The 56027-nt window shown below is 71.7% G+C and carries 52 protein-coding genes and 1 pseudogene (2 of these 53 cut by a window edge); 29 read left to right on the forward strand and 24 right to left on the reverse strand.

Annotation, left to right across the window (positions count from 1 at the left end):
- From OOZ19_RS12480 to OOZ19_RS12490, 3 genes are all read left to right on the forward strand, one after another.
- On the forward strand, nucleotides 1-7163 hold the 3' end of the coding sequence (locus tag OOZ19_RS12480; protein ID WP_266090257.1) for a type I polyketide synthase. Its footprint begins 8221 nt before the window's first position; the window shows 7163 of its 15384 coding nt (coding positions 8222-15384); its start codon lies off the left edge, out of view; it ends in the stop codon at nucleotides 7161-7163.
- Between the two features lie 463 nt (nucleotides 7164-7626).
- Complete coding sequence (locus OOZ19_RS12485) at nucleotides 7627-8496, forward strand: SAM-dependent methyltransferase (protein WP_266090258.1); 870 nt, start codon at nucleotides 7627-7629, stop codon at nucleotides 8494-8496.
- 327 nt (nucleotides 8497-8823) lie between these two features.
- The gene (locus tag OOZ19_RS12490; protein ID WP_266090259.1) at nucleotides 8824-9660 is read left to right on the forward strand and encodes a serine hydrolase; all 837 of its coding nucleotides are present in this window, start codon (nucleotides 8824-8826) and stop codon (nucleotides 9658-9660) included.
- Nucleotides 9661-9717: 57 nt separating this feature from the next.
- Here the strand turns inward: OOZ19_RS12490 and OOZ19_RS12495 are convergent, their stop codons facing one another.
- The 4 genes from OOZ19_RS12495 to OOZ19_RS12510 all read right to left on the reverse strand — a co-directional run bounded on the left by OOZ19_RS12495 (nucleotide 9718) and on the right by OOZ19_RS12510 (nucleotide 12478).
- Nucleotides 9718-9945, reverse strand: coding sequence for a hypothetical protein (locus OOZ19_RS12495; RefSeq protein ID WP_266090260.1), 228 nt, complete (start codon nucleotides 9943-9945; stop codon nucleotides 9718-9720).
- 233 nt (nucleotides 9946-10178) lie between these two features.
- Nucleotides 10179-10541, reverse strand: a complete 363-nt coding sequence (locus tag OOZ19_RS12500; RefSeq protein ID WP_266090261.1) for a hypothetical protein — start codon at nucleotides 10539-10541, stop codon at nucleotides 10179-10181.
- A gap of 111 nt (nucleotides 10542-10652) precedes the next feature.
- Nucleotides 10653-11303, reverse strand: coding sequence for a response regulator transcription factor (locus tag OOZ19_RS12505; RefSeq protein ID WP_266090262.1), 651 nt, complete (start codon nucleotides 11301-11303; stop codon nucleotides 10653-10655).
- Nucleotides 11300-12478, reverse strand: coding sequence for a sensor histidine kinase (locus OOZ19_RS12510; RefSeq protein ID WP_266090263.1), 1179 nt, complete (start codon nucleotides 12476-12478; stop codon nucleotides 11300-11302). The genes OOZ19_RS12505 and OOZ19_RS12510 overlap by 4 nt, the downstream gene beginning before the upstream one ends.
- Nucleotides 12479-12588: 110 nt before the next feature.
- Between OOZ19_RS12510 and OOZ19_RS12515 the strand changes: the two genes are divergently transcribed.
- From OOZ19_RS12515 to OOZ19_RS12550, 9 genes and pseudogenes are all read left to right on the forward strand, one after another.
- A complete protein-coding gene (locus OOZ19_RS12515) occupies nucleotides 12589-13350 on the forward strand; it encodes an ABC transporter ATP-binding protein (RefSeq protein ID WP_266090264.1) in 762 nt (253 codons plus the stop codon).
- Nucleotides 13347-15791 (forward strand): FtsX-like permease family protein, encoded by a 2445-nt coding sequence (locus tag OOZ19_RS12520; RefSeq protein ID WP_266090265.1) that lies wholly within the window; start codon nucleotides 13347-13349, stop codon nucleotides 15789-15791. The genes OOZ19_RS12515 and OOZ19_RS12520 overlap by 4 nt, the downstream gene beginning before the upstream one ends.
- A gap of 53 nt (nucleotides 15792-15844) precedes the next feature.
- Nucleotides 15845-16351, forward strand: a complete 507-nt coding sequence (locus OOZ19_RS12525; protein ID WP_266090266.1) for a MarR family winged helix-turn-helix transcriptional regulator — start codon at nucleotides 15845-15847, stop codon at nucleotides 16349-16351.
- A gap of 158 nt (nucleotides 16352-16509) precedes the next feature.
- Nucleotides 16510-16611, forward strand: a pseudogene (locus tag OOZ19_RS30020) (pirin family protein); the annotation flags it as partial.
- 82 nt (nucleotides 16612-16693) lie between these two features.
- Nucleotides 16694-17344 carry a pirin family protein gene (locus OOZ19_RS12530; RefSeq protein ID WP_323055125.1) on the forward strand — a complete coding sequence of 217 codons (651 nt, stop codon included), beginning with the start codon at nucleotides 16694-16696 and terminating at the stop codon, nucleotides 17342-17344.
- Nucleotides 17345-17451: 107 nt separating this feature from the next.
- Complete coding sequence (locus OOZ19_RS12535; protein WP_266090267.1) at nucleotides 17452-18543, forward strand: LLM class flavin-dependent oxidoreductase; 1092 nt, start codon at nucleotides 17452-17454, stop codon at nucleotides 18541-18543.
- Nucleotides 18540-19151 (forward strand): FMN reductase, encoded by a 612-nt coding sequence (locus OOZ19_RS12540; RefSeq protein WP_266090268.1) that lies wholly within the window; start codon nucleotides 18540-18542, stop codon nucleotides 19149-19151. Before OOZ19_RS12535 ends, OOZ19_RS12540 begins: the two co-directional genes overlap by 4 nt.
- Entirely contained in the window at nucleotides 19148-19486 is a 339-nt protein-coding gene (locus tag OOZ19_RS12545; protein WP_266090269.1) for a GNAT family N-acetyltransferase, read from the forward strand. The genes OOZ19_RS12540 and OOZ19_RS12545 overlap by 4 nt, the downstream gene beginning before the upstream one ends.
- A 7-nt stretch (nucleotides 19487-19493) precedes the next feature.
- On the forward strand, nucleotides 19494-19967 hold the full coding sequence (locus tag OOZ19_RS12550; RefSeq protein WP_266090270.1) for a carboxymuconolactone decarboxylase family protein: 474 nt from the start codon (nucleotides 19494-19496) through the stop codon (nucleotides 19965-19967).
- A 106-nt stretch (nucleotides 19968-20073) separates the two neighbouring features.
- Here the strand turns inward: OOZ19_RS12550 and OOZ19_RS12555 are convergent, their stop codons facing one another.
- Nucleotides 20074-20679 carry a hypothetical protein gene (locus tag OOZ19_RS12555; protein WP_266090271.1) on the reverse strand — a complete coding sequence of 202 codons (606 nt, stop codon included), beginning with the start codon at nucleotides 20677-20679 and terminating at the stop codon, nucleotides 20074-20076.
- A 797-nt stretch (nucleotides 20680-21476) separates the two neighbouring features.
- Here OOZ19_RS12555 and OOZ19_RS12560 point away from each other — a divergent pair.
- Entirely contained in the window at nucleotides 21477-21785 is a 309-nt protein-coding gene (locus OOZ19_RS12560) for a carboxymuconolactone decarboxylase family protein (RefSeq protein ID WP_266090272.1), read from the forward strand.
- Between the two features lie 44 nt (nucleotides 21786-21829).
- Here the strand turns inward: OOZ19_RS12560 and OOZ19_RS12565 are convergent, their stop codons facing one another.
- A complete protein-coding gene (locus OOZ19_RS12565; RefSeq protein WP_266090273.1) occupies nucleotides 21830-22663 on the reverse strand; it encodes a LysR family transcriptional regulator in 834 nt (277 codons plus the stop codon).
- A gap of 78 nt (nucleotides 22664-22741) precedes the next feature.
- Here OOZ19_RS12565 and OOZ19_RS12570 point away from each other — a divergent pair, with 78 nt between their 5' ends.
- Nucleotides 22742-23650: a DMT family transporter gene (locus tag OOZ19_RS12570; protein WP_266090274.1), complete on the forward strand. Its 909-nt coding sequence runs from the start codon at nucleotides 22742-22744 to the stop codon at nucleotides 23648-23650.
- A 28-nt stretch (nucleotides 23651-23678) separates the two neighbouring features.
- Here the strand turns inward: OOZ19_RS12570 and OOZ19_RS12575 are convergent, their stop codons facing one another.
- From OOZ19_RS12575 to OOZ19_RS12605, 7 genes are all read right to left on the reverse strand, one after another.
- A complete protein-coding gene (locus OOZ19_RS12575) occupies nucleotides 23679-24065 on the reverse strand; it encodes an ankyrin repeat domain-containing protein (protein ID WP_266090275.1) in 387 nt (128 codons plus the stop codon).
- Nucleotides 24066-24161: 96 nt separating this feature from the next.
- Nucleotides 24162-25625, reverse strand: a complete 1464-nt coding sequence (locus tag OOZ19_RS12580; protein ID WP_266090276.1) for a catalase — start codon at nucleotides 25623-25625, stop codon at nucleotides 24162-24164.
- 19 nt (nucleotides 25626-25644) lie between these two features.
- Nucleotides 25645-26070, reverse strand: a complete 426-nt coding sequence (locus tag OOZ19_RS12585) for a Fur family transcriptional regulator (protein WP_266090277.1) — start codon at nucleotides 26068-26070, stop codon at nucleotides 25645-25647.
- Between the two features lie 220 nt (nucleotides 26071-26290).
- Nucleotides 26291-27151, reverse strand: coding sequence for a DNA-3-methyladenine glycosylase family protein (locus OOZ19_RS12590; RefSeq protein ID WP_266090278.1), 861 nt, complete (start codon nucleotides 27149-27151; stop codon nucleotides 26291-26293).
- Nucleotides 27148-27768 carry a DNA-3-methyladenine glycosylase I gene (locus OOZ19_RS12595; RefSeq protein ID WP_266090279.1) on the reverse strand — a complete coding sequence of 207 codons (621 nt, stop codon included), beginning with the start codon at nucleotides 27766-27768 and terminating at the stop codon, nucleotides 27148-27150. Before OOZ19_RS12595 ends, OOZ19_RS12590 begins: the two co-directional genes overlap by 4 nt.
- Before the next feature lie 18 nt (nucleotides 27769-27786).
- A complete protein-coding gene (locus OOZ19_RS12600) occupies nucleotides 27787-28443 on the reverse strand; it encodes an alpha-ketoglutarate-dependent dioxygenase AlkB family protein (RefSeq protein WP_266090280.1) in 657 nt (218 codons plus the stop codon).
- Nucleotides 28440-28784, reverse strand: a complete 345-nt coding sequence (locus OOZ19_RS12605) for an Ada metal-binding domain-containing protein (protein ID WP_266090281.1) — start codon at nucleotides 28782-28784, stop codon at nucleotides 28440-28442. Before OOZ19_RS12605 ends, OOZ19_RS12600 begins: the two co-directional genes overlap by 4 nt.
- Before the next feature lie 510 nt (nucleotides 28785-29294).
- Here OOZ19_RS12605 and OOZ19_RS12610 point away from each other — a divergent pair.
- Nucleotides 29295-30428, forward strand: a complete 1134-nt coding sequence (locus OOZ19_RS12610) for an excalibur calcium-binding domain-containing protein (RefSeq protein ID WP_266090282.1) — start codon at nucleotides 29295-29297, stop codon at nucleotides 30426-30428.
- Nucleotides 30429-30558: 130 nt separating this feature from the next.
- Here OOZ19_RS12610 and OOZ19_RS12615 read toward each other — a convergent pair whose 3' ends face one another.
- Nucleotides 30559-31131 (reverse strand): helix-turn-helix domain-containing protein, encoded by a 573-nt coding sequence (locus tag OOZ19_RS12615; RefSeq protein ID WP_266090283.1) that lies wholly within the window; start codon nucleotides 31129-31131, stop codon nucleotides 30559-30561.
- 47 nt (nucleotides 31132-31178) lie between these two features.
- On the opposite strand from OOZ19_RS12615, the gene OOZ19_RS12620 reads away from it, so the two are divergent.
- Nucleotides 31179-32027 (forward strand): class I SAM-dependent methyltransferase, encoded by an 849-nt coding sequence (locus OOZ19_RS12620; RefSeq protein ID WP_266090284.1) that lies wholly within the window; start codon nucleotides 31179-31181, stop codon nucleotides 32025-32027.
- A 28-nt stretch (nucleotides 32028-32055) separates the two neighbouring features.
- Here OOZ19_RS12620 and OOZ19_RS12625 read toward each other — a convergent pair whose 3' ends face one another.
- Nucleotides 32056-32658: a hypothetical protein gene (locus OOZ19_RS12625; RefSeq protein WP_266090285.1), complete on the reverse strand. Its 603-nt coding sequence runs from the start codon at nucleotides 32656-32658 to the stop codon at nucleotides 32056-32058.
- A gap of 460 nt (nucleotides 32659-33118) precedes the next feature.
- Between OOZ19_RS12625 and OOZ19_RS12630 the strand changes: the two genes are divergently transcribed.
- Nucleotides 33119-33619, forward strand: coding sequence for a DUF4232 domain-containing protein (locus tag OOZ19_RS12630; protein ID WP_266090286.1), 501 nt, complete (start codon nucleotides 33119-33121; stop codon nucleotides 33617-33619).
- Nucleotides 33620-33909: 290 nt separating this feature from the next.
- On the opposite strand, the gene OOZ19_RS12635 is transcribed toward OOZ19_RS12630, so the two are convergent.
- The 3 genes from OOZ19_RS12635 to OOZ19_RS12645 form a co-directional block, all read right to left on the reverse strand.
- Nucleotides 33910-35247, reverse strand: coding sequence for a hypothetical protein (locus OOZ19_RS12635; protein ID WP_266090287.1), 1338 nt, complete (start codon nucleotides 35245-35247; stop codon nucleotides 33910-33912).
- Between the two features lie 113 nt (nucleotides 35248-35360).
- Entirely contained in the window at nucleotides 35361-35747 is a 387-nt protein-coding gene (locus OOZ19_RS12640; RefSeq protein ID WP_266090288.1) for a hypothetical protein, read from the reverse strand.
- A gap of 329 nt (nucleotides 35748-36076) precedes the next feature.
- Complete coding sequence (locus tag OOZ19_RS12645; RefSeq protein ID WP_266090289.1) at nucleotides 36077-37384, reverse strand: hypothetical protein; 1308 nt, start codon at nucleotides 37382-37384, stop codon at nucleotides 36077-36079.
- Nucleotides 37385-38035: 651 nt separating this feature from the next.
- Here OOZ19_RS12645 and OOZ19_RS12650 point away from each other — a divergent pair.
- Nucleotides 38036-38263, forward strand: a complete 228-nt coding sequence (locus OOZ19_RS12650; RefSeq protein ID WP_266090376.1) for a hypothetical protein — start codon at nucleotides 38036-38038, stop codon at nucleotides 38261-38263.
- A 382-nt stretch (nucleotides 38264-38645) separates the two neighbouring features.
- Here OOZ19_RS12650 and OOZ19_RS12655 read toward each other — a convergent pair whose 3' ends face one another.
- From OOZ19_RS12655 to OOZ19_RS12665, 3 genes are read right to left on the reverse strand one after another with little or no spacing between them, the layout of a single operon-like run.
- Nucleotides 38646-39812 carry a cytochrome P450 family protein gene (locus OOZ19_RS12655; RefSeq protein ID WP_266090290.1) on the reverse strand — a complete coding sequence of 389 codons (1167 nt, stop codon included), beginning with the start codon at nucleotides 39810-39812 and terminating at the stop codon, nucleotides 38646-38648.
- A 47-nt stretch (nucleotides 39813-39859) separates the two neighbouring features.
- Complete coding sequence (locus tag OOZ19_RS12660) at nucleotides 39860-40669, reverse strand: FAD binding domain-containing protein (protein WP_266090291.1); 810 nt, start codon at nucleotides 40667-40669, stop codon at nucleotides 39860-39862.
- Nucleotides 40666-41133 (reverse strand): (2Fe-2S)-binding protein, encoded by a 468-nt coding sequence (locus OOZ19_RS12665; protein WP_266090292.1) that lies wholly within the window; start codon nucleotides 41131-41133, stop codon nucleotides 40666-40668. Before OOZ19_RS12665 ends, OOZ19_RS12660 begins: the two co-directional genes overlap by 4 nt.
- 154 nt (nucleotides 41134-41287) lie before the next feature.
- On the opposite strand from OOZ19_RS12665, the gene OOZ19_RS12670 reads away from it, so the two are divergent.
- The 3 genes from OOZ19_RS12670 (at nucleotide 41288) to OOZ19_RS12680 (ending at nucleotide 44193) form a co-directional block, all read left to right on the forward strand.
- A complete protein-coding gene (locus OOZ19_RS12670; RefSeq protein WP_266090293.1) occupies nucleotides 41288-42181 on the forward strand; it encodes an SAM-dependent methyltransferase in 894 nt (297 codons plus the stop codon).
- 167 nt (nucleotides 42182-42348) lie between these two features.
- On the forward strand, nucleotides 42349-43761 hold the full coding sequence (xylB, locus tag OOZ19_RS12675; protein ID WP_266090294.1) for a xylulokinase: 1413 nt from the start codon (nucleotides 42349-42351) through the stop codon (nucleotides 43759-43761).
- 201 nt (nucleotides 43762-43962) lie between these two features.
- Nucleotides 43963-44193, forward strand: coding sequence for a hypothetical protein (locus OOZ19_RS12680; protein ID WP_266090295.1), 231 nt, complete (start codon nucleotides 43963-43965; stop codon nucleotides 44191-44193).
- A 66-nt stretch (nucleotides 44194-44259) separates the two neighbouring features.
- Here the strand turns inward: OOZ19_RS12680 and OOZ19_RS12685 are convergent, their stop codons facing one another.
- Nucleotides 44260-45552 carry a hypothetical protein gene (locus OOZ19_RS12685; RefSeq protein WP_266090296.1) on the reverse strand — a complete coding sequence of 431 codons (1293 nt, stop codon included), beginning with the start codon at nucleotides 45550-45552 and terminating at the stop codon, nucleotides 44260-44262.
- Nucleotides 45549-45914 (reverse strand): cupredoxin domain-containing protein, encoded by a 366-nt coding sequence (locus tag OOZ19_RS12690; protein ID WP_266090297.1) that lies wholly within the window; start codon nucleotides 45912-45914, stop codon nucleotides 45549-45551. The genes OOZ19_RS12685 and OOZ19_RS12690 overlap by 4 nt, the downstream gene beginning before the upstream one ends.
- A gap of 93 nt (nucleotides 45915-46007) precedes the next feature.
- Between OOZ19_RS12690 and OOZ19_RS12695 the strand changes: the two genes are divergently transcribed.
- The 8 genes from OOZ19_RS12695 to OOZ19_RS12730 all read left to right on the forward strand — a co-directional run bounded on the left by OOZ19_RS12695 (nucleotide 46008) and on the right by OOZ19_RS12730 (nucleotide 55110).
- On the forward strand, nucleotides 46008-47840 hold the full coding sequence (locus tag OOZ19_RS12695) for a hypothetical protein (protein WP_266090298.1): 1833 nt from the start codon (nucleotides 46008-46010) through the stop codon (nucleotides 47838-47840).
- A complete protein-coding gene (locus OOZ19_RS12700) occupies nucleotides 47837-47986 on the forward strand; it encodes a hypothetical protein (protein ID WP_266090299.1) in 150 nt (49 codons plus the stop codon). The genes OOZ19_RS12695 and OOZ19_RS12700 overlap by 4 nt, the downstream gene beginning before the upstream one ends.
- A 180-nt stretch (nucleotides 47987-48166) precedes the next feature.
- Complete coding sequence (locus OOZ19_RS12705; protein WP_266090300.1) at nucleotides 48167-48448, forward strand: Rv0250c family protein; 282 nt, start codon at nucleotides 48167-48169, stop codon at nucleotides 48446-48448.
- Nucleotides 48449-48572: 124 nt separating this feature from the next.
- On the forward strand, nucleotides 48573-49397 hold the full coding sequence (gene sdhC / locus OOZ19_RS12710; RefSeq protein ID WP_266090301.1) for a succinate dehydrogenase subunit SdhC: 825 nt from the start codon (nucleotides 48573-48575) through the stop codon (nucleotides 49395-49397).
- A 10-nt stretch (nucleotides 49398-49407) separates the two neighbouring features.
- Entirely contained in the window at nucleotides 49408-51297 is a 1890-nt protein-coding gene (locus OOZ19_RS12715) for a fumarate reductase/succinate dehydrogenase flavoprotein subunit (protein WP_266090302.1), read from the forward strand.
- 11 nt (nucleotides 51298-51308) lie between these two features.
- A complete protein-coding gene (locus OOZ19_RS12720) occupies nucleotides 51309-52067 on the forward strand; it encodes a succinate dehydrogenase/fumarate reductase iron-sulfur subunit (RefSeq protein ID WP_266090303.1) in 759 nt (252 codons plus the stop codon).
- Between the two features lie 693 nt (nucleotides 52068-52760).
- Nucleotides 52761-53921 carry a S8 family peptidase gene (locus OOZ19_RS12725; protein WP_266090377.1) on the forward strand — a complete coding sequence of 387 codons (1161 nt, stop codon included), beginning with the start codon at nucleotides 52761-52763 and terminating at the stop codon, nucleotides 53919-53921.
- Nucleotides 53922-54147: 226 nt separating this feature from the next.
- The gene (locus OOZ19_RS12730) at nucleotides 54148-55110 is read left to right on the forward strand and encodes a VanZ family protein (RefSeq protein WP_266090304.1); all 963 of its coding nucleotides are present in this window, start codon (nucleotides 54148-54150) and stop codon (nucleotides 55108-55110) included.
- Between the two features lie 102 nt (nucleotides 55111-55212).
- Here the strand turns inward: OOZ19_RS12730 and OOZ19_RS12735 are convergent, their stop codons facing one another.
- Nucleotides 55213-56027: the 3' portion of an SDR family oxidoreductase gene (locus OOZ19_RS12735; RefSeq protein WP_266090305.1), read on the reverse strand. Its footprint extends 88 nt past the window's final position; only the last 815 of its 903 coding nucleotides appear in the window; its start codon lies off the right edge, out of view; it ends in the stop codon at nucleotides 55213-55215.

The raw sequence follows: 56027 nt of genomic DNA on the forward strand, positions 1-56027 counted from the left end.
AGCCCGGTCCGTTCGGGGTGCACCCGATCCTGCTCGACGCGACGCTGCACGCCTGCCTGCTCCTCGCGGGCGAGGCGGGCGCGCGGGTGCCGTTCTCCTGGGAGGACGTGTGCCTGCACGCCGCCGGTGCGACCGAGTTGCGGGTACGGCTGGTCCTCGGCGAGTCCGACGGTGTCTCGGTCACCGCGGTCGGCACGGCGGGCGAACCGGTCGTGTCGGTCGGCTCGCTGCGGATGAAGGCTCCCGCGCCGGGCGAGTCGTCCGGGCCCGCCGACGCCCTGTTCGACCTCGACTGGCGGCCCGTCGCCGCGTCCGGGGCGGACACCGGTGCGGCCGGGGTGCTCGGACCGGACCCGTTCGGTCTCGGCGTGCGTGAGGTCGACGCCGTCGACGCGTGTCCCGTGGTGCTGGTACCGGTCGTAGGCCGCGGCGAGGACGTCGTCCGGTCGGCCCACGAGGCCACCACCCGCGTACTCGCGCTGACGCAGGACTGGCTCGCCGCCACGGAGGGTCGCCCCGGGGCGTGCAGGCTCGTGTTCGTCACGCGCGGCGCGACCAGCGGGCACGACCCGTCGGCCGCCCCGGTGTGGGGACTCGTGCGCTCCGCGCAGACCGAGCACCCCGGCTGCTTCGGCCTGCTCGACCTCGACCCCGACGGCACCCCTCCGCCGCCCGCGGCGCTCGGCTCACCCGAGCCGCAGCTGGCGGTGCGCGTCGGACGGCTACTGGCTCCGCGGCTCGCCCGGCCCGGCCCGGCCGCGGCCCCCGGAGAGTGGGACCCGGACGGCACCGTGCTGGTCACCGGGGGCACCGGCGGGCTCGGTGCCGCGCTCGCACGGCACCTGGCCGGCCGTGGATTCCGCCACCTGGTGCTGGCGAGCCGCCGCGGAACCGCCGCGGACGGTGTACCCGAGCTGGTCACCGAGCTTGCGGACCTCGGCTCGCGGGCCGAGGTGGTGGCCTGCGACCTCACCGACCGCCGGGCCACCGCGGACCTCGTCGACGGCCTCCCGGCGCTGACCGCGGTGGTGCACGCCGCCGGCGTGGTCGACGACGGTGTGATCGCGGCGCTGACCCCCGAGCGGGTCGCCGCCGTGCTGCGGCCGAAGGTGGACGCGGCCTGGCACCTGCACGAGGCCACCCGGGAGCGTGACCTGGCCGCGTTCGTGCTGTTCTCCTCGGCCGCCGGTGTCACCGGTGCGGCCGGGCAGGGCAACTACGCGGCCGGTAACGCCTTCCTCGACGCCTTAGCCCACCACCGGCGGGCGCACGGCTTGCCCGCCCAGTCCATCGCCTGGGGCGGCTGGGCGTCCGGCTCCGGGATGACGGCGGGGCTGACCGATGCCGACCGCGACCGCATGGCCCGCCTGGGCATGCCGATGCTGCGGGTCGACCAGGCCCTGGAACTGTTCGACGCGGTGACCGCGCTCGACCTGCCCGCCCCGCTGGCAACCCGGTTCGACCTGCCGGTCATCCGCGCGCGGGGCGAGGTACCCCCGCTGCTGTCCGGCCTGATCCGGACCACCACGCGCCGGACCGTCCGGCAGTCGTCGGAGACCGCCGCGGACCTGCGCGGCCGGCTCGCCGGCCTGTCCGCCGCGGAGCGTGCCGAGCTGCTCGGCGACCTGGTGCGTACCCGCATCGCGGCCGTACTGGGGTACGACGGCGCCGCCTCCGTCGATCCCGGCAAGGCGTTCCAGGACCTCGGGTTCGATTCGCTCACCGCGGTGGAGCTGCGCAATCAGCTGACGGCGGTGACCGGCCTGCGGCTGTCGGCGACGCTGGTGTTCGACTACCCGTCCGCGTCCGCGCTGGCCGCGTACCTGCTGGGGGAGCTGACCGGCTCGGCAGGTGCCCCGGTGACCGCCGTGCCGGCTGTCGCGGCGATGGACGAGCCGGTCGCGATCGTCGGCATGGCCTGCCGCTACCCCGGTGGGGTGCGCGGGCCGGAGGACCTGTGGCGGCTGGTTTCCGGGGACACCGACGCCATCGGCGAGTTCCCGGACGACCGCGGCTGGGACGTGGAGCGGCTCTACCACCCCGATCCCGACCACGCCGGCACGTCCTACACTCGCCACGGCGGTTTCCTGCACGACGCCGCCGAGTTCGACCCCGTCTTCTTCGGGATGAGCCCACGGGAGGCGCTGGCGACGGACCCGCAGCAGCGGTTGCTGCTGGAGACGTCGTGGGAGGCGCTGGAGCGCGCCGGGGTCGACCCGGTGTCGCTGCGCGGCAGCCAGACCGGCGTGTTCGCCGGTGTGATGTACGACGACTACGCGCATCTGCTGGACGACCCCGAGTTCGACGGGTTCCGCGGCAACGGCAGCTCGGCCAGCATCGTGACCGGGCGGGTGGCCTACGTCCTCGGCCTGGAGGGGCCGGCGGTGACGGTGGACACGGCGTGTTCGTCGTCGTTGGTGTCGTTGCACCTGGCGGCGCAGGCGTTGCGGTCGGGGGAGTGCTCGCTGGCGCTGGCGGGCGGGGTGACCGTCATGTCGACGCCCTACACCTTCTTGGAGTTCTCCCGGCAGGGTGGGCTCGCCCCTGACGGGCGGTGCAAGGCCTACTCCGACGACGCCGACGGCACCGGCTGGTCGGAGGGTGTGGGTGTGCTGGTGCTGGAGCGGTTGTCGGATGCCGAGCGCAACGGGCACCGGGTGTTGGCGGTGGTGCGCGGAAGCGCGTTGAACTCGGATGGAGCTTCGAATGGTCTGACCGCGCCGAATGGCCCGTCGCAGCAGCGGGTGATCCGGTCGGCGCTGGCGTCCGCTGGACTGTCCACATCGGACGTCGATGTGGTGGAGGGGCATGGTACGGGGACGCCGCTGGGTGATCCGATCGAGGCGCAGGCGTTGTTGGCGACCTACGGTCAGGACCGGGAGTTCCCGCTCCTTCTCGGCTCGGTGAAGTCGAACCTGGGGCACACGCAGGCCGCGGCGGGTGTGGCCGGGGTGATCAAGATGGTCATGGCGATGCGGCACGGGGTCGCGCCTCGCAGCCTGCACCTGGACACCCCTTCGTCTCATGTGGACTGGGACTCCGGTGCGCTGCGGTTGCTCGACGAGCCTGTCCCGTGGCCGGACGTCGACCGCCCGCGACGAGGGGCCGTGTCGTCCTTTGGGATCAGCGGCACCAACGCCCACGTCATCCTGGAACAGGGCGGACCCGAACCGGACGCGAGCGAGCCGGCCCCGCTGCCCGCGGTGGCGTGGCCGCTGACCGGTGTCACCGGCCCGGCCGTACGCGGTCAGGCCGCCGCGCTCATCGGCCGGATGCGCACCGAGCCCGGCTGGCACCCGGCCGAGGTCGGCCGTTCGCTGGCCGCCCGCACCTCGTTCGAGAACCGGGCCGTCGTGATCGGCACAACGCGCGACGAGCTCCTGTCCGCGGCGGCTGGCGTGGGTGGCCAGGAAGCGGCGATCGGAGTCGTCGAGGGTGTCGCCGACGTCGACGGCCGAACCGTCTTCGTCTTCCCCGGTCAGGGATCGCAGTGGCCGGGTATGGGGGCGCGGCTGCTGGACGAGTCACCGGTGTTCGCCGAGCGGATCGCCGAGTGCGAACGGGCGTTCGCCCCGTTCGTCGACTGGTCGCTGACCGGTGTGCTGCGCCAAGACGAAGGCGAACCGACGCTGGAGCGGGTGGACGTGGTGCAGCCGGCCACGTTCGCGATGATGGTGTCGCTGGCCGCGCTGTGGCAGGCCCACGGGGTACGCCCGGACGCGGTCGTCGGTCACTCGCAGGGCGAGATCGCCGCCGCGGTGGTCTCCGGCGCACTGTCCCTGGAGGACGGTGCGAAGGTGGCCGTGTTGCGCAGCCAGGCGATCGGCCGTCGCCTCGCCGGTGCCGGTGCCATGATGTCGGTGGCCTTGCCCGCCGACGAGCTGACCGAACGTCTCGCCGGGCTGGCCGGCGTGTCCATCGCCGCGGTGAACTCGCCCGCGTCCGTGGTCGTCTCCGGTGACCCGGCCGGACTCGACGAACTGGCCACGTCGCTGACCGCGGACGAGGCCCGCGTCCGCCGGATCGCCGTGGACTACGCCTCCCACTCCGCGCAGGTGGAGCAGTTGCGGGAGGAGATCGTCGAGCAGCTGGCCGCGATCACACCGAGGACCGCGAGCGTGCCGTTCCTGTCCACCGTCACCGGCGAATGGCTCGACGGCACCGAGGTCGGCTCCGGATACTGGTACGAGAACCTGCGCCGCACCGTCGAGTTCGGGCCCGCCATCGACGCGCTGCTGAACCAGCGGCACCGCCGGTTCCTGGAGATGAGCCCGCATCCGGTGCTCACCTTCGGTGTGCAGGAGACCATCGAGGCCGCCGGGGTGGTCGCGGTCACCGGCGGAAGCCTTCGCCGTGACGAGGACGGCCCCGACCGCTGGCTGACCTCGGTCGCGGAGGCGTGGGTGCGGGGCGCACCCGTGGACTGGAGTGTCTGTTTCGGCGACACCCGGCGCGTGGACCTGCCCACCTACGCCTTCCAGCGGGAGCGGTACTGGCCTGCCGGTTCGCTCGCCCGTACCGGCGACATGAGCGCCGTGGGGCTGAGCTCGGCGGCGCACCCGCTGCTCGGCGCGGTGGCCGAACTGGCAGGCGACGACGGCGCGCTGTTCACCAGCAGGCTGTCACTGCGAACGCACCCGTGGCTCGCGGATCACGCGGTGCTGGGCCGGGTGCTGCTCCCCGGTACCGCGTTCGTGGAACTGGCGTTGTGGGCCGGCGAGGAGGTCGGGTGCCCCCGGCTGGCCGAGCTGACGCTTTCCGCACCCCTGCGACTGTCCGAGCGCGACGCTGTCGCCGTCCAGGTCCGGGTTGGTGCCGCCGACGAGGCCGGATGCCGGACCGTCACGGTGCACTCGCGGCCGGAGGGCGCGGACGCCGCGTGGACACGCAACGCCAGTGGCGTACTCGACGAGGACACCGGGCCGGCTGCCGGGGATCTCACGGTGGGGCAGTGGCCGCCGCCGGACGCCGAGCCGGTCCCGCTGGACGGCTGCTACGAGCGTCTCGCCGACGCCGGGTTCGGCTACGGTCCGGCTTTCCAGGGACTGCGCGAGGTGTGGCGCGACGGCGAGGACATCGTCGCCGAGGTCGCACTTCCGCCGGAGCACGCCCCGGCCGGTTCGTTCGGCCTGCACCCGGTGCTGCTCGACTCGGCGCTGCACGCGACCATGGTCGGCGGCGCGACCGAGGACGGCACCGTCCGGCTCCCGTTCTCCTGGGAGGGCGTGAGCCTGCGTGCCCGGGGCGTCGACGTGGCCAGGGTGCGGGTGCGTCAGGATGAGGGCGGCATGTCGATCGCGGTCGAGGACCGCTCCGGACGTCCGGTGGCGAGCGTGGCGGCGCTCCACAGCCGCACCTTCGGCTCCGGTGACTTCGCCACCGATGCCACCGACGCGTTGTTCCGGCTCGACGAGGTGCCCGTGCGGTCCGACCCGCAGGGGGTGCCCGGTCCGGTGGCCGTGCTCGGCGAGGGCCTGGACAGTTTCACCGCGGGTCCCGACCCCGTGCCGGCGGTGGTCGTCGTGCGACCGGAGCTGGACGGCGACCTCCCCTCCGCCGTCCACACGCGGCTGAAGCGCACCCTCGACCTGGTGCGGCGATGGCTGTCCGACGACGAGTTCGCCGACTCCCGGCTGGTCTTCCTCACCCGCTGCGGCAATCTCGCGGACGCCGCCGTCGGTGGGCTGGTGCGTGCCGCCCAACGGGAGAACCCCGGCCGGTTCGTGCTGCTGGAAGCGGACGAGCCGGACCCGGACGCGGTGCTCCCCGCGCTCGCGTCGGACGAACCATGGCTGGTCTTCCGGGAAGGGCAGGCGCTGGCACCACGGCTGACGCGGATGGAGGTTCCCGCCGGGAACGAGGCCGTCTGGGACGTGAACGGCACCGTGGTGATCACGGGTGGTACCGGCGGGCTCGGTAGCGTGCTCGCCCGGCACCTGGTCGCCGAACACGGGGTACGTCACCTGCTGCTGCTCAGCCGCCGCGGCCCGGCGGCCCCGGCCGCGTCCGAACTGGTGGCCGAGCTGGAAGCCGACGGCGCAGAGGTCAGCGTGGTGGCCTGCGACATCGCGGACCGGGTCGCGCTGGCCGGGGCGCTGGCCGCCGTTCCTGCCGCGCATCCGGTGCGGGCCGTCGTGCACGCCGCCGGTGTCCTCGACGACGGGGTGGTCACCACGCTCACCCCGGAGCAGTTCACCGCGGTGTTGCGCCCCAAAGCCGACGCCGCGTGGCACTTGCACGAGCTGACCATGGACATGGACCTCACCGCGTTCGTGCTGATCTCCTCGGCCGCGGGCGTGTTCGGTGCCGCCGGTCAGGCCAACTACGCCGCGGCGAACGGGTTCGTCGACGCGCTCGCCGGGTACCGGCGCGCGGCCGGGCTCCCCGCCGTGTCGATGGCCTGGGGCCTGTGGGCTTCCGAGACCGGCATGACCGGCGCGGTGAACGTCGACCGGATGCGCCGCCTCGGCAACGTCGAACTGTCCACAGAGGAGGGTGTCGCGCTGTTCGACGCCGCGCTGCGCGGCAGCGAGGCGGTCGCCGTCCCCGTCCGGCTGGACCTGCCGGCCTTCCGGGCCCACGGTGAGATACCGCCACTGCTGCGTGGCCTCGTCCGGGTGCCGTCGTCCCGCGGCGGCGCGGCCGAACCTGCCGAGGCGTTCCTGAGCAGGCTCGGCGGCCTGCCCCCGGCGCAGCGTCTCGAAACCGTGCTGGAGCTGGTCCGCACCAAGGCGGCAGCCGTCCTCTACATCGACCCCGGCGAGCTCGGGCCGAACCGCCCGTTCAAGGAACTGGGATTCGATTCGCTCACCGCGGTGGAACTGCGCAACCGGTTGGGGGCCGCGACGGGCCTGAAGTTGCCGGTCTCACTGCTGTTCGACCGTCCGACCCCCGAGGAACTCGCGGAGTACCTGCTGCCGCTGCTGACCTCGGACGAGGCCGACGGCGCCGATGTGCTCGACGAGCTGGACCGGCTGCGTGCGCTGCTGACCGCCGCCTCGGTCGACGAGCGGACGCATCGCAAGGTCACCGGCAGGTTGGAGGTGCTGCTGGCGAACTGGGCCGCCGCCCGCGGCGATGCCCCCGCACCCGACGACGCCCCTGACTTCACCGCGTCGTCGGACGAGGAGATGTTCAGCCTGCTCGACCGCGAGCTGTCCTGATGGCATTCGGCGACCCGGCGAGCACTTCCCGCGCCTGCGGTTCGGGCAGCGCGTCGAACCAGCGGCGGGTCAGCTTCGGCGAGATCCCATCAGCGATGAGCGACCAGAGGATGGCGGTCGTTTCGTCGGCACCGAATCGGAGGGCGAATTCGCGTCCGTGCCGGTACGACACGTACGCGGCGCCGAGACACCAGCAGGGTGCTCGCGCACCGCACGTGTGGTGATCGATCCGGGGGCTGGGTGTCGCGGATCGGGACGTCACGCTCGTGCGAACGCTGGCGGACGGTGCCCGCGGCGACGTCCACCCGCGCGGCGTTCCGAGCGAGCGGCCTGCCCTGGCCATAGAGCCGGACTGCGTCACCGATCTGATTGAGTGACTACCGAGTGAGGCATCCGAAACACTCGCTGGGCAGGTTGATCGGCCGGTGCGCGAGCCGGCGACCGGAGGGATGGAGGAACGGCGATGACGTCTAACCGCACGACTCCGCTGAGCGGGGTGTCGATGACGGCTTTGGGCGTGGCGCTGATCCGGGCCCGTGAGTCCGAACGCGAGGACGCGCTCTACGACGACTTCTGCGCGCACGCGTTCGCCGAGGCCGCGCGGGACGCGTTCCTCGATCCGGGGGCGCCGGCCGGAGCCGCCCGGCAATGGGCTCAGGTCGAGGGTCTCGTCGATCGGTTCTACGAGGGCCGGACGGTAGGAGTGCGCGCCGTCGACGACCGAGTGCAGGCCTGGGTGGACGGAGGTGGGCGGCAGCTCGTGATGGTCGGCGCGGGCCTGGACACCAGGGCGTTCCGGATGGGGCTGCCCGCCGACCTGCGGTGGTTCGAGATCGACGTGCCGGAGATGTTCGAGTTCAAGGAGCCGGTGCTGGCGGGCGTCGACGCGAGGCCGACCTGCGCTCGCCGCGTCGTCGCGGTCGACCTCCGCGCGGACTGGGAGTCGGCTCTGCTGGCGGCGGGGTACGACCCCGAGGTGCCCACGGCGTGGGTCGACGAAGGCGCGATCCCGTACCTGGCGCACGAAGACGCGACCGAGGTGGCGGCCACGATCACGCGGCTCTCCGCACCGGGCAGCGAGTTCGGGACCGTGCACGTCGAAGTGGACGAGACCGAGCAGCGCTACCGCGACCTGACGCGGCTGGTGACCACCGAGGCCGAGCAGCGGCCGGTCGTGCGCGGCTTGGGGTCGCGTGCGCGGGACTGGTGGGACAACCACGGCTGGCGGACGGAGTTCCGCGGCTGGAATGAGATCACCGAGCCTTACGGGCGGCGCGCGGAGAGCACCGGGGACGGGGGCAACGGCGTCCTCCACGCGGTGCGGCACGGCTGACTCCGCTGGTCCGTCGACCGCCGCGTCGTCGAAGCAGCAGCACGACGACGCCGGCACCGCGGCACCTGGGGACGGCACGTCACCGACGAGGAGTACGGCGCCTCGGCGAACCCAGCCTGACCACGGCCTTCACGCACCCGTCACCGCCCGGGGCGCGTGGACCCCGGCCGGTGACGTACCGGCGTTCGGGGGAAATGCAAGTTTTCCGGCCCTTCCCGGCGAACCTGCCGCCGCGCCGCGCGTCTCTTCGAATGCGGGGGGTAACGGGGAACCCGCGAGCGACGGCGCTCGCGGGTTCCCCGCTCGGGTCTGAGGGGGCCGGTGATCGTGAACGTGCGCAGGGGCGTCTGGATCGCGCTGGGGTTGGTAGCGGTGCTGTGCGTGGTGGGAGGGGCCGTGGTCGTGGCGAACTCCGATCGGTGGAGGTCGTCGTGCGGCGGCTCCGCGTCGCGGGGATCCGCGCAGGAAGGGGTGGCCCGGTCGATCCGGGAGAAGCTGCCGTCGTTCGGCGAAGGCACCTCCGTGGCCATCGAGGTGGTCGACCTGGACTCGTGCGCGGAGGTCGTCGCGCTCGACGCCGACAGCGGGTTCCCGACCGCGTCCGTGGTGAAGCTGCTGATCGCGATCGACGCGGTCGAACGCTCCTCGGGCACGGCCGTCGGTGACCTCCAGCGGATGCTGTCGGCCAGCGACGACCAGGTGGCCAGCCGCTTGTGGACCGCGGGCGGAGGTCCGGACATCGTCCGCCGCACGGCGGCGAAGCTGGGGCTGGCGGACACCGCGCCGCCGGAATCGCCCGGTCAGTGGGGGAACACCCGGATGAGCGCGCGGGACATCGCGCGGGTCTACCAGTACTTGACGGCGGAAGCCGATGCGGACACGCGGAAGTTGCTGCTGGGCGCGATGGGTGACGCGCCCGACGCGGCGGTCGACGGATTCCCGCAGCACTTCGGCATTCCCGACGGTCTTCCCGACCACAACTGGGCGATCAAGCAGGGGTGGGGGTCGACCGACGCGAACACCGTGCTGCACACCACCGGACTGGTCAGCGGGGAACGCGACCTCGTCGTCGTGCTGCTGAGCACGTGGCCTCCGGACACCGACTGGACCGTGGCCAGGGCGTCCCTGACCGCGGCGGCCCACTCGCTCGACCGGATCGCCTGACCGGACCGCCGGTTCCCCCGCCGCGCGCGGCGGGGGAACCGGAATCGGGCCGGATGGTCAGCCGCGCACGAGCTTGTTCGGGCCGTCCGGGTCGTCGGAGTTCACCGACTCGCACATGAGGGGGCCCTGGTCACCCTCGGAAATGAGCTGGTCCAGCCTGTCCGAGCAGGCCTGGAAAGTGGGGAACTCGCCCACCACTTCCTCCGCGAACGCGGTGCCCGCGCCCACGGCGGACATACCGGCGGCGCACAGCGCCAGGGTCGTGACGATTTTGCGGATACGCATGAAAATTCCTCTCCAACTGGGATTGATGAGGACAGCGGCGAACGGCCGTCCCCGGGAACGGATTCCTCTTGCCGACAACTTCTGGTCGATCGACGCCGCCAGCGATCGCGCGGCCGAGGAGTTCCTCAGCTGCGCATCGCCGCGCCCACCTGGAACCTGCCGATGCCTCCGCAACGCCAGGACGGTCGCGTGGATCAGCCCCGTGAGCGTCACCGCTGGCCTGGGGCCTGCCTTCAGGCAGGACCGTCGATGGTCAGCGCGCAGGTGACCGGCTGACCGGGCTTCCCGGCCTCGGTCACCCGCTCCTCGCCTTCGACCAGCACCTTGCAGGTGAGCGCCGAACCTGGGGAGCCCGGCGTGACGACGAACTTCGCCGCACCGCCCATCGGAGCCCACTTGTCGTGGTGCGGAACGCTGATCGGTTCCGGATCCTGGTTCTGCGAGTCCGAAGTGGACTTCCGCACGGTGCCGGTCTCCCCGGCAGGACCCGAGACCTCCAGCGTCACCTCGTAGGCGGTCTCCTCCGGCGGGTGGCTGCACGCGGTGAGGCCGATGAGGGTGAGTGCCGGCACGGCCAACACGAGTGCGCGCTTCATGGGGTTGAGCTCCTTCGGGGCACGGCGTTCGATCTTCCGGGACAGACCGTATTGACCGCCTGCCGGGCCGCGGATCTGCCGGACGGCCAGTTCACGCCCGAATTCCTACGACTATCGGCCGATCCCTTTCGACTGCCACACCCAGGCGGCGATCTCCACGCGGTTCCGGACGTCCAACTTGGACTGGATGCTCGACAGGTGGGTCTTGACCGTGCCGACGGAGAGGAACAACTGCTCGGCGATCTCGGCGTTGGTGGCCCCGGTGGCGACGAGCCGGGCGACCTCCCCCTCCCGCGCGGACAGCGGGTCGGGCCGGTTCGCGCGCGGTGCAGCGGGGGTGGAGCGGTCGCGCAGCAGCTTCACCGTGATCGCCGGGCTGACCAGCGCTTCCCCGGAGGCCGCGGCGCGCACGCCTTCGAGCAGCAGCGCGGCGCTCGCGGTCTTGAGCACGAAACCGCTGGCGCCGCCGCCCAGCGCGCGGTGCACGTACTCGTCGTCCTCGAAGGTGGTCACGACCACGACCTTCGGCGGGTCGACCGCGCCCGGGGCGTTGATCCGCTGCAACGCGTCCAGGCCGTCCAGGCGTGGCATCCGGATGTCCATCAGCACCACGTCCGGCTTCTGCAGCGCGATCATCTCCAGCGCTTCGACGCCGTCGGCGGCCTTGCCGACCACCTCCATGTCGTCCTCGGCCGACAAGATCATCTCGAAGCCGGTGCGGACCATCGCCTGGTCATCGGCGATGAGCACTCGGATGCTCACGTGCTACCTCCGTTCGACGGCAGCGGCATGCGGGCTTCGAGGCCCCAGCCACCCGTCGGCAGGGGCCCGTCCTCGAACTCGCCGCCGACCTCGGCGACGCGGTCGCGCAGGCCTCGCAGGCCGAAACCGCTGCCGGAGATCTTGCCAACCGCGCCGTCATCGCCGACGCGCACCACCAGCTCGGAATCCGCGCGCTCCACGTCGATCCGCACCGCCGTCACGTTCCGGCCGTGCTTGCGGACGTTCGTGAGCCCCTCCAGGACGACCCGGTGCGCGGTGGTGCCGATGTCGGCGGGGATCCCGTCGGTCGACTCGGGCAGCCGCAGCCGCGCGTCCGGGCCCGGTCCGCGGTCGAAGCGCTCGACCATGGTGGAGATCTCGTCGATGGTGGCCAGCGGCGCGGTGGTCCCGCCGTCCTCGGCGCGCAGCAGGCCGACCATGCGGTGCAGCGACTCCATCGCCTCGGTACCGGCTTCGGCGATGCCGTCCAGCGTGTCCAGCGCCTGCTGGGGTGAGCGCTTCGCGATCGCCTGCGCGCCGCGCGCCTGCACCACCATGCCCGTGACGTGGTGGCCGACGAAGTCGTGCAGGTCGCGGGCGAAATCGGTGCGCTGGAGCAGCCGTTCGTGCTCGATCTGGCGCAGCCGCGCCCGGCGGGCCAGCCGGGAGGCCAGGCCGATCGTGCAGGACAGCGCCACGCAGCACAGCAGCAGGAACGCGAGCACCAACTCGGTCAACCGGCCGCGCCCGATCGCGGGTTGCGCCACGACCGAGGCGGCCACGATCACCGCGGCCGGAACGATCCACCGCTTCCGCGCCCGCCACACCACGAGCCCGAGCAGGATCAGCAGCGCCAAGGTCGGTGTGAGCAGCAGGCACGCCAGGTCGGGGCGTTCCTTCCAGCCCTCGGCGTCGTAAGCGGGGTAGTACACGGCCGACGCGACCACGGCGGCGCCGACGGTGGCCGCGGGCAGCGCGCGCGGGCCGAGGCGGGGCGCGATCAGCAGCACCAGCGCGGCGATCGCCCCGCCGGTGTACATCACCGCCAGGGGCCACCGGATGCCGTCGAAGCCCTCGAAGATCACGTACTCCAGCAGCATCGTCACGGGCGTCGCGAGCACGATGCCGGACGACCAGAGCAGCGACTGCCACGGGGGCTTGCCGGGGAAGACCATGCGACGACCCTAGACAACCGGGATCCGCCGCCGGGATCAGCCGAAAGTCAGATCGGAACCGGTCGGCGGACGGAGGTGGGCGACCCCTGCCGCTCGACAGGGTTCGGGGCATGACTCAGCACAGCCGGCCTCGGCCCGGTCCGTCCTACGCCGTCGAAGCGGTCGACCTCGTCAAGACCTACGGCAGCGGCCCGGCGGAGGTGCGCGCGCTCGACGGGCTGTCCGTGCGCTTCCCCACCGGGAGCTTCACCGCGGTGATGGGGCCGTCGGGCTCCGGCAAGTCGACGTTGCTGCAGTGCTCGGCGGGCCTGGACACCCCGACCGCCGGACGTGCGCTGATCGGCGGCGTCGACCTCGCCGCGCTGCGCGACGACGAGCTCACCCGGATCCGACGGGAGCGGATCGGCTTCGTCTTCCAGCAGTACAACCTGCTCCCCGAGCTCACCGCGGAGGAGAACATCGTGCTGCCGGTGCAGCTCGCCGGACGTCGGCCGCGGCGCGGCGCGGTCGGTGAACTCGCCGAGCGGCTGGGCTTGTCGGGGCGGCTGGGGCACCGGCCCGCGCAGCTGTCCGGCGGGCAGCAGCAGCGGGTGGCGTTGGGCCGCGCGCTGCTCACCGAACCGGAGGTGATCTTCGCCGACGAACCCACCGGCAACCTGGACACGCGGGCCAGCGGGGAGATCCTGGAGCTGCTGCGGGCGTCGGTGCGCGAACTGGGGCGGACCGTCGTGATGGTGACCCACGACCCGGTGGCGGCCTCGTACGCCGACGGCGTGGTGCTGGTCGCGGACGGGCGGCTCGTCGACGCGCTCGCCAAGCCCGACGCCGTGACCGTCGCGGAATCCCTGCGGCTGCTGGGACAGCGCCGATGAGCGCCGTCGTCCCGCACCTGCGCGCCGTGCGGCGGGCTCCGGTGCGGCTGCTGCTGTGCGGCGTGACGATCGCCGTGGCCGCCTTCTTCAGCACCGGCACGCTGCTCGGCAGGGACATGGCGCTGCGCACGATCACCGGTGAACTGACCTCGATCCCGCAGGCGGCGTCCGCGGTCGTGCGATCCCCGTCGGGGTTCGGGCCCGCCGAGCTGGACCGGGCGGCGAGCCTCGCGGGCGTGACCGCGGCGACCGGGCGGGTGAGCGGCTCGGGCCTGGTCGGGGCGGTGGAGGTCGATCTCACCGCAGACCCCGGGGCGGGACCGCTGAGCCGGGTCCGGGTGGACGCGGGCACCTATCCGCGGTCGCCCGGGGAGGTGGCGGCGTCCGCCCGCGCCGCCGAGCGGCTGGACCTGCGGGTCGGCGACGAGGTCGAGTTCGCCGACCCGAACGGCGGCGCGCCGCACCCGTTGACCGTGACCGCGCTGGTGGACTCCCCGTCCGCCGACGGGCTCGCGCTCTACGCCCCGGATCGGGACGTGCTCGCCCGCACCGGCGCGGAACTGGCGCGCGTGGACCTCACCGGGGACCTGCCCGAGATCCAGCGCAGCGCCCGGCCGACGGCGATGACCGTGCAGTCCGCCGCGGACGCGCGGCGAGCCGAACTGCGCGAGGGGAGGGACGTGGTGGACCAGGTCTCGGCGGTGCTCGGCGCGTTCGTGGTGTTCGCCTCGCTCGCCTCGATCATGGTCGCGGTCTCGGCGTTCCGGATCGTGTTCGCGCAGCGCGTCCGGCACCTCGCGATGCTGCGGGCGGTGGGCGCCACGAGCGGCGGGCTGCGCCGGGCCCTGGTCGCCGAGGGTGCGCTGACCGGCTTGATCGCGGGCGGCGCCGGGACGTTGTCGGCCGTCGGGGTGAGCGGGATCGTGCCGCTGGTCGCGCCGGTCGCGGCGGTGGCGCCGTCACCGCTGGTGCCGGGTTCGGTGCTGGCGGGGACCGTGCTGGCGGTGGTGCTCGCCGTGCTGGCCCCGGCGTGGGACGCGGCGCGGGTGTCCCCGCTGGAGGCGCTGCGGTCGACGACGCGGCCGGGTGAGCGCGCGGCCACGACCGCGCTCCGGACCGCGCTCGGCGTCGCGCTGCTGGTGGTGGCGGTGCTGCTGGTGTTGTGGACCGCGTCCAGCGGGCTGCTCTCGCGCTACCGCCCGGCCGGGAGCACCGAGGCTCTGATGCTGGGCGGCGTGCTGGCCGTGGCCGCCTGCTTCGGCGGGTACCTGGCGTTCGCACCGGCGTTGGTGCGCCCGGTGCTCTCCGGCGCGCACCGGTTGCTGCGCCGGTTCGGCCCGGTGGCGGCGTTGGCGGTGCGCAGCGCCGGCGGGATGCCACGCCGTGCGGCGTCGGTGTCGTCGGTGGTGGCGCTGGCCGCGACGTTGCTGCTCGCGGCCCTCACCGCCGGTGGCACGTTGCGCGACTACGGCGAGGCGAGCGCGGCGGCGCAGTACCCCGCCGACCTCGAAGTGCGCGCACCGGAAGGCGCAGTGCTGCCCGCTGACCTGCCCGCGGCGCTGGCGGCCGATCCGGCGCTGCGCACGGTCGTCCCGTTCCGCGCGCCCCGGTTGCGGATGGAGCTGCCGAGCGGGCCGATGACCTTGGAGGTGTCGGACCTGCCGATCACCCGGCTGCCCGGCGCGGCCGGGACGGCGGACAGCGACGGTTCGCTGCGCGACTCGGGTCCCGGCGCGATCGCCGTGTCCGACGCCTTCGCGAGCAAGGAGCGGCTCGCCGCGGGCGATGTCGTGCGGCTCGGTGACCGCGAGGTGCGGGTCGCGGCGGTGGTCGTCGGGGAGGGCCTCGGCGGCTCGCAGGTGCTCGTGCACCCGTCCGACCTGGATGCCCTCGGGGTCAGCCCGGCTCCGACGGCGATCGTGGCCGACGCCGTCGGCGGGGATCTGGCGGCGGCGCAGTCCGCGGTCGGCGCGCACGTCGGCACCGTCGGCGAGTGGGAGATCAGCGTGCTCGACGACCTCCGCGCGGAGCGGTCCGACCTGGTCGGGCGGCTCACCGGCAGCGCGTTGGCGCTGATCGCGGTGACGGTGTTCGTCGCCCTGGTCGGCATCGGGACGACGGCGAGCCTGTCGGCCCTCGAACGCGGCAGGGAGAGCGGTGTGCTGCGCGCGGTGGGCCTGTCCCGCGGCGGACTACTGCGGGTCCGGGTCGGTGAGTCCGCGCTGTACGGGTTGCTCGGCGTCGTCTTCGGGGCGCCGCACGGGCTCGCGCTGGGCGCGCTGCTGATCACGGCGCTGGTTCCGGAGGCGCCCCTCGCGCCACCGGTCCTGGTGCTGCCTGCGGCCTGCGCCGGACTCGTCGCCGCCGCCGCGGCGGCGGGCTTCCCGCCGGCCTGGCGGGCGGGCGGCACACCTCCGGCCGCGGCGGCACGCCAGGATTGACGGCGACCGCGGACACCATTTCAACATTTGAAGTAGTGGGTATGCTCGGTGCCATGGTGTCCTGGCGGAGTTCGTTGCAGCGGAAGGCGTGGCGGCCCTACATCGAGGCGAGCCTGCTGCTGGAGACGCGGCTCGACGAGGACCTGCAGGCGGTCTCCGGGATGACCCTGAAGGACTACAACGTGCTGCTGGTGCTCTCGGAAAGCCCGGCGCACCGCCTGCGGATGGGGGAGCTGGCCGCGCGCATGGTGTTCTCGCCGAGCCGGCTGACCTACCAGATCAAGGTGATGGAGCGGCGCGGCTGGGTGCTGAGGCAGGTCCTGCCCGACGACAAGCGGGTGCACCACGCGGTGCTGACCGCGACCGGGCTCGAAGCGCTGCACGAGGCCGATCGCCACCACATCGCGACGGTGCGGCGGTTGTTCACCGACGGCCTCGACGAGGACGAGCTGCGGGTGCTCGCCCGCGTGTTCACCCGGCTGCAGGACCAGCTGCAGGACCGGCCCGAGCAGGACTCCGCGCCGGGCGGCGACGCGGAACCGGACAGGAGCGACCGATGAGCAACGTCGAGCACGATCCCGCCGAGCGGACCGTGTGCTCGGTCGACGCGGCAGTCGCCGCCGAACCCGAGGTCGAGCTGCTGCACCCGCGGGACGTCCCGCTCGGCGGGCCGCGGGCGATGCGGGTGCGTCGCGCGCTGCCGAACCGGGGCAGGCGGATGGTGGGGGCGTGGTGCTTCGCCGACTCGTACGGCCCGAGCGACATCACCGGGCAGGCGGGCATGCGGGTCCCGCCGCATCCGCACATCGGGTTGCAGACGGTGTCGTGGCTGGTCGAAGGCGAGATCTGGCACCAGGACAGCGTGGGCAGCCGTCGGCTCGTGCCCCGGGCAGCTCCCGCTGATGACCGCCGGGCACGGCATCGCGCACTCCGAGCAGTCCCCGTCGGAGCACTCGTCGAACCTGTACGGGGCGCAGCTGTGGGTGGCCCTGCCCGAGCGGTCCCGGCGGATCGCGCCCGCGTTCGAGTTCCACTCGTCGCTGCCAAGCCACGAACTCCGGCAAGGCCGCGTCACCGTCCTGGCCGGGGACGTCGACGGCGCGGTCTCACCGGCCACGACGTACACGCCGCTGGTCGGCGCGAACGTGGCCGTCGACGCGGGCGGGCGGGTGACGGTGCCGCTGGAACCGGACTTCGAGCACGCGATCCTGGCCCTGTCGCCCGGGTTGACCGTCGCGGACGTCGCCGTCCCGGCGGGGGCGATGCTCTACCTCGGCCGCGGGCGCGACGCGGTCGGGTTGAGCGCGGAGGTCGCGGGGCAGGCCATGCTGCTCGGCGGCGAGCCGTTCGCCGAGGACCTGGTGATGTGGTGGAACTTCGTGGGCCGCAGCCACGAGGACATCGCCGAGGCCCGCGCGACCTGGGAACGCGAGCACGACAGCGACCTCGCCGACCGCCGGTTCGGTCCGGTGCACGGTTACGAAGGGCCCGCGCTGCCCGCGCCGGAGCTGCCCAACGCGCGGCTGAAGGCCAAGGGCCGCTACCACCGCTGACCCCGCCACCGTGGTGTGCCTCACCGTGGCGCGCCGCGCGGAATAGGTCTCGAGGGAGCGTTGTTGGCAGGGTTAGTTCAAATCTGAAGCAACAAGGGGTGGTCAGGATGCAGTTCGGGGTCTTCACCGTCGGCGACGTCACGCCCGACCCGACGACCGGTCGCACGCCCACCGAGGCCGAGCGGATCAAGGCGACGGTCGCCATCGCGCGCAAGGCCGAGGAAGTCGGCATGGACGTGTTCGCGACCGGCGAGCACCACAACCCGCCGTTCATCCCGTCCTCGCCGACGACGATGCTCGGCTACATCGCGGCGCAGACCGAGCGGCTGATCCTGTCCACGTCGACGACGCTGATCACGACCAACGACCCGGTCAAGATCGCCGAGGACTACGCGATGCTGCAACACCTGGCCGACGGCCGGGTGGACCTGGTGCTGGGGCGCGGCAACCAGGGACCGGTGTACCCGTGGTTCGGCCAGGACATCCGCCAGGGCATCCCGCTGGCGATCGAGAACTACGCGCTGCTGCACCGCTTGTGGCGCGAGGACGTCGTGGACTGGCAGGGCCGGTTCCGCACGCCGCTGCAGGGCTTCACCTCCACACCGCGACCGCTGGACGGGGTGCCGCCGTTCGTGTGGCACGGCTCGATCCGCAGCCCGGAGATCGCCGAGCAGGCCGCCTACTACGGTGACGGCTTCTTCCACAACCACATCTTCTGGCCCGCCGAGCACACCCGCCGCATGGTCGAGCTGTACCGGAACCGGTTCGAGCACTACGGCCACGGCAAGGCCGACCGGGCGATCGTCGGGCTGGGCGGGCAGACGTTCATCCGGCACAACTCCCAGGACGCGATCAAGGAGTTCCGGCCCTACTTCGACAACGCGCCGGTCTACGGCGGCGGTCCGTCGCTGGAGGACTTCGCGGCCCAGACGCCGCTGACGGTCGGCAGCCCGCAGCAGGTCATCGACCGGACGCTGGGCTTCCGCGAGTACGTCGGCGACTACCAGCGCCAGCTGTTCCTGCTCGACCACGCGGGCCTGCCGCTCAAGACCGTGCTCGAACAGCTCGACCTGCTCGGCGAAGAGGTCATCCCGGTGCTGCGCGAGGAACTCGACGCCCGCAAGCCGGAGCACGTGCCCGACGCGCCCACCCACGACTCCCTCCGGGCGCAGCAGGACGAGGAGGAGAAGTCGGCATGACCCGCATCCTCGCGATCTCCGCAGGGCTGTCGCAGCCGTCGAGCACCCGGATGCTCGCCGACCGGCTGGTCACGGCCACCGGTGCCGAGCTGGGCGACGACGCCACGATCGACGTGGTCGAGCTCCGCGACCTAGCCCACGACGTCACCGACAACCTGCTGACCGGCTTCGCCAACCCGCGCCTGCGGGAAGTGCTCGACCGGCTCGACGCCGCCGACGGGCTCATCCTGGTGAGCCCGACGTTCACCGCCTCCTACAGCGGGCTGTTCAAGTCCTTCATGGACGTCGTCGACCCCGCGTCGATGGCCGACAAGCCGGTGCTGGTCGCCGCGACCGGCGGCACCGAGCGGCATTCGCTGGTGCTCGACCACGCGCTGCGCCCGCTGCTGGCGTACCTGCGGGCGCGGGTCGTGCCCACCGCGGTGTACGCCGCCAGCGGTGATTGGGGCGGCGACGCCGACCTCAACCGGCGCATCGCCCGCGCCGCCGGTGAGCTCGCCGACGTCGTGCGGGGCCGACCGGCCGAGCCGAAGGCCGACCCGTTCACCGATCCGACGCCGTTCGCCGAACTACTCCGAGAAACCGCGACGCAGCGAGGGATGCCATGACCGACGAGAACACCGAAGTGGCGGTCGCCCGGTCGACCGACCGGGACCGCTACGACGTCACCGCCGCCGGATCGCTGGCGGGGTTCACCGAGTTCGTCGACCAGGGCGAGCAGCGGATCTTCTTCCACACCGAGATCGGCGAGGAGTTCGGCGGACGCGGGCTGGGCGGCACGCTCGTCGGCCGCGCGCTGGCCGACACCCGCGAGGCGGGCCTGCGCGTCGTGCCGGTGTGCCCGTTCGTCGCGAAGTACCTCAAGAACCACCACGAGTTCGACGACCTCGTCGACGCGGTCACGCCGAACGCGCTGGCCGCGGTGCGCGAACGGACGAGGTGATCTCGTCGTGCCGGAGCAGGTCTTCATCGACAAGCGGACCCCGACGGTGTTCAAGGCGATGAACGCGACCGCGGCCGAGGTGACCGCCCAAGCGCGGGACCTCGGCTTGGAGCGGGTGTTGCTGGAACTGGTCAACATTCGCGCCTCGCAGCTCAACGGGTGCGCGTTCTGCCTGGACCTGCACACCCGCCGCGCGCTCGAAGCGGGCGAGACGACCCAGCGGCTGGCCGTGCTGCCGGGCTGGCGCGACACCGACCTGTTCACCGCGCGCGAGCGGGCGGCGCTGGAGCTGGCCGAGGCGGTGACGCTGGTCGCCGACCGGCATCCCGGCGAGGCCGGCCGGGCGCGGGCGCGCGAGGCCCTCAGCGACGACGAGATCTCGCTGGTGATCTGGGCTGCCATCGCCATCAACGCCTTCAACCGGGTGTCCATCCTGTCAGGCCACCCGGTCCGGCGGCGCAACGACACCCGCGCCGAGTAGACGCCGCGTGACGAGGCCGAGGTTCGCCTCGGCCTCGTCGGCTACGTCCCGGTCCGGTCGCCGCGCAGCTTCGCCCGGACGGCCGTGACCAGCGCCGAGCTGGCTGTCAGGTCGGCTGCGCGGGGCCGGTGATGTCAGATTCGATCTGGGGCACGAGATCGCCGAAAACCCGTTGCAGTCGTTCCTTGGTCTGTTGAACAAACCAGGACTTCAAGGGATCCACGCAGTGCTCGACCACTGCCGGGTGCCGAGGCGGAGATTTGCACATCAGCACCGCCAGCGTGCGCAATGCCGGTAGTAGCGCCTTGGCGTCGCTGAGCAGCGTCAACCCGAGCGCGCCGGTAAGCCGCTTCCACACCTGCCGCACGCAGGCTGCCACGACCTTTCCCTGGATCTTGGTGAGCCCGTTCGCGCTGCGCGATTCGGTGATCTTCTTCGCCACTTGGTCCGGCACCGAGTCGAGTACGCGGTTCGACTCCGCGATCACCACGACCAGCGCCACGAGCAGTTCGCACCAGAAGTGGTCCGCCATGGCCCGACGAGTCGCGGGCAGCAGCGGTCCCAGGTCCTTCTCGACGGCGTTGAGGACCTCCCCGAGCATGTTTCCGAGCGCCTCGACCTGCTGGGCCTCCGTGGTGGCGCTGGCCAGAGCGCGGTCCGTGACCGCCGGATCGAGCTCGGGATCGGAGCGGTCGGAAGGGGCGTTTCGCACTTCGTCCGGCCGCTGCGGACTCGTTTCGCCGGGGTCGTCAGGCTTGCGGGACGTCCTGGGCGGGGAGCCGAACTGCGCGCTCGATTCCGAGATGTTCCCTCGGCCGCGGGGGCGCAGCTGCTTCCGGAACCAGGTGATCAGGTCGAACCGGGCTGAATCAACGGCTGCTTTCTTGTGCGGGAGAGTGGCTTTCGGCCGCTTCTGCTTCTTCGAGTCCTGGTTGTCGCACTGCTCCTTCCATCTGCGGTCGACGTCTCGCTCGAAGTCGCGCAGCTCCCGTGGTGTTCCGTCCCTGATCAGTCGGAAATCTCCCACCCAGCCGTGCTTCGTTCCGGTGCAGTGGCCGCACTCGCACCTATCTCTAGTGGCTGTTTCGCAGTTCTCAGGATGCTTGCGATCCGGTGCCAACTTCTCCCCCGAACGAACTCGACGGTAGCTCGTCGAATGGTTCAGGTCGCGGGTGGTCGGCTCGTACCGCTGCTCCAGCGAAACTCGTTGTGTGATCGATTTCGAGAAGTGCGGGATTCGTCCAAGGCCGTTCGAGTTGTTCTCCGGCAGTGGTGGATCTCGCCGGATGCGGGAAGTGCGTCCGGCTGCTCCGATTGAGGGACGTCGAGCTCAACTTGATCCACCAGCGGATTGAGGATCAGTCGCGGCCTGGCGCGTTCTTCGCGTGTTGATGTCCGACCTGCTGGCCCCTCACGTCTACTCCGCTGATCGGCTGCCCAGCGAGAAGGTGGCGGAGAGAGCGGCCTCCACCGTGGTTCGGCCGCCGCTTCTGCTCAACCCGCCAGGGGGTGCTCCCGGCCGAGCATCTTCGCGGCGTCGCGGGCCGTCCGGCCCCCGCGTCGAGGTCGGCACCCGCTTCGCGCAGCAACGCGACCGACCTGCTCGGGTGTAAGTCCGCCATCGCTCACGAGTTCTCCCGGTCTGCAAAGGGAAAACCCCATCCCGGCGAGGCCGGCCGGGCGCGGGCGCGCGAGGCCCTCAGCGACGACGAGATCTCGCTGGTGATCTGGGCTGCCATCGCCATCAACGCCTTCAACCGGGTGTCCATCCTGTCGGGCCACCCGGTCCGGCGGCGCAACGACACCCGCGCCGAGTAGGGCGCCGCCTACGGCGAGGCCGCGGTCCGCCTCCGCCTCGCAGGCTACGTTCCGGACCGGTCGCTGCCGAGCTTCGACCGGATGGCCGTGACCAGCGCCGAACTCGTCGCCGCGTCGACCCGGCCGCTGGTCGTGGCGTGGAGGGTGACGTCGGGGATCGCGGGCAGGCACAGGGTGGGCCGCAGGCCGTCCGGTGGTGGCCCCATCAGCGGCAGCGGGGTGATCCCGACGCCGTTGCGCGCGGTGGTCAGGACAGTGGTGAGGTCGGAGCACTCCTTGACGATCCGGTGTTCGCGGTCCCGCAGCGACGCCAGCGCTTGGTGCCGCAGCGCGCACGGCGGGTCGAACAGCACGATCCGGTCGGTGGGAGCGTCGTCGGTGCCGAACCACCGCAGCGGCAGCGTAGCGACCTCCACGCTCTTGCGGGCTGGGCGGGTCAGCATGAGCGCGATGTCGGCCCGCTCGTCGTGGACGAGCTCCCGGACGTGCTCGCTGCGGGTCAGCCGCAGCCGGATCCGGCGGCCCGGGAAGTGGGAGTCGAGCAGCGAGACGACGGCGGGCATCAAGAACTCCGCGGCGTGCTCGGTGGCAGCGACCAGCAGCTCGTCGGAGTCGTTCGGCGCCAGCGCGCGGACGGCGTCGTCGTGCTGCTGCAGGATCTCCCGCGCCCGCACCACGAGTTCCTCGCCGTCGCTGGTCAAGCCGATGCCCCGGCCGTGCGGGGCGACGAGGCGGCGGCCGAGCTCCCGCTCCAGCTTGCGGATGTGCCCGGACACCGCCGACCGCGACAGGTGCAGCGCTTCGCCGGCTTGGCGGACGCCGGAGAACGCGGCGACGGCCACGAAGCTCCGCAGCGCGACGATGTCGAGGGTGGCCACCACCGCAGTGTCCCAGAGACCGTTCACGAATCATGAACGGTCTTGGTGTTCCGGTGGTGCGTCGGTGAGCGTGGGGCCATGTCCGAACGAGCCCTCCCGCCCCGGCTGGCCATCCCCACCGTCGTCCTCTACGCCGCCGGGTACCCGATCGGGGCAGCCTCGGTCGCGGTGATGTCGCCGTTCCTCATCATCCTGCTGAGGTTCGCCGCTTCGGCGCTGCTGCTGTGGGGCGTCGTCGCGGTCCGGCGCACGCCGCTGCCCGACCGGCGCTCGATGGGGCACGCGATGGTCGCCGGGCTCATGACGCAGGGCGTCCAGTTCCTGGGGTTGTACTGGGCGTTGGACCACGGGGTGCCGTCCGGGCTCGGGTCCTTGCTGATCGCGCTCAACCCGGTCGTGACCGCCGGGTTGATGGCGCTCGTGCTGAGCCATCGCGAGTCGCGGCGAGGTGTTCTCGCCCTGGTCCTCGCCACCGCCGCGGTCGCGCTCGCCTGCGCGCCGAAGATCGTGCAGGACCACGGCGTCGGCCCGGCGATCGGCGTCGGCGTCCTGGCCATGCTCGGGTTGTCGGCCGGGGGCGTCTACCAAGGCCGGTACTGCGCGAACATGGATCCGTGGCTGGTCACGGCCCTGGGCCTCACGGCTTCAACGCCGGTGGCGGGCGTGCTGGCGGTGACCTCGCCGATGACCACCTCGGACCTGCCCCGCGCGCTCGCCCTGGTCTCCGTGATGGTCGTGTTCAGCTCGATCGGCGCGATGACGCTGTACTCGGCGTGCATCCGGCAGGCGGGCGCGCGGGCGGCGTCGATCCTGTTCGCGGTCATCCCCGCCGCCGCCAGCGTGATGGGGTGGGCGGTGCTCGGCGAGGAGCTCTCGGCGATGACGATCGGCGGCCTGGCCCTGGGAGCGGCGGCCTGCCTCTTGCAAGCACGTGCGAGCAGGTCCGCGGTGAGCGAGGAAGCGGCGGAGCCTTCGCCTTCCCGCTGAGGTCCAGCGGCGACGGGCCGAGCTCGCCTCAGTCGGCGAGCAGGTGCTGCCGTCCGAACATCGCCGCTGCGGCGCGGGCGGTGGGCGTGCCCGCGTCGAGGTCGGCGCCTGCTTCGCGCAGCACCGCGACCACGTCGTCGGCGCCCTTGAACAGCGCGCCCGCGATGGGGGACTGGTCGCGGGCGTTGCGCAGGTCGGGGTCGGCGCCCTGGTCGAGCAGCGCGCGGACCGTCGCCGCGTGACCGTGGTAGGCGGCGAGCATGAGCAGCGTGTTCGCGTCCGAGTCCGTCACGTCCACGGGCAGCCCGTGGCCGACGAACTCGATCAGCTGCTCGGTGTCGCCCTCCCTGGCCAGGTCCATGGCGATCGCCACGACGCGTTCGACCTGTTCGGGCGTGAGTCCGCCATCGCTCATGACTTCTCCTGGTCTGCGAAGGGAAATCCCCGGTGCGGCACGCGAAATCGCGCGCCGCACCGGGGAATCATCGAGGCTCCGCCGTCAGCGGATGCCTCAGAGCTCGCCGTCCGCCAGGGCCTTGATGGCCTTGCGGACGCCTTCGCCGTAGGCCGGGTCGGCCTGGGTGCAGTTGTGGATGTGGCGCTCGATGGTGGCCTGGGAGGCACCGTCGATGGCCCGCGCGGTGTTCGCGAAGAGCACCTGCTGCTGCTCGGGCGACATGTTCCGGAACAGGTTTCCGGGCTGCTCGAAGTAGTTGGCGTCGTCCTCGCGGTAGTTGAACCGGTCGGCGACACCGCCCACGGCCTGCTGCGGCTCGCGGTAGGCGGGCTGCTCCTGCCAGCGGCCGTAGGAGTTCGGCTCGATCGCCGGAGTGGCTCCCTGGTTGCCGTCGACGCGCATCGCGCCGTCGCGGTGGAAGGAGTTCACCGGGTTCTTCGGCGCGTTGACCGGGATCTGGTGGTGGTTCACGCCGAGGCGGTAGCGCTGCGCGTCACCGTAGGAGAACAGCCGGCCCTGCAGCATCTTGTCCGGCGAGTAGCTGATGCCGGGCACCAGGTTGCTCGGCGCGAACGCGGCCTGCTCCACGTCGGCGTGGTAGTTCTCGGGGTTGCGGTTGAGCTCCCACTCGCCGACCTCGATCAGCGGGTAGTCCTTCTTCGACCACACCTTGGTGAGGTCGAAGGGGTGGAAGCGGTAGTCCTCGGCGTCGGACTCCGGCATGACCTGCACGTACAGCTTCCACTTGGGGAAGTCGCCGTTCTCGATCGAGTCGAACAGGTCGCGCTGGTGCGACTCGCGGTCCTTGCCGACCAGGGCCTCGGCCTCGGCGTCGGTGAGGTTCTTGATGCCCTGCTGGGTGCGGTGGTGGAACTTCACCCAGAACCGCTCGCCCTCGGCGTTGATCAGGCTGTAGGTGTGCGAGCCGAAACCGTGCATGTGGCGGTACGACGCGGGGATGCCGCGGTCCGACATGACGATCGTGACCTGGTGCAGCGCCTCGGGGAGGTTCGTCCAGAAGTCCCAGTTGTTCTCCGCGTCGCGCATGTTGGTGCGCGGGTCGCGCTTGACCGCGTGGTTGAGGTCGGGGAACTTCAGCGGGTCGCGGAAGAAGAACACCGGGGTGTTGTTGCCGACGAGGTCCCAGTTGCCTTCGTCGGTGTAGAACTTCAGCGCGAAGCCGCGGATGTCGCGCTCGGCGTCGGCCGCGCCGCGCTCACCGGCGACGGTCGAGAAGCGGGCGAACATCTCGGTCTTCTTGCCGACCTCGGAGAAGATGCTGGCCGCGGTGTAGCGGGTGATGTCGTTGGTCACCGTGAAGGTGCCGAACGCGCCCGATCCCTTGGCGTGCATCCGGCGCTCGGGGATGACCTCGCGGTCGAAGTGGGCCAGCTTCTCCAGGAACCACAGGTCCTGCAGCAGCATCGGGCCGCGAGCGCCCGCGGTCATCGAGTTCTGGTTGTCCGTGACCGGTGCGCCGGCCGCGGTCGTCAACGGCTTCTGGTTGTTCTCGGGCAAAATTCGCTCCTGTTCGGGATCATTCGTCGCGTGCGAGGCAGGCCGGGCACCTTCCCCAGAAGGTCACCTCGGCCTCGTCGAGGTCGAAACCCCACGAGTCCTGGACGTCGAGGCACGGGGCCTCGCCGACCGCACTGCTGACGTCGGTGATGGCGCCACAGGCGCGGCACACCAAGTGGTGGTGGTGATCGCCCACGCGGGTCTCGAACCGGGCGGGCGAGCCCGCCGGTTCGATGCGACGGACCAAGCCCGCTTCGGTGAGCGCGCGCAGCACGTCGTACACCGCCTGGGTCGACACCGAACCCAGGTTGCGGCGAACGGCCGTCGCGATGGTGTCGGTGTCCGAGTGGGGGTTGTCCGCGACCATCGCCAACACCGCGACCCGCGGGCGCGTCACCCGCAGCTCGGCTCCCCGCAGGAGGGAGGTGGCGTCGATGGCCGGCATGGCACGAGCCAAGCAGCTTTTCTGGAATTAGTCAAATTTAGGCGGGGTGTGGCGTGGCGCGCCGGACCCCTCGCGGCGAGAGGTCGCAGCCGCGGCCGAGGGGCCTCGTTTTCGCAGATCATAGCGACAGGGGAAGGTCGTCTCGGTGTCGTCTCCGGGCGGCGACCGGTGTCACCGATCGTTCGCCGCGCGTCCACCGAACGGGGGCTCGACCTCCGGCTCAGCGGTTCAGGTAGGCGGTGCGGGTCCACAGGTGGAACACCCCGTAAGCCCGGTACGGCGACCACCCGTGCGCGCGGTCGCGGGCCTCGGTCGCGGTGGCCGCTCCGAGAGCGCGCCGCAGGACCAGATCACCGGCCGGGCACGCGTCCCGATCGCCGAAGGCGCGCAACGCCAGGTAGTCCACCGTCCACGGCCCGACACCGGGCAGTGCCAGCAGCGCGCGCCGCTGCCGCTCGACGTCGCCGTCCGGGCGCAGCGCCAAGCCGTCGGCGAACGCCTCCGCGAGCGCGTGCAGCGTTCGCGCCCGAGCCCCCGTGATGCCGACGGCGGCGCGGAGCTCGTCGACCGCGACCCCCGCCAGCGCGTCCGGCGCGGGGAACTCGACCAGCCCGCACTGCCGCGGCGTGCCGTAGGCGGTGAGCAGCCTGGACGTGAAGGTGCGGGCGGCGGCGAGGCTGACCTGCTGGCCGAGCACCGTGCTCAGGGCCGCCTCGAACCCGTCCGCGTAGCCGACGATCAGCAGTCCCGGCCGGGCTCGGACCAGCGGGCGCAGCACCGGGTCGGCGGCGAGGACGGCGTCGATCCGCTCCACGTCGGCGTCCAGGTCCAGCCACCGCCGCGTGATCGCCATCGCCGCCGCCTCGTCCTCGGCGCCCGCGAAGTCGGCGGTGAGCTCCACGTGGTCACCGGTGAGCTGCGCGGTGACCCTGGTGGAGCCGCCGGGCAGCCGCAGCAGCCGGGTGACGGTCCGGGCGTCCCGGTCGACCTGCTCGACGTCGCGCACGGCGTGCGCCGCGAGCGCGGCCATCGCGGGCTCCACCGCGAACGGGCCGCCCGCGGCGAGCCGCAGCGCGGTCATGGCCGCTGCCAGATCCCGGAGCAACCGCGGCGGTGGCTGCCGACCAGGTGGGTGTCGACGACGCCGACGGCCTCCATCAGCGCGAACATCGTGGTCGGCCCGACGAACCGGAAACCCTTGCGGCGCAACGCCTTCGACAGCGCCACCGACTCCGGTGAGGTGGTCGGGACCTCGGCGGGGGTGCGCGGGTGCGGCGTCGTCTCCGGCTGGAACGACCACACGAACGCGTCCAGGCCGCCCTCCTCGCGCAGGTCCACGGTGGCGCGGGCGTTGGTGATCGCGGCGCGGATCTTGGCCTGGTTGCGCACGATTCCCGCATTCGCGAGCAGCCGGGCCACGTCGTCCTCGGTGTAGGCGGCCACCGCGTCCGGGTCGAAGTGGTGGAACGCCTCCCGGAAAGCGGGGCGCTTGCGCAGGATCGTCGCCCACGACAACCCCGCCTGGAACCCTTCCAGCGAAACCCGCTCGAACATCGGCTGCTCGCCGCGCACCGGCATGCCCCACTCGGTGTCGTAGTACTCCCGCAGCAGCGGATCGCGCGCCGCCCACGGCGGGCGGGCCAAGCCGTCCGCGCCGATGATCACACCGTTGTCCGTGGGCTCGTCGATGGGACTCACGTCCTCCATGATCCGGGGTCAGCCCAAGCCGGTGACCCGCAGGGTGATGTTGATGCGCCCGCCGCTCAAGCCGGTGTCCGGGTTCGCGGTGCCGGGGCGGACGGCGGGCACGCCGTGGAACGCCAACCGCGACGGGCCGCCGAAGACGAACAGGTCACCGGAGCCCAGTTCCACATCGGTGTAGGGCTGCCCGCGCGATTCCGGATTGCCGAAGCGGAACACGCAGGTGTCGCCGATGCTCAACGACACCACCGGTTCCCGAGACCGCTCGTCCTTGTCCTGGTGCATGCCCATCTTCGCGCGCTCGTCGTAGAAGTTGATCAGTGCGGTGTCGGGGCGGTAGCCGGTCGCGTCGTCCGGATCCCCGGCGGCGGCCAGCGCTTCGCGGCCGAGCTCGCCGAGCCACTCCGGGAACGGGGCCACCCGCGTCCCGTCCACGTCGTCGGCGGTGCGGCTGTAGGCGTACGGGTACCAGTGCCAGCCCAAGCACACCGTGCGCACCGACATCCGGTGCCCGCTGGGCAGCCGCGCCGCCCGCATCGGAACCGGACCGCGCGCCCAGCCCCGGCAGGCGTCCACCAACTCCCGCTGCCGCCCGACGTCCAGCCACCCCGGCACGTGGACCGCGCCCGGGGCGACGACCCGCGGCGGCAGGTGGAACAGCGGGGAACTCATCGGGCCTCCTCCTCCCCGGGCGGTTCACGGCGTTGCGCCGTCGACGGTACCCACCGCACCGGCCGCGACCGGTTCGTCCGCTCGGCGGCCTCCTTCCACTGCCGGAACCGCTCGGGCAGGCACACCGCGCACGGCCGATACCCCGCTGCGCGCGCGGTCGCCGCATCGGCGAAGAACACCCGGTGCCGCACGTAGCCACCGCGGGCGAGGGCGCGCAGCGCCGTCCGGCAATCCAGCCGCCCGTAGATCCGCCCCCGCCGATGCCCGCCCACCGCCCCCGCAACCGCGCTCCGGTACGGCACCCCGTCCGGCCCCAGCAGCACGTACACCCCGGCCACCACCCGCACTCCTCCCGCTGCGAGGACGGCATCGGAGTGAACGGACCGTTCGTCCCACAGGACTGGACGAACGGTCCGTTCACTCCGGTCTCAGCCGCCCGCCGACGATCGAGCGACGCTCTCGGGCCCGGCCCCGGCTTCCGAACGGGATCGGGTGAACGGACCGTTCGTCCGATCTCGTTGGGCGAACGGTCCGTTCACCCGCATCTCACCGCCCGGTCGCGCCGCCACGTGAGGTAGACGTCCGGGCGGAGTGGAACGTGAGGTGCGCGCGGACGGCTGGCGAACCAGCCCCTGCCGAGCGGAAACGTCCGATGCGGACCACGGCTGCCGGAGTCCCGGAGCGGTGGTGGTGCCCGGTCGGGCCGTCGAAGCCGCTCGGCCATGCCGAGGAACACGGTGCGTGTTCGCTCCAGTACCTTTCGTGCTGATCTCGGGTGCTCGCCGGTGTCGGGCGAGGTCCGGTGCAGTCGTCTTCTGGGGAGAGCGGTTTTGGGAACACTCGTCGCGCTGATGGGAATCACGGGGCTGGGCGTGATGATCTGGGCGATCGTGGTCGGGGTGCGCCGCCGTGGGCAATGGGACGGCGCGGTCCGGCGGGGCTTCTGGTGGCGATTCGGGAGCGGCTACGCGGCGATGTTCCTGGCGCTGCTCCTGGACCCGACGGAACAGAACGCCAGCACCGGTTTCCTGATGCTCACGGGCATCGGGCTGATCATCTGGGCGGGAGCCTTCGCGGTCCGGCACCCGCGCGGGTGGGACAGGGCGATCATGCGCGGGTTCGCGCTGCGGCTGGGGCCGGGGGTGGTCGTGTTCCTCGTGGCGGTCGCGCTGACGTCGCCGTCCGGCTCGACGACCCAGGTGGCCGCGGACTCGGAACCGCAACCCCCGGCGAGCGCCCCTTCCGCGAGCGCTCCTCCGTTGAACGGGCCGCCGACGACCGCGTCGCCCGCGAACGCGTTCGCGCCCGCCGGGGTGCCGGTGGGCGCCCAGCGGGCGGTGGTCGTGAGCGTCGACTCCGGCGACTCGATGCGGCTCACCCCGGTCGGCGCGGGTCCGCTGCGCGAATCCGCACCGGTGCACGCCAGGTTGCTGCACATCCGGGCGCTGGGGCCGGATCCCTGCTCCGGTGACGAATCCGCGCGGCGCCTGCGGCAACTCGCGCCCGTCGGCACGATCGTCTGGGTGCGGCCCGATCAGGAGCCGCGGGACGAGAAAGGGCGCGACCTGCTCTACGTTTGGAACGACACCGGCGCTTTCGCCAACGTCGAGATGGTCGCGGGCGGGTTCGCCGAGGCCGAGTACGCGGCGCCGAATTCGGTGCACTGGGCGGAGATCTCCGCCGCGGGCGAGCAGGCCAGGACGGTGGGTGCGGGAGTGCGGGGCCGGTGCCGCCAAGCCGAGCCACCGCCGGAGACCTCCTCGGCGGAGCCCGGCCCGCAGCCGAACCCGCAGCCTCGGCCGCAGCCGAACCCGGTGCACCCGACCCCCTCGGAGGACGACGACGAGGAAGACGGTGGTGGGGCCGCCTACTACAAGAACTGCACGGCGGCGAAAGCTGCGGGCGCGGCGCCCTTGCACCGGGGCGATCCGGGATACGGCTCGCACCTCGACAGGGACGGCGACGGAGTCGCCTGCGAGAGCTGACCGTGCTGGGGCTCGTTCTGCTGTGGTGCCCGGGTGGTGGTCGCCTCGCTCGCGTGGTCGCGGCTCAGCGGTTTCGCCGCTGGCGAGGCGTTGGCCTTGCCTGCTGGGATGCGCGGCGTGTCCTGCGGGCTCATGAGTGCAGGTGGGTGCGCTGGCCGTCGTGGTCGAGGATGGTGAGGATCTCTGCCGGGCCGCCGTGGGCGCCGAAGGCGTGCGGGGTCATCGTGGAGAACTGAGCGGCCTGGCCGGTTTCGACGAGGATGGTGCGTTCGCCGAGCACCAGCAGCACCGTTCCGGACAGCACGGTGAACCAGTCCTTGCCGGGGTGCACGCCGAGCTTCCCGGAGCCGGGCGCCGGTGCCGGTTTGGTGAGGCGCATCTTGGCGACCGTCATCCCGTGCGGGCCGGAATCCTTGCTGAGCAGCCAGGTCGTGGCGCCCCGGTTCTCGTCGTGCACGGGCCGGATCACCACGTCCTCATCGGTCGCCGATTCGACGAGCTGGTCGAGCGTCGTGCCCAGCGCGCGGGCCAGCGGCGCGAGCTGGTCGAGGCTGATGCGCCGGTGCCCGGTTTCGATGCGGCTGAGCGTGGAGGTGCTCAGGTAGCAGCGCGTGGCCAGCTCGTCGAGCGACAGGCCGCGGGCCGCGCGCAGGCTCTTGATCCGCTGGCGGACCAGGGCGTCGAGATCTCCGTCTTGCTTCATGCGCAAAAGATTATGCCATCGAAGCAACGCGCGGCTAGCTTGGAGGCATGGCACACCACGAACACCAGCACTCCACCGAAGCCGACGAGTCGACGCAGCTCGCGCTGCTCGACCTCGATGCGGAAGTCCTGCACGAACACCTCTCCGAGATCACCGCCTCGCTGCGGAGGTTGGCCGAACCGCCCGTCCGCCGCGTCCTCGACCTCGGCAGCGGATCCGGCACGGGCACCTTCACCCTGCTCGACGGCTTCGAGGAGGCCACGGCGATCGCGGTGGACGCTTCCGCTCCGATGCTCGAGCACCTGTCCGAGCAGGCCGCCGCGCGAGGCGCGAGCGATCGGGTCAGCACCGTTCAAGCAGACCTCGACGAATCGTTCCCGCGGCTCGACGGCCCCGTCGACCTGGTGTGGGCCTCCGCGTCGATGCACCACCTGGCCGATCCCGCTCGAGTCCTGTCCGAGGTCTTCGCCGCCGTGCGCCCGGGCGGGCTGCTCGCGGTGGCGGAACTGGAGGGCTTCCCGCGATTCCTGCCCGACGACCTCGGCTTCGGCCGGCCCGGCTTCGAAGAGCGCTGCCACGAACTGCTCGCCGCGAAGCGCGCCGAACACCTCCCGCACATCAGCGGCGACTGGGGGAAGCTGCTGGCCGAAGCCGGTTTCACCGTGGCGGCGGACCGGACCTTCGACATCCACCTGCCCGCGCCGGTCTCCGCCGCCACCGCCCGCTACGCCGAGGTCTCGCTGCGCCGCATGCAGCCGTTCCTCGCCGCCCGCCTCGACGCCGACGACGTGGCCACCCTCGACACCCTCCTCGCCGACGGCCCCGGCGGAGTCCTCCACCGCGACGACCTCACGGTCCGCACCACCCGCACCTTCCTGGCAGCCACCCGACCGTGAGCCCGCGGCGACTCGGTGACGGCTGCTGTCAGGGCCGAGGCAGGTAGGTGGCGACCTCGGCGGTTGCGTCGAGCATCGAGTCGCTGAGGTGCCCGGAGGCAGTCTCGGCTTCCGCGATCACCATCGTGCTCTTGGTCGGCCGGGAGTCGTAGTGCCAGCCGGTGAACTCGACACCGCCCAAACCGAGCGCTGAGCCTGCGAGGGGGGTGACGTCCCCGGTTCCGTGGACATCGATCAGATTGCGGAACTCCCGCGATTGACTCCGGGTGCCCATGGTCACCCAGACCACGGACACGACAGCGATGCTCCCGTTGCCGTCGACGACGCCGAACAGGACCCGATCCATCGATCGGCACGGTGTCCGCAGGAAGTACTTGCGAACTTGGCCGAAAGAGCGTGACGCGCATTCGACGGCGTGCTCGCCCTGCCGCTTCAACTGACGCAATCCCATGCGGCGCCACGCTTCCTCCGGCTGCCCCTTGCGGGCGGCTTTCTTGCCGTCCGCTTTCCTGGCGCTCACATTGCGTGCCGCGGCGGGGTCGGTCGCACCGGTGGGAGCGGTGCCGCTGAGTGCGGCCGAGCCACCACCACCTGCGGCGACCATCGCTCCGGCGAGAACGAAGGCCGCCACGGCTGGGCCACCTTTGTTCGCCGGATCCGAACCGCCACCGGCACCACCGATTCGTCGTTTCATTCCCTGCCTTCCAGGCGAAGATCGAGGTGGAGATGCTGGCCGGTGGTTGCCGGCAGCCGCAGGAAGAACCAACGAAATTGCCCGAACAGCCTAATGTCTTCCGTCGTCTGAGTGTTCTTGAGAGCCCTCCCGAATCAGACCCGACCTGATCCACCAACGCCCGTTCCGGACCACCCGGCCTCGACGAAGCGATGTGGAGTGAGCGGACCGTTCGTCCGATCTCGTTGGTCGAACGGTCCGTTCACTCGAATCCCGTCGTCGCGGGAGGCCGGGGTCGGTGTGCCGGGAAACGAGGAGGCTTCGGGTTGCTTCGGGGTGGGGAACCGCACTCGGGGGCATCCTCGGCGGCCGAGGGGCGTCTTGAGGGGTGAGAAGCGAGTCGAGCTTGGAGGACGACATGACCACGAAATTCCGCCGCATCGCCGCAGCCACCGCCGTCGCGGGCGCCGCGTTCGGTATCACCGCGCTGACCGCGGACCCGGCCGTGGCGAACCCCAGCGACGCGCTGTGCACGAGCGCGGACGTCAACGTCGCGGTGACGAAGGACCCCGAGCACGCCGCAGGGCACGAGGCGTTCCTCATCGACTACACCGCCGCGAGCCCGACCACGAACTGCAAGCTCCAGGGCGTCCCGGCCGGGGTGAGCTTCCACGCCGGCGAGGCCCCGATCCCTGGCGTGACGGTGAACCCGGAGCGCACCCCCGCCGCGCCGGTGAACCTGACCGCGTCGAAGCCCGCGTTCTCGCGGATCGTGCAGCAGACCGGGGCGCCGGCGAACCCGACCGTGCCGACTTCCGTCGAGTTCGACCTGCGGAACGGGCACGTGACCGCCGCGTGGCCGACCGGAGAGTCGATCAAGGGCGACGTGCTGACCGCGACGCCGATCGCGCAGCGCTGAGGCAGCCGCCACCGGGGGTGGCCGCGCGCGGAGCGGGCCACCCCGGCGCTCACCACGAGCTCGATGCCGGACCGGCTGCCTGGACGCGATCCCGGACGGACCCAGCTGGGCGCCCGGCGATGTCGTGGGGTGAACGGACCGTTCGTCCGATCCGACTGGACGAACGGTCCGTTCACCTCATTCCACCGCTGCGGCGAGCACACGATCGGGGAGTGGGGCGCGATCGTCCCGGGCGGATGTGACGCGCCGCGAACGTCGGCGGCGCCCGTCGCTCAGTCACCGGGCGGGGATCAGTCCGGCGCGCGGCGTGCACGCCGCCTGCCGAGGAAGCGCACGAAACCGGCGCCCAAGTTGCACAAGATCAGCGCCATCCCGGCCCAGGGAAGCAGCAGCATCAAGATCCGGATCACGCCGACCGCGGCACCGGCCACCGCCCCGTCCTGGACGTGTTCGCCGAGCTCGCGGCCGTGGTCGACCAGCGCCTTGCCCAGGCCCGGCAGGACGTGCGGGGCGAGGATGAGGAAAGCGATGATCCAGTAGGCGAGGCAGGGGATCACCAGCACGACCCAGGCGGTGATCACCCGCCGCGCCCACGGCTTGAGTTCACGCAGCCGAGGATGCGGTTCCCGTCCCGGCAGCAGACTGCGCAGGACCGGGCCCATCCGGTCGAACAGGTCCGGCACGCCGACCAGGTCGCTCAGGATGTAGTAGCCGTCGAGGCGGATGGACGGCAGGAACTGCCACACGGTCGTCGCCTGCCACGCCACCACCGACGCGAGCAGCCACGGGGCGCCGGTCCGCAGGTAGACCACGATCATGACCAGCATGGCCAGCGCGTTGAAGTAGATCCCGCCGAGGTCGGTGCGCAACCTCCCCGCCCGGTCGAGCCGGTAGGAGTCGGTCACGGTGCTGTACATGGCGGGCCACACCAGGTAGATGCCCACTCCCATGGCTCCGGGGCGAGCGCCGCCGTAACGGCAGGCCGCGACGTGACCGCACTCGTGGAACACGCCGGCCACGACCAGCAGGCCCAGCACCAGCAGGATCTGTTCGGGCCGGTTGATCAGCGCGTGCGCGCTGGCGAGGACGCCTTCGACCCCGCCGTGCACCGCCAGCCAGATGTCGGCCAGCGCGAAACCGGCCACCCCGAGAACCACCACCGGCGGCCAGAACAGGGGTTGGAACACGCGGGCGATGACCGCGACGACGTGCTCCGGTACCAATGCGACCCGGAACTTCAGCGCCAGCAACCGATCCCGAGCCTTCGGGGCGGCACGGCGAGCACCGTCGGCAGCCGGACCGTCCGCCACCAACCCGGCCTGGGACAGCCGGTTCTCCACGAGGTAGGACACCTGGTCCGCGGTGATGTCACGTCCGCATCGGCCGCTGAGTTCGACCGCCACCTGCGCATAGGTCCGCTGCCCGTCCAGGACGGAGGCGAGGGAGTAGAGCAGCGGGGTGAGCTGCAGGATCTGGTCGTCCGGGCGGCGGACCAGGTACGGGGGTTCGCGGTACCCCGAACCTTGGTACCGGCCGATCAGCTCGGTGCCCGCGACCAGTGGCGGTGCGGCGAGGTGCGCGATCTCCCCGTCGGCCGGGGGATTTCCCGGCGCGGGAGTGGTGTCCATTCGTCCCCCAAGTGATCTTTCGAGCACCGCGACTGATTGACGCCTCCCCCGAAAGTTCCCAGCGGCGGGCCGACGATCCTGTCGCCGACCCGCCGCGGGCGTGCGAACGCGGGTTACTGCGGATTGACGTTTCCGCCGCCGTCGCCACCGAAGCCGTCCCCACCGATGCCGTCCCCACCGATGCCGTCTCCACCGTCGCCACCGTCGCCGCCATCGCCGCCGGCACCGCCGTCGCCTCCGTTGCCTCCGTTGCCACCGCCTTGGCCGCCGCCGGTGCCGCCGCCGGTGCCGCCGTCGCCCCCGGTGACGTCCCCGGTCGTGACCTCGTCGTCGTGCTCGTGCACTTCCGCGCCGCCCTCGGGTTCCCCGTAGACGACGGTCACGTCGCTGCCGCCCACCGTCGGGAACGAGATCGTCGTCATGACGGAGCGGGCGGGCAGGAACTCCACTCGCTGGTCCGACACCTCTGCGGAACTCAGCGGTCGAAGATCTTCAAGCATCGGTTGAACTCCTCTCGCGGTAATGCGGGAACAAGCGGATCAAGAGCGGAACGTGCCCGGTTCTGCTGCGGCGGACCGCTCTTGGCAGATCGACCAGGACGTTATGAGCGCCGGACCCCGTGCGCAGGCTGGTTCACTCCCCCCGGCTGTTCCCGCATTTCCGCTCGCGGCGCTAGTGCGCACGTGCTAGCGCCGCACCGCTCACGGCGGTTCCGGGAGCACCTTCGCCGCTGGTCGGAAGCATCGGGTGGCGCGCCCGAATCGGCGTGCCACCCGCTTTCGGCGCCGGGCCGCCGAGGCGCGCTCACCGACCTCGACGTGCCCGATCGTCAGGAATTTCGCCGTTCCCGGTCGGCGTAGCCGACGTAGCCGCCGAATCCGCCGCCGCCGCCGATGCCGCCGATGTCCTCGATCCCGCGTAGGCCCGCCAAGCCGGAAAGGCCCGCGGTGCTGCCGACTCCTCGGCCGTCGCCGCCCGAGCCACCGTTGCCGCCGCTCCCGCCGGTCCCGGTGGTGATCCGGACCGTGCCGTTGCGGGGGATGCCGCCGGTGCTCGGGAGCCCGCCGTCGCCACCGGTGCCCCCTGTGCCGCCGTCGCCCTCCCGGTCGAAGGGCTCGCCGCCGCCCTGCGCGCGGGGGCCCTCGTAGCCTTCGCCGCCCGCACCGCCGGTACCGCCCTCGCCGCCCGCGCCACCTCGCAGTTCGACGACGTCGTCGCCGGTGCTGATGATGGAGCCGGAGGATCCGTTGCCCGCGCCGGCGCGGCTGTTCGCACGCAGGTGGCCGCCGCCTCCGTTGCCGCCGCTCCCGCCGTTCCCGCTGCGGCTGGTGGACGTGCCGTCCCCGCCTTGGCCGCCAGTGCCACCGATCCCGTTGTCCCCGCCGGTGACCGTGATCAGGTTGGCGCCGTCCCCGCTGTGGATGCGGCCGAGGTTGCCGTCGCCGCCCTGCCCGCCGTCGCCTCCGTCGCCGCCGCGGGAGTCGGCGGGGTCGGCGCTGCCCGGACCTCCGTCGCCGCCTTCGCCGCCGTCCCCGCCCCGGCCACCGGTCACGGTGATCTCGTCGTCGCCGGTGCCCCCGTTGACCACGCCGGTTTCGGTGATCCCCGCGCCACCGCTGCCACCGCTGCCGCCTCTGCCCGCGCTGCCACCGGCTCTCGTCCCGGTGTGGTCGCCGGAGGCTGCGCGCTTGCTGCCGTCGGCGTCGGTGCCGGACTTGCCGTCACGGGCCTTGCCGCCGCCGAGGAAGCCGTTGCCGCCCTTGCCGCCGTTGCCGCCCTTCCGGCCGGTGATGATGACGGTGTCGTCACCGCCTCCTGCGTTGACGGTGCCCGCGACGGCCCCGTTCAACACGATCCGGTCGTCGCCGGGAGTGCCTTCGAGGATTTGTCCCGCCGGCACCCCGCGCCCGCAGGTGATGTCGTCGCCCGATCCGTTGAACTGCCGGGTGCACGAGGGCGGCGCCGCGTCGGCGACGGGAACCGGAGTAAGCCCGAAGGCAACGGCGAACATGCCCGCTCCGGGCAGCACCAGCAAGCGGCGCAACGCCTTCCCGGTTCCAGGCGAGTCGCCGCCGGGGCGTGCGGTCGCCGTGTTCGGACTTTCGGGGAAGCGGCCCCTGCACCGTCGATGGATCATCGGCACGACTGGCTCCTCGCTCAATGGTGGATCTTGACAAGTCGAACAGTGGAGGAGCCTAGAACCGGAGTCCTGGATTCCGGCGGAATCGAAAGCGTGATGTCGGGTTTCGTTCTTCGTGTTCATCCGGTCGGCTGAAAGGCTGATCAACAGCGTCCGCTGCGGACGGTTTTCCGGAGGTGCTCCGCATGCCGATACCGCCTCTGAATGGTTTCGGAAATTGATGTGCAGACTGTTATTATTGACGATCGATCAATGCTCGCGGTGATCTTCGCATGCGGACAAAAGCTGGATCAAAAGGGAAAATGAAAGATTTTATTTTCTGGATGTTCAAGGATCTATCAGGAAAAATGATCGGTTGCGTCACAGCGAGTCGTGGCGCTTTCCACGATCAGGCGGGGATTCCAACCTATTGTTCAACGCGGGCCGCGGATCGCTTTCTCGGGCTGCGCCGGACGTCGTGCGGCCCTACCTTCGGGCTGGCACCAACGAACTGGGGCGTTGGGTGGGGTCGGGCCTGTTCAAGCCTCGATCCGCGTGAATTCCGGAGCCCCTTCGCTGAAGGAGGATCAAGTGTTCGATGTGACAGGACCGTTTCGAGGGATCGAGCTCGATGCCGAACGCGTCGAGTTCCTGCCCGCGCGCACGGTCATGACGGCGTTCCCGTTCGCCCGCGGCGGCCCCACGATCAACGGCGGTGACGGCGGCACCGGTGGCGGCACCGGTGGCGGCAACGGCGGCGGTGACGGCGGCACCGGTGGCAATGGTGGTGCCGGTGCACCCGGAGGTCACGGTGGTGACGGTGGGAACGGCGTCGGTGGCAACGGAATCGGTGGCGACGGAATCGGCGGCCCCGGTGGCGGGAACATCTGGCTGTGACCTAGTCCCTGGGGGGCGGTAGGTACGTGGTGGGGCGGTCCGCCGGTCGCGGGCCGCCCCACCACGCGCGTTCGGGTGCCGATCCCTGATGTCCCGCTGCGGATCAGGCTGCGAAGCGGTCGTCTCCAGGTTGGGAGTGAACGGACCGTGTGCCCGATCTGGTGGGACGAACGGTCCGTTGACTCCGGCTCAGCCGACGTCACGCCGTTCGGTCCGCACGTGCACCTCGTGGGTGAGCGGACCGTGCGCCCGAACTCGTTGGACGAAGGGTCCGTTGACTTCATCCGGCCCTGGCTGATTCGTGTCGGGGGGGTCATGCTCCGGCGGGGGCGTCGCGACGTGCCGGACCAGCCTTCGAAGGTTCGCCCGGAATCCTTCGGGATCAACCCGCCGGTTCGAACGTCACCGGCAGGTCGCGGAGGCCGCGGTTGCGGAACGACGGGCGCCAGCGCAGTTCCTCGGGCCGCACCGCCGACGCCAGGTCCGGCAGCCGCCGCAGTGCGGTCTCGAAACCGACCTCGGCTTCCATCCGGGCCAGCGGCGCGCCCAGGCAGTAGTGCGTGCCGTGGCCGAAGGCGAGGTGCGGGTTGTCCGCGCGGGTCAGGTCCAGCGAGTCCGGGTCGGCGAACACCTCCGGGTCGTGCTGCGCCGAGACCAGCGACAGCAGCACGGTCGCGCCCGCGGGCACCGCCACCCCGCCGATCTCGACGTCGGTGATGGGGAACCGGCGGATCGCCGTCTGCGGCGGCGGGTCGAAGCGCAGCAGTTCGTCCACTGCGGACCGCAGCAGTTCCGGTTCGGTGCGCATCGCGGTGAGCTGGTCGGGATGCGACAGCAGCGCGGCGAAGCCGTTGCCCAGCAGGTTCACCGTGTTCTCGTATCCCGCGAACAGCATCAGGAACGCGGCGGAGGTGAGCTCGTCGGCGGAGAGCCGCTCGTGCTGGGCGAGCAGCGCGCTGATGAAGTCCTCGCCCGGATCGGTGCGCTTGGCGGCGACGAGTTCCAGCAGGAACCGGTGCAGCGAACGCAACGCCTCGCTCGCGGACTCGCGGGAGGCGGGCGCGAGCATCTCGTCGGTCCACGCGCGGAAATCGGGCCGGTCCGCCGGCGGGACGCCGAGCAGCTCGGAGATCACCAGGATCGGCAGCGGGCCCGCGTAGGAGGCGATCAGGTCCGCGGCACCGGCCGGGGCGAACACGTCGATGAGCTCGTCGGCGATCTGCTGCACGCGGGGGCGCAGGTGGTGCACGCGGAACGCCTGCGCGGTGATCCGCCGCAGCCGGGTGTGGTCCGGGGCGTCCATGTTGAGCAGGTTCGCGTCGAGGTCCGGGGGCAGCGCGAAACCCCGGTAGCCGTTCCGCGCATGTGCTTTGTCCAGCGACAGCCGCGGATCGGCCAATCCGGCGCGCACGTCCTCGTAGCGGGTCACCAGCCACACCTCGGCGCCATCCGGGGTGACCGCCCGGTGCACCGAACCCCGTTCCCGGAGCCGCGCGTACGTCGCCAGCGGCGCGGTCACGAACTCATCGCCGAGCTCGACTGCTCCCATGCGACGAATCTACGACACCGCGTCGCCGGCCCGGCGGCGACGAGCGGTCAGGTCCGCGAGTTCTCCAAGGCACGACGGACGAGGACTCGGGCGAGGTGGCGGCGGTAGTCGGCGGAGGCCGTCGGCTCGTCGGCGGGGGAGGTGCCGTCGGCCGCGTGCTCCGCCGCCTCGGCGAGCGAGGCGCCGGCGGCCAGCGCGGTCTCGACGGCGGTGGCGCGCAGCGGCGTCGCGCCCATGTTCACCAGCGCCACCGCGTCACCGGCGACGGCGACGCCGACCACGGCCCAGTCGATGGCGCGGCGGGTGAACTTCTGGAAGTCCCACCCGGCGTTCTGCTTCGGCACCCGGACCTCGGTGATGATCTCGCCCGGTTCCAGCGCCGTCTCGAAGAAGTCCACGAAGAACTCCCCGGCGGGCACGTCCCGAGTCCCGTCGGGTCCGCGCAGCACCAGCACCGCGTCCAGCGCCAGCACCACCGCGGGCAGGTCCGCCGCCGCGTCGCCGTGCGCGAGCGATCCGCCGAGGGTGCCGCGGTGGCGCACCTGCGGATCGCCGATGGTGCCCGCCGCGTGCGCCAGCAGCGGCACTGCGCGGGCCAGCAGCGCCGAGTTCGCCAGGTCGTGGTGCCGGGTCAGCGCGCCGATCCGCACCTCGGGCCCCGCGTCCTCGACGAACGCGAGCTCGCGCAGCGCGTTCACGTCGACGAGCAGTTCGGGCACCGCGAGGCGCAGTTTCATCAGCGGCAGCAGCGAATGCCCGCCCGCCAGCAGTTTCGCGTCGTCGCCGTGCTCGGCGAGCAGCCGCAACGCGTCGTCCACGGACTTCGCGCGGTGGTAGGTGAACGCGGCGGGAATCACCGGGTGGCCTCCTCGCGCGACGCGGTGAGCACCGAATCGACGATGTTCTGGTAGCCGGTGCAGCGGCAGAGGTTGCCTTCCAGGCCGTTGCGCACCTCGCGCTCGGTCGGTGAGGGGTTCTCCTGCAGTAGCGAAACCGATGCCAGCACCATGCCGGGCGTGCAGAACCCGCATTGCAGGCCGTGGCGCTCTTGGAAGGCCTGCTGCACCGGGTGCAGCCGCTCGTCGGTGGAGAGCCCTTCGATGGTCGTGACCTCGTGCCCGTCGGCCTGCGCGGCCAGGACGGTGCAGGACTTCACGGACTCGCCGTCGAGCAGCACCGTGCACGCGCCGCACGAAGTGGTGTCGCAGCCGGTGTTCGTGCCGGTCAGGCCGCAGGTCTCGCGCAGGAAGTGCACGAGCAGGGTGCGGTCCTCCACCTCGTGCCGTTGCTCGGTGTCGTTGACGGTGATCGTGACTCGCAACCTGCGCTCCCTCGCGAAGACTGGCCGCCAGCCTACCGGGAATTCGGCGGATTTGATCAATTTTTCGTCCGACGACCATGCCCCGGAGCCACCCCGGCACATGCATATACTGCTTATAACAGTCTGAGTGTCGTGATCCGCTGCGAGGTGTTCGATGTCTGATCGCCCCGGTGTCGATCCCGTCCGTCGAGGGTGGACGTGTTCCCGCGACGCCGCGGCGGTGGACTCCTCCTCGACCGGTCCGCTGGACATGCGGCGGTTGAACACCAGAAGTGCCAGCGTGGCGCGCTGCTTCGACGCGCTGCTCGGCGGCAAGGACAACTACGCGGTGGACCGCGCCGTCGTCGACGCCGCCCTAGAGGTGTCGCCGGGCCTGGTCACCGCCACCGTGGATCACCGGGAATGGCTGATGCGGGTGGTGCGCTACCTGGCGCAAACCGTCGGCATCGACCAGTTCCTGGACATCGGGTCGGGTCTGCCCGCGCCGGAGAACACCCACCAGGTGGCGCAGCGGGCAAATCCGGACGCGGTCGTGGTGTACGTGGACCACGATCCGATGGTGCACTCGCACGGCCAGGCGCTGCTCGCGGACAACGACCACACCCACTTCGCCTTCGCCGACTTGACCCGCACCGCCGAGCTGCTGGCGATGCCCGCCATCGCCCGCAACATCGACCTGTCCCGGCCGGTGGCGCTGCTGCAGGGCGCGACGTTGCAGCACGTCTCGGACGGGCAGCGCCCGCACCGCGTGATGGCGGAGTACGTGGACGCGCTGGCCCCGGGTTCGTACGTGGCGGTGAGCCACCTGCACCGCCCGGAGGAGCCCGCGCACGCCGAAACGGCCGCACGGCTGGAAAAGCTGATGCTCGCCGAGCTCGGCACCGGCTGGTTCCGGGACCGCGAGGAGATCACCGCGCTGTTCGACGGCACCGAGATCACCGAGCCCGGCCTGACGCGGGCCGCGGACTGGTGGCCGGACGGTCCTCGGCTGCGTTCGCTGGTGCCCGCGCAGAACCTGCTGCTGTGCGGAGTCGGCCGCAAACCCTGATCGGGTTCCGGCGCCAGGACCACGCCGCCCGGGCCGCGCGAGCGGGACGTAGGACGCGGGACGCGATGAACCGGGCGCGCTCGGTGGTCTCGGGGCGGACTCCTCCGGCCGGTCTCGGGGATCTGGCAGGATTTCGTCGTCGCACCGCAGCACAGGGAGGCTGACTCGTGTTCGTTCTCGGCATCGACAGTTCGACCCAGTCCACCAAGGCAGTGGTCGCCGACGCGGAAACCGGCCGGGTCGTGGCCGAGGGGAAAGCGCACCACCCGGCGGGAACCGAAGTGGACCCGTGGGCGTGGTGGACGGCGGCGCAGGAGGCCGTCGAGCACGCCGCCGCCCGCACTCCCGGCAAGATCGAAGCGGTGTCCGTCGCGGGCCAGCAGCACGGCATGGTCGCGCTGGACGACGCGGGGAACCCGGTGCGCGACGCGTTGCTGTGGAACGACACCCGCTCCGCGCCGCAGGCCCGCGCGCTGATCGACGCGCACGGCGCGGCGGCGCTCGCCGACCGCACCGGGCTGGTGCCGGTCGCGAGCTTCACCCTCACGAAACTGGCCTGGCTGGCGGAGAACGAACCGCGCCACGCCGACCGCGTCGACCGGGTGCTGCTCCCGCACGACTGGTTGACCTGGCTGTTCGCCGACCGCCCCGAGCGGGCGTGCACCGACCGCGGTGACGCCTCCGGCACGGGGTACTACGCGCCCGCGACCGGACGGTGGCTGCCGGACCTGCTCGGCGAGGCCATGGGCGGCCGGACCCCGCGCCTGCCGGACGTGCTGGGACCGGCCGAGTCCGCGGGCCGCGTCTCCGGATTCGCCCCGCTGGAGGGCGCGCTGCTCGGCGCGGGCACCGGCGACAACATGGCCGGGGCGCTGGGGATCGGCGCGGGGCCGGGCGACGTGGTCGTGTCGTTGGGAACCTCCGGCACCGCGTTCGCCGTCGCCGACCACCCCTGCGCCGACGCGACGGGCCTCGTCGCGGGATTCTGCGACGCCACCGGCCGGTACCTGCCGCTGGTGTGCACGCTCAACGCGGCCAGGGTGCTCAGCGGTACGGCGAGCATGCTCGGCACCGACCTCGCCGGGCTGGACCGGCTCGCCCTGGACGCGGCACCGGGTGCGGGCGGGCTGACCCTGCTGCCCTACCTGGAGGGCGAGCGGACCCCGGACCTGCCGGACGCCTCCGGCACCCTCACCGGCCTCCGCGGCACCAACATGACTCCGGAGAACCTGGCGCGGGCCGCCGTCGAAGGCATGTTGTGCGGCCTCGCCGACGGCGTCGAGGCGCTGCGCGCGGTGGGCGTGGACGTCCGCAGGGTGCTGCTGATCGGTGGCGCGAGCGAATCCGCCGCGGTGCGCGCGGTCGCCCCCTCGCTGTTCGGGGTCCCGGTGGAGATCCCGGAGGCCACCGAGTACGTCGCGCTCGGCGCGGCGAAGCAGGCCGCGTGGGCGATCTCCGGCTCGACCACCCCACCGGACTGGGAACTGCGCTCCGAGCCTTGCCCGGCGGCGAACATCTACCAGGGCGAAGCCGTCCGCCACGCCTACCGCACCGCCCGCGAACAAATCCACGGCCTCTGACGGCGAGAACCCGCTGCGGTGAAACGACAGCCGGCGGAGCGGCCTTCCGAGAGCGGATCACCGAGGGCATTCCCTTGGCGGGTGCGAAAACGGGTTTTCAGGGCCGTTGCGGCTGGTAGCTTCCTGGGACGTCCGCGTGCAGCGGGAAACGGGCTCCCGCGGGCGGTGTTGAACCCGGGACGACGATGGGGGTTGATCGTCATGATCACGGTAGTGGCGTTGACGGTGCTCGTGTTCGCGGTGGTGATCGGGCTGCTCGCTCGGCGCCGGCCCGCGGCTCGCCGTGGCGGGTACTCGACCGCTCCGTTCATCGGGGCCGGGGACGCCCACCACTCGACGTCCGGCGGTGGCTTCGACGGCGGCGGAGTCAGCGGTGGCTTCGACGGCGGTGGCTGCGGGGGCGGCGGTGACGGCGGGGGCGGCGGCTGCTGACCCGAACCCGACTACGACAGGCCCGTTCCGATCGGAACGGGCCTGTCGCGTTGCCACGGCCGCTGATCAGCCCGAGAGCAACAGCAGCAGGCCCGTTCCGGTCAGCAGCACCATCGCCACCACCACCGGCAGCTGACCGAGGCGGGCCCCGCGCGCGTCGAACAAGCGCAGCGCCTGGTCGTGCGCGGCGGCGGTGCTCGCGAGGTGGCCGAGCACGATCGCGTTGATCTGCACCATCGCCACCGCGCCGGGGGAGAGCACCGAGTAGTCCGGCACGTTCCCGGCCGATCCGAACAGGTCCAGCCCGGTGCCGAACGGGTCACCGGCCAGGATGAACGGCTGCTGGCCTTCGATCACGAAGAACGAGAAGTAGTGCGCCACGCCGTAGCCCACGGCGATCGGCAGCAGCGTCGCGGCGAACCGGGCGGCCAACGGCTCCGCGCTGCCCGAGGTGATCGCGCTCAGCCGCATCGAACCGAAGTACAGCACCGAGATTCCCGCGATCGACACCACCAGGCCGCCGGTCGCCACCAGCACGTCCGGCCACGTCGTCGTGTTCAGCAGCGCCTGCCACCAGCTGGTGCGGGTGAGCCCGTCGAACGCGGTCGACCCGATCAGCACGCACGCCAACCCGGCGAGTCCGGGAACCGGGTCGGGGTGCACCAGGCCGGCCAGCGGATTGCGCAGGATCAACCGCCCGTCCGAGCGGCGTCCCAGCGGCGCGAAGCGGGCCAGCAGCGTCGAGTACACCTCGAAACCGTCGCCCCGCTCGAACCACGCGGGTCCGTAGCGGGCGCCGGCGGCCAGGTTCAGCAGCGCGTAGCCGAGGATCAGCGCGGCGACCAGCCGCGGATCGGCGCGGTTCGGCGCGACCAGCTCCAGCCACACGAAACCCAGCAGCCAGGCCGTCGCCACCCGGTAGCCGAGCCACGCGGGCATCGGCCGCGGATCACGCCCCAGCCGCAAAGCGCGCAGCACGGTGCGCAGCGGGTTCACCGCTCGCCACACGGGTCCCAGCAGCACGCTCGCGGGAATCAGCCCGACCCAGAACGTCACGAACAGCGCCCACGGCGCCAGGTTCGCGTTCGTCTCCGCCGGGCCGAACAGGCCGACGGCCACCACGAAGACCGCGAGCAGCAGCACCACGATCCGGGCGGCACCGCGCAGCCGAGCGGAGTTCACCGCGGCGAGCCGGACGGGCCTCCCGGCCTCCGGGTCCAGCCACGGCTTCGACCACAGCGCGAGCAGCGCGACGAACGACACGGCGACCGCCAGCGCCCCGCCGACGACCGCGGCGGCGCCGTTGAGCGGCAGGTCGGTGCGCCCGCCGAGGCCGTGCGCGAGGAACTCGGTGCTCACCGCACTTCCAGGCTGGGCAGCGACAGCCCGGACTCGTGCAGCTCGGCTTCGAACACGCCGGGGAGGTCGGCGGTGAACTCGACGACGCCGACCTGGCCGGGGGTCAGCGGTGCCGACTCGTCGTAGCCGTGGACGTGCAGCTCGTCGGGGCGGTCGCTGCGCACCTGGTACCGGACCTGGCCGCCGAGCGGGACGGACACCCGCTCGGTGCCGGTGCGTACCTGGCCGCCCGCGACCTCCGCGTCGACGACCACCGGCGGCGCGTCCGGTGCGGCGGGCGCGGGCGGGGGAGCACCGCAGCCCGCCAGCAGCAGGGTCGAGGCGGTGAGCACGCATCCGATGAGCCGCGCCGTCGTTGTCATCTCAGTGGTCCTCCTGGTCACACCGAATGTTTACAACCAACAATGTCACATTGGGGGATGACATTGTCCAGCTTCTGGTGTTCCATGGCTCGCATGAACCAGACCTCCGCCGAGTGGCACCGGGCGCTGCTGACGCAAGAGGTGCGGCCCACCGGAGGTGCCGCGCTCGACCAGATCTTCATCGCCTCCGGCGGCGCGACCGTGCTGACCCTGCTGCTCCTGCTGCTCGGGTACGCGCACCGCACCGGCCGCACCCGGCTCCTGGAGCGAGCCGCCGCGCTGTCCCAGCGCGTGCTGCCGCGCGGGCTGCCCGGCTGGGTCGCGCTGCCGCAGATCGTCGCGATGATCTCACTGGTCACGGCGCTGCTCGGGATGTACTGGGACATCTCGCTGCACATCACCCAGGGACGCGACGAAGGCCCGCTGGCCAACATCGCGCACTACCCGATCCTCATCGGCCTGTTCGGCCTGTTCACCGCGGGCATGCTCGCCGTCGTGCTGCCCAAGGACGAACCCGTCGGCGGCGCGGCCGTGCGCATCACCCGCGACTGGTACGCCCCGGTCAGCGGGCTGCTGCTGGCGGGAGCCGGGTTCTACGCGCTGCTCGGATTCCCGCTCGACGACGTGTGGCACCGCATCTTCGGCCAGGACGTGACGCTGTGGGGGCCGACGCACCTGATGCTCATCGGCGGAGCCGGCCTGTCGCTGGTCGCCGTCGCGCTGCTCGAACGCGAAGGCAGGCTCGCCCGCTCCGACCTCGGCGAACCGGGCGCGCTGCCGCGGTTCGCGCACCGCGGCATGGCCATCGGAGGGCTGCTCGTCGGCCTGTCGGTGTTCCAAGCCGAGTTCGACTTCGGCGTGCAGCAGTTCCGCATGGTGCACCAGCCGTTCCTGATCGCCGTCGCCGTCGGCTGCGCGCTGGTCGTCGCGCGGTTGTGGGCCGGTCGCGGCGCGGCGCTGTTCGTCGTCGGGTTCTACGTGCTGGTGCGCGGCGGCGTCGCCGTGCTCGTGGGCCCCGTGCTCGGGGAGCAGTTCGCCGCCATCCCGCTGCACGTCGTGGAAGCCCTCTGCGTCGAAGCCGCCGCGCTGCTGCTCGCCCGTCGCGCGCTGGCGCTCGGCGTGGTGTCCGGCCTGCTCATCGGCACCGTCGGGTACGCGTCCGAGTACGCGTGGACCCAGGTCGCCTTCCCGCTGCCGTGGACTCCGGACATGGCCGTCGAAGGCGCCGCCATGGCGGTGGCGGGTGGTGTCGCGGGCGGCGTGCTCGGCGCGCTGCTCGCCGGTGCGCTGCGCGGTGAGCTGCCGCGCCGCAAGACCTCGGTGCCCCTGTTCGCCGGCGCGCTCGTGGTGATCGCGCTCGCGGTGACCAACGCGCTGGTCGGCACCGCGCCCCCCGTGCAGGCCACCGTCACGCTCACCGACGTGCGGGGCGGACCGCAGGACCGCACCGGCCACGCCGTCGTGCGGATGAGCCCGGCAGGCACCGGGCAGGACTCCACCTGGCTCACCATGACCGGCTGGCAAGGCGGTGACCTGCACGTCGATCGGCTCACCCAGATCGGCCCGGACACCTACCGCACCAACGAGCCGATGCCGCTGCACGGCACCTGGAAGACCATGATCCGGTTCCACGAGGGCCGCGCGATGGTCGCCGTCCCGGTCTACATGCCCGCCGACGAGGCGCTGGGCGTGCCCGCGGTGACCGCGGACCCGCAGTTCACCCGAGACTCGCAACCGGAGTGGCAGGTGTTGCAGCGCGAGACGAAGCAGGACATCCCGTCCTGGCTGTGGGTGACCTGCTCGCTGGTCGTGCTGGCGTGCTCGCTGGCCCTGGTGCTGTCGCTGGGCTGGGGCGCGCAGCGGATCGGGCGCGTCGGAGCCGGTGCGCCGGAGCGGTCACCGGAGCCGGAGAGGACGGCGGTGTGATCCTCGCGGAGGCGCAGATCCTGGCCAGCCACCCCATCATCACGGCGGTGCCGTTCTTCGTGCCCACCTTCGCGGTCGTCGGCGTCGTCGCGGTGATCGTCTACCGGGACCGCCGGCGCTCCCGGGACGACGCCGACGACGACTGAGCCCGGATCCCGGTCACCGCGGGTTTCCGGAACCCGGCTCGAACCGCCTGCGGGTCGGGTGAAATCCGGGCTCGGTCGAGGGAAATCCTGGAAGTCGACCGTGTGGCTCTTGTCACAATTGTGGGCCCAGGGCACTCTCGAAGAGGTCGATGCGACGACCCGTACGAGAGGTGTTCGCCCATGTCTTCGACGACTGAACTGACCGATGTGCAGCGAGTTCTGGGGCAGCTGCGCAGCAGCGTCGGCATGCTCCGATCGCGGTACGGAAACGCTGCGGCCGTGCGCCGCCTGAGCAACGATGTGGAACGGCTCGAGATCGACCTGGCCGAACTGTCCGCATTGCCCGCCCCACGCCGGGAGATGACCCGCGGCGACACGGTGATGGTGCCGGACACGCCCTACGACCCGTCGTTGTGGCGCGACGCCGACGACGAAGGGGTCGGCGGCAGGCAGCAGCACTGATCGAACCGGCGCGGCGGCTCCGGCAACGGCGCCGAGGCCAGCGCCGGTACGAGTGGACGACCCAGCACCGGCAAGAACGATCGAGCCATCCAGGCCGAACCGGACACCGACAACGAGGTCACCCATGTCCGCACTCCCCGGTATCGATCCGTCCAGCGCCGAACCCGCCCACCCGCCCGGTCGCGCCGACCCGCGCACGCGGCGCACCGACCGGTGGTGGCTCGGGCCGCTGGTCACGGTGGTCGGGCTGGGGTTGTTCCTGATCTACGGCCTGATCCGCACGTTCATGAACACCGCCTACTGGGTGCCCGAGTACCACTACCTGGCGCCGTTCTACTCGCCGTGCCTGAGCGCGGCCTGCGTACCGGGGGCGAGCCACTGGGGGCAGTGGCTCCCCGCGATGGGGCCGTTCCTGCCGCCCCCGGTGATCGTGCTGCCGTTCGTGTTCGGGTTCCGGCTGACCTGCTACTACTACCGCAAGGCCTACTACCGCTCGTTCTGGGCGGCGCCACCGGCGTGCGCGGTCGCCGAACCGCACCGCCGCTACACCGGCGAGACGCGGTTCCCGCTGGTGATGCAGAACGTGCACCGGTACTTCTTCTACGTCGCGCTGCTGGTCGCGGCCGTGCTCACCTACGACACCGTGATCGCGTTCCGCGGCGCCGACGGCGGTTTCGGCGTCGGGCTCGGCTCGCTGCTCATGGTGGTCAACGCGGTGCTGCTGTGGATCTACACGGTGTCCTGCCACTCGTGCAGGCACCTCATCGGCGGTCGCATCAACCACTTCTCCAAGCACCCCGTGCGCTACTGGCTGTGGACCAAGGTGAGCGCGCTCAACGCGCGGCACATGCAGCTCGCCTGGGCCTCGCTGCTGTCGGTGGCGCTGGTCGACCTGTACGTGCTGCTCATCGCGGCCGGTGCCTTCCCCGATCCCCGACTGTTCAACTGAAAGGCCCTCGATGCGGATCGAGCAGCACGACTACGACGTCATCGTGATCGGTGCGGGCGGCGCGGGACTGCGCGCGGCCATCGAGACCCGGCAGCGCGGACTGCGCACCGCGGTGGTGTGCAAGTCGTTGTTCGGCAAGGCCCACACGGTGATGGCCGAAGGCGGCATCGCGGCCTCGATGGGCAACGCCAACCCGCACGACGACTGGCAGGTGCACTTCCGGGACACGATGCGCGGCGGGAAGTTCCTGAACAACTGGCGGATGGCGGAGCTGCACGCGCGGGAGGCGCCGCATCGGGTGTGGGAGCTGGAGACCTACGGGGCGCTGTTCGACCGCACCGCCGACGGCCGGATCAGCCAGCGCAACTTCGGCGGCCACGAGTACCCGCGGCTCGCGCACGTCGGCGACCGCACCGGGCTGGAGCTCATCCGGACCTTGCAGCAGAAGATCGTCGCGTTGCAGCAGGCCGACTTCGCCGAGCACGGCGATTACGAGGCCGGGTTGAAGGTGTTCCAGGAGTGCACCGTCACCGAACTGCTCAAGGACGCCCCGGACGGACGGATCGCCGGGGCGTTCGCCTATTGGCGGGAGAGCGGGCGCTACGTGCAGTTCCGCGCGCCGGTGGTGATCCTCGCGACCGGCGGCATCGGCAAGTCGTTCAAGGTCACGTCGAACTCGTGGGAATACACCGGCGACGGGCACGCGTTGGCGCTGCGCGCCGGCGCCGCGCTGATCAACATGGAGTTCGTGCAGTTCCACCCGACCGGCATGGTGTGGCCGCCGAGCGTGAAGGGCATCCTCGTCACCGAGTCCGTGCGCGGTGACGGGGGAGTGCTGCGCGACTCGGGCGGGCGCCGGTTCATGTTCGACTACATCCCCGACGTGTTCAAGGACAACTACGCCGACACCGAGGAGGAGGCGGACCGCTGGTACGCCGACCCCGAGGCCAACCGCAGACCACCCGAACTGCTGCCCCGCGACGAGGTGGCCCGCGCGATCAACAGCGAGATCAAGGCGGGGCGCGGATCGGAGCACGGCGGGGTGTTCCTGGACATCGCGACCCGGCTGACCCCGGACGAGATCACCCGGCGGCTGCCGTCGATGCACCACCAGTTCCGCGAACTGGCCGACGTGGACATCACCGGGGAGATGATGGAGGTCGGCCCCACCTGCCACTACGTGATGGGCGGAGTGGAGGTCGACCCGGACACCGCGGCCTCCGGGGTGCCGGGGCTGTTCGCGGCCGGTGAGGTCGCGGGCGGGATGCACGGGTCGAACCGGCTGGGCGGGAACTCGTTGTCGGACCTGCTCGTGTTCGGCAGGCGGGCGGGGCTCGGCGCCGCGGAATACCTGGCGGCCGGGCACCGGCCGGAGCCCCGGCCGTCCGATGTGGACGATGCGGCCGAGCGGGCGGAGCAGCCGTTCGCGCCCGCCGCGGGCTCGACCGCGGAGAACCCGTACGCCCTGCACTCCGAGCTGCAGCAGGTGATGAACGACCTGGTCGGCATCATCCGCGTCGGCGAGCAGATGCAGGACGCGTTGCAGCGCCTGGAAGAACTGCGCGAACGCGCCCGGAACCTGGTGGTCGAGGGCAACCGGCAGTTCAACCCCGGCTGGCACCTCGCTCTCGACCTGCGGAACATGCTCCTGGTGAGCGAATGCGTGGCGCGGGCGGCGGTGCTGCGCACCGAGAGCCGCGGTGGCCACACCCGCGACGACCACCCCGGCATGGCTCCCGTTTGGCGGCGCACCCTGCTGGCCTGCTCGCTGAGCAGGGACGGCGTCCGCGTCGACGAGCAGCGCCAGCTCCCGGTGCGCCCGGACCTGCTGGAACTGTTCGCGGCCGAAGAGCTGCGCAAGTACTTCACCGACGAGGAACTCGCCGCCACGGCGGGCTGAGGAGGCCGACGATGAGTTACCTGGCGCATCTTCGCGTGTGGCACGGCGACGCCGACGGCGGCGAGCTGCGGGACCACGTCGTCGAGGCGGCGGAGGGCGAGGTCGTGCTCGACCTCGTGCACCGCCTGCAGGCCACCGAATGCCCCGACCTCGCGGTGCGGTGGAACTGCAAGGCCGGCAAGTGCGGGTCCTGCTCGGCGGAGATCAACGGCAAGCCGAAGCTGATGTGCATGACGCGGATGTCGACGTTCGCCACCGACGAGGTCATCACGGTGACGCCGATGCGCACCTTCCCGGTGATCAAGGACCTGGTGTGCGACGTGTCGTTCAACTACGTCAAAGCCCGCGAGGTGCCCGCGTTCGAGCCGCCCGCCGACCTCGAACCCGGCGAGTACCGCATGCAGCAGGTGGACGTGCAGCGCTCGCAGGAGTTCCGCAAGTGCATCGAATGCTTCCTGTGCCAGGACGTCTGCCACGTGATCCGCGACCACGAGGACAACAAGGAGGCGTTCTCCGGGCCGAGGTTCCTGATGCGGGTGGCCGAACTGGAGATGCACCCGCTGGACGCCCGCGGCGAGACCCGCGCGGACCGGGCCGACGAGGCGCGCGAGGAGCACGGACTCGGGCTGTGCAACATCACCCGGTGCTGCACCGACGTGTGCCCGGAGCACATCCAGATCACCGACAACGCGCTCATCCCGTTGAAGGAACGCGCCGCCGATCGGTACTACGACCCGCTGCTGCGGCTGTTCCGCCGCAAGCGGGACTGAGGCCCGTCACCGCCCGGACCGGAAAAGGGCACCGCACGGGCTCGCGGTTCCACCTGGCAGGTCGGTCCGGGCGGGTCAAGGAGTTTCGCGAATCGTTTCAAATGGCGGGAATCATTTACGGTACGTGCTGATGTCGCATGCGCACGGTTACTCGCTCGGGAAAATCGACCATTTCGGACCCTCGTGGGATTGTCCGGCGGGGAGAAGCCGATCCGAGCGCGTCGGCAAGACCTCGCGCTGGGGCGGAAATCACTCCATTTTCGGGCGGGGTGCCGGACGTTCGTGCTGGCAGGTCGTCGAGAGTTCACGTCGTACAGTGCTTGAGCTGGGGCGTCGTCCGGTTGACCGGCACTTCCTCCACGTTTTTCCCGCACTTTCCCAAGTTGAACAGTCACCGCCCATTGTGGCCGTGTGAATGATGGCAAAGTCCCATTGCGTGCGTCATCACACCCCCGCTCGGATCGCTCCCAATTCTCGGGAAAACGCCAGCTAAGGCCTGTCAAGATGCAGATCTTGGAAGGCGTCGACGCACGTCGCGGAGGGGTGGCGGGTTCTAGCCATGCCTTTGTTTCCAGCTGGGCCCGGTAGCTACGTTTTCGGCATCCGAGTCAATTAGAGCAATCGACTCCAGTGCCGGGCGGTGCGTCCGCCGGAAACGTGTCGGTTCGTGACGGAGGTAATCCCGTGAAGAAAATGCTGTTCGGTGCCGGCGCCGGTCTCTCCGCCGCGGCACTCGTGGTCGCAGCGGTTCCCGCACTCGCCGCCGCCCCGCAGGCCGACCTCGCCCCGCTGACCATGCACGCGGCCAACGCCGCCGGTGCCGGTGACTCCTTCGTGGTGAACCTGAAGGCCGGCGCCAACGCCGCCGACGTCGCCAAGGAACTGGGCGTGCAGACCGAGCACGTCTACAACAACACCCTCAACGGCTTCTCGGCCTCGTTGAGCCCCCAGCAGCTGCACGACGTGCGCGCCAACCAGGCCGTCGAAGGCGTCTCGCAGAGCTTCCGCATCCAGGTCGAGGCGCCGCACGCCGCCGCCGTCGGCTCCTGGGGCCTGGACCGGCTGGACCAGCCGGCGCTGCCGCTGGACGACACCTACGCCCCGGCGCAGACCGGCGCGGGCGTCACCGCGTACGTCATCGACACCGGCCTCGCCGTCGACCACCCCGACTTCGAGGGCCGCGCCAAGTTTGGCTTCGACGCCACCGGTGGTGACGGCGGCGACGTCCAGGGCCACGGCACGCACACCGCGGGCACCATCGGCTCCAAGACCTATGGCGTGGCCCCCCAGGCCGAGCTGGTCGGCGTGAAGGTGCTCGGCGACGACGGCAGCGGCACCAGCGCCGACATCATCGCCGGCATGGACTGGGTCGCGCAGAACGCCAACGGCCCGTCCGTGGCGAACATGTCGCTCGGCGGCAGCAAGGACCCGGCGCTGGACGAGGCCGCCACCGGCCTGGTCGACAGCGGCGTGTTCCTCGCGGTCGCGGCGGGCAACGAGTCGCAGGACGCGGAGAACGTGTCCCCGGCCAGCGCGGAGGGCGTGTTCACCACGGCGGCCTCCGACATCAGCGACACCTCGGCCGAGTTCACCAACTTCGGCGCGACCGTCGAGGGCTACGCCCCCGGCGTGGACATCACCTCGACCGTCCCCGGTGGCGGCACCGAGGCGATGGACGGCACCTCGATGGCCAGCCCGCACGTGGCCGGTGCCGGTGCGCTGTTCCTCGAGGCCAACCAGGGTGCGACCCCGGCTGACGTGATCAAGGGCCTGCAGGGCGGCGCCTCGGTCGGCGTCGTCCAGGGTGCGCCGCAGGGCACCATCGCCGACCTGCTCCAGGTCGACGCGGGCTGACGCTCCGCAAGAAACCGGTGTGGCCGGGTATCGACCCGTGAGGCGATGCCCGGCCACCTTCTTGACCTCCTTCTTGATCGGTCAATGCCGACCGCCGATTCCCTCGCGCGATGAGCGCGGACAGGTGGTCGTCCGTGGTCGCGGTGCATCCGCCGCACCACGCGGAACCACCTGATGCAGACATTGGTTCGCGGTCCTGGCACTGACCAGAGGAAGTGCGGCTGAGGTGTATCAACTCTTTCTGGCGTTCGACGGCTTCGTCCCGGCGCTGACGGTCCTGTTCCCGCTCGCGGTGCTCGTCGCGGCCGTGTCCGGCACGGTGCGCAGCAACAGCCTCCGGTCGGTCTCCCCGCTGCACGATCCGCTGATCGACGCGGTGCTCGTGTTCGCGGTGATGTTCACCGCCTACCTGGTGTTCTACCCGCAGCCGGAGATCGCGGAGCGGGTCCGCATGGAGATCGGCAACGACCTGTACACGGCGCTGCGGGCGGCTCCCGGCGATGTGCGGCCGTGGGTGCAGCTGGCCGGGAACCTGGTGCTGCTGCTTCCGGTGGCGACGCTGGTGCCGCTGCGGGTCCGCTGGTTCGACAGCCTCGGCAAGATCGTCATCGGCGGGCTGACGACGGCGCTGATGATCGAGACGGTGCAGTTCTTCTTCATCCCCGGCCGAGTCGCCTCGACCGACGACGTCGTGCTCAACACGCTCGGCGCGTCCGTGGGCGGCGTCGTGGTGTGCGCTCGCTGGTGGCGCGCTCAGGGCCAGCTGCTCGGTCCGAACCACCGCAGCGTCGAACCGGACGAGGCGCAGACCACGGTGTGGCGGATCATCGCGAAGATCGAACAGGAGCGCGTCCCCGGCACGCGGCGCTCGGACGCCGCCGCGGTGCGGATCGCGCCCCGGCAGAGCGGCGAGCGGAACGCGGTTCCGGCGCGTCGGCCCGGCGCCCCGCTCCCTGCCGACGCGCGCAGGACCGCTTCGCGCGGCCCGGCCGCGGCGAACGTCCCGTCTCCCGCGAAGGCCCTGGCTCCGGCCCAGGGCGGGCGGATCCCCGCGAACGCGGCGCCGCGCGGGGGACGCGTCCCGTCCCCGGCGGCCATCGAGCGGGCCTTCCCGGCCGCGGTGAACGCCTCGGGCGGACGGCCGCGCCAGGGCGTGCCCTCCGGTCGCACGCCCGCGCGGCGGTCCTGACGTCGGTGGCCGGGTGACCCGCGCCCGGCCACCGGCACCACCCGGCCGGACGCGCCCTCGGCCGGGTGGAGCACAGCGGCGCTGCTCGTGCTCGACCTGCTCCTACTTCCCGCGCTGCTCCTGCGTCGGAGTTCCCTGCAGGGCCTGGTTGCGGGCGCTGAACGAGCGGCCGAGCGCGGCCACCTCCCGCTCCATCTGCGGCATGATCTTGCGCAGCGAGGGCGCCATGATCCGCGCGGCGAGCTTCGACGCGGGCAGGTTGCGCAGCCAGTGCATCAGCATCACCGGGCGCGGCACGTACACCCGGCGGGAGCGGCGCTCCACGGCGTCGGCGAACGCGGTGGCGCACTTCTCCACGGTCGTGGTGGCGTGCATCGGCCACGGCAGGCGCTTGCGCATCTCGCGGAAGCTCGGCAGGTCGGCCTTCGCATCGCGCACCAGGTCGGTGTCGATCCACGACGGGTGCGCGCTGCCGACCGCGACGCCGAGGTGGGACACCTCGGAGCTCAGCGCGCTGGCCAGGGCTTCCGCGCCCGCCTTGCTCGCGGTGTAGGCGGCCATGCCGCCCATCGGGGCGAACGCCGACAGCGAGGACACGACCAGGATGTAGCCGCGCTGCTCGATCACGTGCGGCAGTGCGAGGCGCGCGGTGTGGAAGACGCCGTTGATGTTCACGTCGATCGTCTTGGTGAACGCGTGCGGGTCGCCGTTCTGCACGGTGCCGAACGGCGCGATGCCCGCGTTGGCGATCACGGCGTCGATCCGGCCGTGCGCGGCGACGGTGCCGTCGACTGCGGCCTGGAGGGAGTCGGGGTCGGTGACGTCGGCCTCGAACCAGGTGTGGCCGTCACCGAGCCCGGCGGTGACGGCTTTGAGCTCGTCGGGTTCGAGCCCGGTCAGCGAGAGCCGGGCACCGC

The sequence above is a fragment of the Saccharopolyspora sp. NFXS83 genome, from assembly GCF_026241095.1.
Classification (GTDB): domain Bacteria; phylum Actinomycetota; class Actinomycetes; order Mycobacteriales; family Pseudonocardiaceae; genus Saccharopolyspora_C.

What these genes read in the sequence shown, in the direction of transcription:
- OOZ19_RS12485 (WP_266090258.1), top strand. Translation starts at nt 7,627, where the DNA reads ATGACGTCTAACCGCACGACTCCGCTGAGCGGGGTGTCGATGACGGCT.
- OOZ19_RS12495 (WP_266090260.1), bottom strand. Translation starts at nt 9,945, where the DNA reads ATGCGTATCCGCAAAATCGTCACGACCCTGGCGCTGTGCGCCGCCGGT.
- OOZ19_RS12500 (WP_266090261.1), bottom strand. Translation starts at nt 10,541, where the DNA reads ATGAAGCGCGCACTCGTGTTGGCCGTGCCGGCACTCACCCTCATCGGC.
- OOZ19_RS12510 (WP_266090263.1), bottom strand. Translation starts at nt 12,478, where the DNA reads ATGGTCTTCCCCGGCAAGCCCCCGTGGCAGTCGCTGCTCTGGTCGTCC.
- OOZ19_RS12515 (WP_266090264.1), top strand. Translation starts at nt 12,589, where the DNA reads ATGACTCAGCACAGCCGGCCTCGGCCCGGTCCGTCCTACGCCGTCGAA.
- OOZ19_RS12520 (WP_266090265.1), top strand. Translation starts at nt 13,347, where the DNA reads ATGAGCGCCGTCGTCCCGCACCTGCGCGCCGTGCGGCGGGCTCCGGTG.
- OOZ19_RS12525 (WP_266090266.1), top strand. Translation starts at nt 15,845, where the DNA reads ATGGTGTCCTGGCGGAGTTCGTTGCAGCGGAAGGCGTGGCGGCCCTAC.
- OOZ19_RS12530 (WP_323055125.1), top strand. Translation starts at nt 16,694, where the DNA reads ATGACCGCCGGGCACGGCATCGCGCACTCCGAGCAGTCCCCGTCGGAG.
- OOZ19_RS12535 (WP_266090267.1), top strand. Translation starts at nt 17,452, where the DNA reads ATGCAGTTCGGGGTCTTCACCGTCGGCGACGTCACGCCCGACCCGACG.
- OOZ19_RS12540 (WP_266090268.1), top strand. Translation starts at nt 18,540, where the DNA reads ATGACCCGCATCCTCGCGATCTCCGCAGGGCTGTCGCAGCCGTCGAGC.
- OOZ19_RS12545 (WP_266090269.1), top strand. Translation starts at nt 19,148, where the DNA reads ATGACCGACGAGAACACCGAAGTGGCGGTCGCCCGGTCGACCGACCGG.
- OOZ19_RS12570 (WP_266090274.1), top strand. Translation starts at nt 22,742, where the DNA reads ATGTCCGAACGAGCCCTCCCGCCCCGGCTGGCCATCCCCACCGTCGTC.
- OOZ19_RS12575 (WP_266090275.1), bottom strand. Translation starts at nt 24,065, where the DNA reads ATGAGCGATGGCGGACTCACGCCCGAACAGGTCGAACGCGTCGTGGCG.
- OOZ19_RS12585 (WP_266090277.1), bottom strand. Translation starts at nt 26,070, where the DNA reads ATGCCGGCCATCGACGCCACCTCCCTCCTGCGGGGAGCCGAGCTGCGG.
- OOZ19_RS12590 (WP_266090278.1), bottom strand. Translation starts at nt 27,151, where the DNA reads ATGACCGCGCTGCGGCTCGCCGCGGGCGGCCCGTTCGCGGTGGAGCCC.
- OOZ19_RS12600 (WP_266090280.1), bottom strand. Translation starts at nt 28,443, where the DNA reads ATGAGTTCCCCGCTGTTCCACCTGCCGCCGCGGGTCGTCGCCCCGGGC.
- OOZ19_RS12610 (WP_266090282.1), top strand. Translation starts at nt 29,295, where the DNA reads ATGGGAATCACGGGGCTGGGCGTGATGATCTGGGCGATCGTGGTCGGG.
- OOZ19_RS12615 (WP_266090283.1), bottom strand. Translation starts at nt 31,131, where the DNA reads ATGAAGCAAGACGGAGATCTCGACGCCCTGGTCCGCCAGCGGATCAAG.
- OOZ19_RS12620 (WP_266090284.1), top strand. Translation starts at nt 31,179, where the DNA reads ATGGCACACCACGAACACCAGCACTCCACCGAAGCCGACGAGTCGACG.
- OOZ19_RS12630 (WP_266090286.1), top strand. Translation starts at nt 33,119, where the DNA reads ATGACCACGAAATTCCGCCGCATCGCCGCAGCCACCGCCGTCGCGGGC.
- OOZ19_RS12635 (WP_266090287.1), bottom strand. Translation starts at nt 35,247, where the DNA reads ATGGACACCACTCCCGCGCCGGGAAATCCCCCGGCCGACGGGGAGATC.
- OOZ19_RS12640 (WP_266090288.1), bottom strand. Translation starts at nt 35,747, where the DNA reads ATGCTTGAAGATCTTCGACCGCTGAGTTCCGCAGAGGTGTCGGACCAG.
- OOZ19_RS12645 (WP_266090289.1), bottom strand. Translation starts at nt 37,384, where the DNA reads ATGATCCATCGACGGTGCAGGGGCCGCTTCCCCGAAAGTCCGAACACG.
- OOZ19_RS12650 (WP_266090376.1), top strand. Translation starts at nt 38,036, where the DNA reads ATGACGGCGTTCCCGTTCGCCCGCGGCGGCCCCACGATCAACGGCGGT.
- OOZ19_RS12655 (WP_266090290.1), bottom strand. Translation starts at nt 39,812, where the DNA reads ATGGGAGCAGTCGAGCTCGGCGATGAGTTCGTGACCGCGCCGCTGGCG.
- OOZ19_RS12670 (WP_266090293.1), top strand. Translation starts at nt 41,288, where the DNA reads ATGTCTGATCGCCCCGGTGTCGATCCCGTCCGTCGAGGGTGGACGTGT.
- OOZ19_RS12680 (WP_266090295.1), top strand. Translation starts at nt 43,963, where the DNA reads ATGATCACGGTAGTGGCGTTGACGGTGCTCGTGTTCGCGGTGGTGATC.
- OOZ19_RS12690 (WP_266090297.1), bottom strand. Translation starts at nt 45,914, where the DNA reads ATGACAACGACGGCGCGGCTCATCGGATGCGTGCTCACCGCCTCGACC.
- OOZ19_RS12695 (WP_266090298.1), top strand. Translation starts at nt 46,008, where the DNA reads ATGAACCAGACCTCCGCCGAGTGGCACCGGGCGCTGCTGACGCAAGAG.
- OOZ19_RS12705 (WP_266090300.1), top strand. Translation starts at nt 48,167, where the DNA reads ATGTCTTCGACGACTGAACTGACCGATGTGCAGCGAGTTCTGGGGCAG.
- sdhC (WP_266090301.1), top strand. Translation starts at nt 48,573, where the DNA reads ATGTCCGCACTCCCCGGTATCGATCCGTCCAGCGCCGAACCCGCCCAC.
- OOZ19_RS12715 (WP_266090302.1), top strand. Translation starts at nt 49,408, where the DNA reads ATGCGGATCGAGCAGCACGACTACGACGTCATCGTGATCGGTGCGGGC.
- OOZ19_RS12720 (WP_266090303.1), top strand. Translation starts at nt 51,309, where the DNA reads ATGAGTTACCTGGCGCATCTTCGCGTGTGGCACGGCGACGCCGACGGC.
- OOZ19_RS12725 (WP_266090377.1), top strand. Translation starts at nt 52,761, where the DNA reads ATGCTGTTCGGTGCCGGCGCCGGTCTCTCCGCCGCGGCACTCGTGGTC.